The organism is Devosia sp. MC532 (assembly GCF_016461625.1).
Taxonomy (GTDB): Bacteria; Pseudomonadota; Alphaproteobacteria; order Rhizobiales; family Devosiaceae; genus Devosia.
Genome location: NZ_JAEMNZ010000001.1, coordinates 403,701 through 461,371, shown reverse-complemented (window position 1 = coordinate 461,371; position 57,671 = coordinate 403,701). Strand labels below are relative to the sequence as shown.

Below are 57,671 nucleotides of genomic sequence, written 5' to 3'. Positions count from 1 at the left end.
CCACCACCAGCATGGCAATGAGTAGAGTGGGGAAGGCGATCAGAATATCGAGCGTCGCCGCTAGAGCATCATCCAGCCAGCGCGTTGCGAAGGCCGCAATCGTGCCCAAAGTCACCCCGATCACGCCACCAATGATCACTGCACAGACGCCCACCTGCAGCGCAATGCGGCTGCCGATCATCAACTGGGTGAAGAGATCGCGCCCGAGACGGTCAGTGCCTGTCCAATGCAGCCAACTGGCGCCCTCAAGTCGCCCGCCAGTAAAGGCGTTCGGATCATAGGGCAGCCAGACGAGCGTGAGCAGGCCAACAACCACATGCAGGCCAACGAGAAAAATCCCTGCCCACAAGGTGAGTGAAAGTTTTGGTTTGGCCGGCGCGCTTAAGTCCATGGTCTGACTCATGCTTGCACCCGCGATTTAGTCCGCAGACGCGGATCGACAACACGCTGCAAAATGTCCGCAGCAAAGCCGATCAGCAGGACGAGAAGGGTAGAGATAATGAGAACACCCTGCACATTGGGGTAGTCGCGCTGTTGGATCGCCAGCAGCAGCATCGAGCCCATGCCCGGTAGGCTAAACACCTTCTCGATCACCACGGCGCCAAGAAATGTCGTCGCCAATTCAATGCCCAAAATAGAAATCACCGGCACAGCGCCATTGCGTAGACCATGCTTGAGCAGGGCTTCAGTAAAGCCTGCGCCCATAGCGCGGGCCGTCCGCAGATAGTCACTGCCCAGAACGTCCAGAGTTGCCGCTCGAACATAGCGCAGTAGCGAAGCGCCCATCACCAGCCCAATGGTCACCGCTGGTAGGATCATGCCAATCGCAGCGTCCGAGAAATTTGCCCATCCCTTGAGCGGGAACCCGCCGGAGGGAAGCCAGCGCAAATTGATGGCAAACAGCGTCACCAGCAAAATCCCCACCCAGAACACCGGGATGGCAATACCCAACTGGGAAACCACCGAGATCAACCAGCCATACCATTTGTCCGCTTTCACCGCAGAGACGACGCCGAGTGGGACAGCAATCAGGATGGAAAGGACAAAACCCAGCAGCGCCAGCGGTAGCGTCACCGACATGCGGTTGCCGATTTCCTCAAGCACCGAGGCTTTGCTGACAAAGCTATTGCCGAGGTCAAAACGAATGAGGCTTTGCAGATAGCTGCCAAATTGCACGTAAAGCGGCTGGTCAGAACCAACCTGCGCGCGTGCCGCTTCAATTTGTGCTGGAGTTGCTCCGACACCAAGCAGCGCATTGGCTGGGTCGCCGGGTAGCAAACGCAAAAGGACAAAGAGCACAATCGCCGCAATAAACAGCGATACCAACAAGATGAACGTGCGTCGGATCGTATAGGCGAGAATGGCCGAGAATCCCTAATTCGAAGAGAAAGCGCGACATTAGCTTCCTCGCAATGACAACGCCACCGGGCGAACCCGGTGGCGCGTATAATTCGTGTCTCTAAAGACTATAAGCGCGAGGCTTATTCAGTCTTTTCGATGCCATAGGCTGGGAACTGCGAGTTCAGGCCATTGACTGGGTAGCCGGTGACATTTGCAGCCGAAACCACGATCTGTGGGTAGAGGTAGAGCCAGTTGCTGGCTGCATCTTCCGCAATGATCTTGTTAGCTTCAGTGAGCTTAGCCACCTGTTCGGTTTCGTCGGCAGCAGCTTCCGCACCAGCAATCAGCTCAACAACCGCTGGGTTATTGTAGCCCCAGTAGAAGTCTGGGTTGCCGTAGAACACGATATCGCGGTGATTGACGTGTTCCTGCAGGGTCGCCTGGAAATCCTTCGCCTGGTAGATCTTGGTGTACCATTCGTTGGAGGTGATGATGTTGATGTTCACCTTCACGCCGATCTTGGCATATTCCGTCTGAAGGAACTGCGCGATGATCGGATGCGGATCGTAGTCTGGGGTGTCGATGGTGAATTCAAAGCCATCTGGATAGCCTGCTTCCGCCAGCAGAGCCTTTGCGCTTTCAACGTCATAGGCATCGACGCCGGTCAGGTCTACATACCAAGGATCGGTGGGTGGGACGAACGAGCCGATCAGCGTGCCATATTCACCCCAGATGGAGTTCAAGAGGCGCGCCTTGTCGGTTGCGCGGGCCAGAGCCTTGCGAACCTTGACGTTATCAAACGGTGCAACGCGGTCGTTGTAAGCCAGCAGCGCCTTGGTGGTCGAAGCACCTTCGGTCACGGTATAGGCTGGATTGTCAGCGAACTGCTGCAGCGAATCTGGGCTCTGTACCGAGGTCACAACGTCGACCGCATTGGTCAGAAGTGCGTTGTTGAGCGCAGTGGCATCCGTGAAATAGGTATAGATCACTTCAGCGTTCTTTGGCGCTTCGCCCCAGTAGGCGTCGTTGCGAGTCAGTGCTAGCGCCGACCCACGGCGCCATTCGCCAAGCTTGTATGGGCCAGTGCCGTCGGCCGCAGCAGTGATGTCACCAGCAGCGTCGTTGACGATCCAGACATAGGACAGATTGTACGGCAGGTTCACCGAACGTGCGGACAGGGTGATGACCACGGTCTGATCATCTGGCGCGTCAATTGCGGTGATGGTCTTGAGACTGTTCTTACGCGAGCTCTTGGAGGCTTCTGCGGTAACGCGCTCGATCGAGTTCTTCACGTCAGTAGCGGTCAGCGGATCGCCGGAGTGGAAGGTCACGCCAGACTTAAGCTTGAAGGTGTGAGTGAGGCCGTCTTCGCTGACTTCGTGGCTTTCAACCAGCTTGGCATCGACAGTGCCTGCATCGGTCAGTTGGTACAGAGCTTCATAAACGTTGCCGTTGAAAGCTTCGTTGATGCCCTGGCCAGCGCCTGCGGTGTTGTCGAGGTTCTGCGGCTCGTAGAGCGAACCAATGCGGATGGACGCATCTGGGTTATAAGACTGCGCCCAAGCGGTCGTGGCGGTGGAAACGCCAGCGAGGAGAGCGGCGGTGATAAGAAGCTTTGAGACTTTCACTTCTGGAACTCTCAGTTAAAACATTGGCTGAAATTATATCCCTCTCGTTTAGGGAAAACACTATAAGCCGGATAGAGATTTTCGCGAAACTCGTTCGCTTTTGAGAATATATTTCTTCGTCGCGCGGGCGATTTGAAACGAGTAAATGAGGCTGACATGAGAGTTTTGATCGTTGGTGCAGGAATCGCAGGCCTTAGCTTGGCATGGCGGTTACGCAAGCGCGGGGTAGAGGTTACGCTGTTCGATCAGGGCCCCATCCCGAACCCAATCTCCTCGTCCTTCGATGAGCATCGGATCACGCGTCACACCTATACGGGCATGCCGGGCTACACCGCGCTCATGCCACGGACCTTTGAACTCTATGACGAGCTCTGGGCCGACATTGGCGCGACCCATATTCATAAGACCCCGGCGATCTATGTCTCCCGCACTGACGCGGACATATACACCAGTACCGCCACGGCTTTGGATGCGGTCGGCATCAAGCATCGTCCGCTTACACTTACCGAGCTCGAGCAGCGTCTGCCTTTCCTCAATATGAAGGGCGCTGTCAGCGCTTATGAAGCGGATGGGGCAGGGCTCCTCTATGCCGATCGCATTGTTACCGATCTGGCAAAATGGCTCGATGCAAATGGGGCCGATCTTCGCCCCAACACGCGCGTCACCAAGGTTGATGCCATAGCGGGAACGGTCGAGGCCGACGGTCAGATCATTACCGGCGATATGGTCGTGGTCTGCGCCGGCGCCTGGATCAGCGATCTATTGCCCGGTTATGCCGACATTGCCGAGGCCTCGCGCCAGATGGTGCTCTATCTCGAGCCGCCCGCTCAATATTCCGATGCTTGGAACAACGCGCCGGTGGTCATCGACCATCTGGACGACAAGCTCGCCTATATCCTGCCGCCTAAAGACGGTACGCGCCTCAAGATTGGTGACCACTACTTCTCGCGTATTGGCCACGGTTCGGACAATCGCATCGCGACTGCAGAGGACTACACGCCTGTGCTGGATGCCTTGAAACGAGTTTTTAAGGATGCGTCCCAGTACGCTGAATTAGAACGCAAAATTTGCTATTACACGGTGACTGACGAAGAGCGTTTCCGCGTCGAACCGCTCGACGCAAAAGGCTGGGTTGTCAGCGCCTGTTCCGGCCACGGTTTCAAGCTCGGGGTCATGGTGGGCGAAACCGTCTGTTGCGCCATTCTCGGGGATATTGCCGCCGAAACCGCTTCGGAGATGTTGGCCGGACGCACCGTGCTCTAGCCGTCAAATCCGCGTCGTCTTTGAATTTGTGACGCATTCGATCAAATTACGTCGTTGGCAAGTAATGTTCCGCCATGTACCGTGCGTGGCGGCATAGTTGACTGATATTTTTAGAATTGTCCGAGTTGCTCGGATGTTTGCGACATTGGAGATCGAATAAATGAGGGCAAAGATATTATTGGCAGGAGCGATTGCGGTGGCGTTAGCCGGTCTCGCTTATGCAGGTCCCTCGAAGGGCAACGTCTTTACACGTTGGATATCTGAGGAGCCTGAAGCCATGGTCACGGACATGTTTGATCAGAACGACGTGGACAAAAGCGGCTCGATCTCTCGTGACGAAGCGCTTGCGTATTTTGAAAGGCTATCAGCAGAAATTAAGTAACTGAACTGTCTCGCCGTTATGTCCGGTGAGTAGCGTCGCACTATCGGTGAGTTGGTTTTTGCGTTTGAGGTGCAGGCAGTGTCTGCGCCTCTCATCTATTGCGGTGCCAGCCGGCCTTTAGCGTCCCATAAAGTGGAACGCTTCGTCGAGGATGGACCGCAGCGAAGCCTCATCGTCTCGCGCCCATTGCGACCAGCAGTAATCCAGTACGGCAATTGCGGCCGTGGCCATGGCGTGAGCTTGGATGTCGGTCAGACCCTCTTCCTCCAGCACAGCTGCAAGTCGTTCAATCTGCGGCAAGCGTGCCCGACGCAACCTGGCCCCTAGCATGGGCTGCGATTGAATAAGGCGCGTGCGTGCCCGCAATTTTTCGCTGTTCGTTTCTGCGGCCAGCACAGTGGGTTCAAATGCCCGGCGCATCCGCGCCCACAGACCGTCCTCCGTGTCGGCGGCAAATTCCCGGAACCTGCGCTCAAAGAAGTCGTCGGCCTCCAGCATCGCAGCGATGATCACTTCGTCCTTAGATCCGAAATATCGGAAGAACGTCGCTCGCGAGATGCCAACGGCCTTGGCGAGTTCGTCCGCCGTCATGCCATCATAACCATGCGCGAGGAGCACATCGAGCGCCGCTCGTGCCGTTTCGGTCTGCATGATTTCAGCGGTGCGTTCGCGCAAATTCATTTCTCACGACTCCCTATCGTGTGATACGCAGTCTCATATAGTAGACCCAATCTTAAAATTCGAGGCCTTTCGTGCGAGCCGACTCCGCTCATGTTTTTTCTTCAGCCTATAGCAGCGCAAGACAAAGCCTCACCGTAGGCGTTCTTGCCTTTGCGGGCATGGGCGCGTCTTTCATGCAGACGATCCTCATTCCGATTCAGAGCAAACTGCCTGAATTGCTCAATGCGCCGGCAGAAGACACCGCTTGGGTGATCACGGCCACTCTCCTGGCCGCTTCAGTCTCGACCCCGATTGTCGGCAAGCTTGGCGACATGTTCGGCAAGCGTACTGTCGCGCTGATCCTGATGGCTATTCTGACCCTTGGTTCGCTGGTCTGCGCCATGTCTCAAGGCCTCATACCCATGATCCTTGGCCGTACGCTTCAGGGCATGGGCATGGGTGTTATCCCTCTCGGCATTTCCCTTTTGCGCGACATTGTCGATACGCGGCGCTTGGGCAGTTCCATTGCTTTGGTCAGTGCGACGCTCGGCGTTGGCGGTGCCATCGGCCTGCCGGTCAGCGCTCTGGTGACCGAAAACCTTGATTGGCACATGCTGTTCATTTTGGCGGCGGGTCTCGCCACAGTCGCCTTTGCGCTGATCTGGGCAGTGGTGCCAAAGACCGGCGTCAAGAGCGGTGGACGCGTTGACGTTGTTGGTGTCATCGGTCTCGCCATTGGTCTTACTGGGCTGCTGCTTGCGATCTCCCGCGGCAACACTTGGGGCTGGGGCGCTATGCCGACCTTGCTGTGCTTTGGCGTCGGCCTTGTCGCTTTGGCGCTATGGACCATCTACGAATTGCGCATTTCCAACCCATTGGTCGACCTGCGCGTGAGCGTTAAGCCTGCCGTTCTCACGACCAATCTTGCGTCGGTGGCCATGGGCTTTGCCTTGTTCTCCTCCAGCATCGCCTTCCCACAATTGCTGCAGTTTCCTGCCGCCTTGGGCGGAATGGGGATCGATCTTCTCTCCGCCAGCCTGATGCTCATGCCGGCCGGCTTGGCCATGCTGGCCATGTCGCCGATTTCCGGTCGTATTGCCCGCAGTGTGGGTACGCGCCCGCTTCTCGTGGCTGGCGCTTCAGTGATCGCGGTGGCCTATCTCTTCTGCGTTCTTGTGCCTCTGCAAGCCATCTACATCCCGATCGTGAATGTGGTCATCGGCATCGGCATCGGCCTTGGCTACGCAGCAATGCCCGCGCTGATAATGGATGCGGTCCCGCGCAGTGAAACCGCTGCCGCCAACGGCCTGAATACGCTCATGCGCTCGTTCGGCACCACCGTAGCGGCAGCCTTGGTAGGCTCGATCCTTGCGAGCACAGCCAGTGCTGATCATAGCGCCGGGTTCCACTCCGTCTTCGTCATGGGGCTGGTCGCTGCCGTGGTTTGTGCGGTCCTCGCTATGCTGATCCCGCGCAGCACAACGGCATAAGCTCGGTACAGGTTCTGTTCGGCGCTAAACTGCATCGGCCGCTCCCATTCGGGAGCGGTCTTTTTTTGTCCCGAGAGCCGAGACTTAAATTCTGCTCGTCAAATATGTCAGATGGATCTGAGTGCGTACGCCTGCTTGATCACTGGCAGTACTCAAATTTTTCCGAGAGCGACTATTTGTCGACTTGCGCAGACTGCGCGCCTCGGAGGCCCCAAAACGGGCCTCTATTCACACCCGCAATTGGCATCTTGCACGAAACTGGAATACCAGTTTGATTGTTTGAGTTAACGGCGGCTAAAATATTTCTTGGCCCCCCGGTCGCTTACCCAGTCCACATTGCCTCGCAGCAGTTTTGATTATCAGGTTGTCGATGAAATTTTCTAAGTTAGCTTTTTGTGTCGCAGCCTCTGGGTTGTCACTGTCCGGCCCGGCTTTTGGCCAGCAGATACTGGGAGCGCTGGACGGTGTTGTGGATCAGCAATTGCAACGCGGCTGGTTTGCCGGTGAGCAAGACGGCTGGTTCGTTATGCGCAACGACACTCTGGAAAAATCCGAACAAACTCTGACGATTAAAGCGGGCCCGCCCAGTGCCGCGGGGCGTCGTGCTTCCGTCAATGTTTCCATCAGTTCCGAGCAGCCCACTGCAGCCATCGGGATGGTGGTTCGCAACAGCGCAAACAAGGGGACCTGCGTCGCCGAGTTGACTGCGGAAGCGGCCGCCAATCTGTTTTGCGTCATCGATGGAAAATTTGAATCGGTCGCCACCGTCGCCAAAGCCGCCAAGCTCGATGGCACCGACGTCATTGATTTGATCGAAACGCCCGGTCTTGCCACCTTCATCGTCAACGGGAAGCTTCTGGGTGACGTTCCCAACGCCGCCGCGTTGGGCGACGAGCTTGGGGTTATGGCCTTCGAGCGTGGCACCTTTGGCGTCGCTGAATTCATGGTGACCGATATGGAGGACATTGCTCCTCCACCGGCTCAAGGCTCGGGTCTCCCACCACGGGGCGGCAGCGCAGGCGCGTCAGCCCCCGCTGATGCCCCCGCCACAACGCCGCCACCGGCGGGGAGCGACGCCAACGCCACCCGCATGGCTGAGATCATGGGGCCGCTGGCGACCTCGATCATTGGCTCCGGAAACCGTGAAGGGTGGGGCACGTTTTTCGAGAATGAGTGGTTGGTGCTGGTCAACGAAAGCAAGGCCAGCTCGGAAAACTTTTTCACCATGCCTATGGGCGGCCCCGTCGCTTCGGGCGAGCGCGTCGTAAAGGTCAACGTCAACATACGCCCCCCACAAGGCCGGACTGTCGAGGAGTTCAAACTCTCGGCGGCAGGCATTGTTGTCGAAAGCGCCACGACCAAGAACTCATGCCTTGGCGAGATCACCTTGGGTGGTGATGGCCTTGTCCTGTGCTTTGGTGAGGACGGCAAATCCACCGAGATCGGTCGCCTCCCGGGCGCTGCGAAGGTGGACGGCACTGATCTGCTGGAATGGGTTGAACAGCCCGGCGTGGGTGGCTTTTTCCTCAATGGAAAACTCATCGCACAGGTCAATGAGCAGGCAATTCTTGGCGGTGCCGTTGGCATCTTGGCCTATGAGCGTGGCGATTTCTATTTTAGCGATTTTGTCGTGTCGACGAGCAATGCTGCAGCGCCGCAAACGACGGGAACCAGCGCCGCTCCGCCCCCAACCTCATCAACAGGGGAGGGAGCTATCCCCTTCATCAACACGCATGAGTCGCAGTTGATCGGCGCTTATCTGGGCGTCACCAATGGCATATTCATGCATGAATTCGGCCATGCCCTGATTGCCGAACTGCAATTGCCCTCCACTGGGCCAGAAGAGGACGCGGTCGACATTTTCTCCGCGCTGCGCGTCGTCGAGCCGACCATGTATCCCTCGGGTGATGAAAACATCGATCTGATCGGTCGCGAAGTGGCGATCTACTCGGTCCTGCCTTGGTACTATGGCGGCATGATCAATTCCCAGACCGGTCAGCAACTGCCTTGGCAGGACGAGCACACCGGCGACTTGCGGCGCTTCCGGAACACATTTTGCGTGATCTACGGCGGCAATCCGGGTCTTTACGAACACATCGCCGAGCAGGTCGGCATGGAAGAGCGGACGCTGTCGCGTTGCGCCGAAGAGTTCAATCGTCAAAACCGCGCTTGGCGCACGATCCTAGCGCCGCACACCCGCATTAGCACCTGGCATCCAGACGGGCATTTGATGGCCGATGCCCCCGGAGCTGCTGTGAAGGTGACGTTCGAGCAGCCGACAACGCCTGTCAGCCGCTTCTTGGTCGAGACATTTGAAGATGGTCTGCGCGGTTTTGCCGAAGACCTTTCCAAGACTTACGTTCTGCCGCGTGACCTGACCGTTACCTATCGCCAGTGCGGTGAACTCAACGCATGGTACAACCCGAGTGAGGGCAGTATCACCATGTGCTACGACCTCATCGAGTATCTCATTGGCATGCTCGCTGAGGTGGAATTGGGCGGAACGCAGACATCCTCCGCACCACCGGCTCAGGCTGACACTGTTGCCGTGACCTCAGAGATGATGGTTACCGCGGGCGCGCTCAACGAGCTCGCCGATTATGGTGTCCCTGCAACCTCGGTCCTTTTCCCCGCGCCCTATCGTGGTCCAACTCCAGCTGCTCACATGCGCGCCGATGTGTTGACGACCCCCGCCATCGTCGACCTACTGACCGGCAACGATAATTGGTTGTTGGTGGATACCAGTGGCGGCGCAGAAACCTTGCCCGGCGCTTTTGCAGTGGTCGACGCCGGGCGCGACGGTAGCCTTACAGATCGATTTCAGGGGCTTATCGAAGACTGGCTGACCGAGGAAACAGGCGGCGACAAATCCGTGCCGATCATCTTCTTCGGCGCAGGCATGCAGGACCGCTCCTCCTACAATGCCGCTCTGCGGGCTGGCATGGCCGGCTGGAAGGCCTATTGGTACCGTGGCGGTATCGAGGCGTGGCGCTCCAACGGTCTGCCCATGGCCGGTCAAATCGACTAGCCGATGGTTCTGCTCCATCCGGCCAAGGCGTCGCCAAACAACGCTAGGCTTGATGGACCAGGTGACCCACCAAAGCAATCGTACCCGAATGCTCCGGGGCAGTGCGCAAACGCTGCCCCGCCTGCCGAAAGTTCGATAACAATTTCAGGAAACTGGCGACCCCTGCAGGATTCGAACCTGCGACCTACGGATTAGAAGTCCGTTGCTCTATCCAGCTGAGCTAAGGGGCCTAGCGGGCTTTGCTTTACAGCATTTTGCTGAAATTACCACACCCCACTTGCGCTCTCACGCGTCTGCCTGTGGGTGACTGGTGCTTTCCCGAACAATGAGCTCCGAGTTCAACACAATGCGCAGCTGTCCGCGCTTGATGTAGCCGTCTTCCAGCATGTCGATCAGCGTTTCTGCGGCCATCCGGCCCAACGTTTGCCGTGGCTGTCTTATCGTCGTCAGGGCAGGGGTATAGTGCGCCGCCACGTCGAGATCGTCATAGCCGATAATGGAAATATCGCGCGGGCAGAGGATGCCGTGTCGACGCAAGCCGGACATGAACCCGATCGCCGATTCGTCATTGGCTGCGAACACAGCCGTCGGACGTTCAGACAGTGAGGCAAAGCGTGATGCCGCGCCGAACCCGCTGTCCATTTCAAAATTGCCGCGCAGCAGCCACTCTGGCGACACTGGCAGATCTGCGCGCTTCATCGCTGCCAGAAAACCCTTGAGCCGCTCCTTGGCGACGACATTGCTCTCAGGTCCCAGCAGGTGCCCAATCCGTTTGTGGCCAAGATCGATTAAATGCTGGGTCGCGCGGTCAGCAGACTGCGCATTGTCGGTAAGCACCGTGTGGAACCCTGCGTTGACGATCTCTTCGCAGGCGACCACGAGGGGAATTGCATGCGGTTCTGAGGTCAGAATTTGCAGCGTCCGCGCGTCGAGCGACCCATCCAGCAGCAAAAGTCCGTCGGCGCGATTGGAAAGCAAATAGCTTTGCAATTGCATAGCACTCTCGGCGCCGATGTAGAGATTGGCAATTAAAACGCCGTATCCGCGGGCCGTGGCCTCGCGCTCAATTGCGTCCAGAATAGACGAGAAGAACCCGTTTCTGATATCCGGAAGTGCAACTAATATAGTCTTGGTAGTCCTTTGCCGCAACGAGCGGGCCGCTAAATTGAGGGTGTAACCGGTTACATGGATCGCATCAGCAACTTTTGCACGCGTGGTCTCGCTCACCCGATCTGGGTGAGATAAAGCGCGGCTCACAGTGGCGGTAGATACTTGAGCTGCTAGGGCAACATCTTGAATTGTAGGTGTTTTTCTATGCTCAGACACGTCTGGCAGCTCCCCTCTGTGCTGACAGCTTATGCAATCGATGTAAAACACTCTTGACAGCAGCGCAAGGCGTGTATGAAACTCCTGAAATCGATTGCAATGCCATTTTAGGGGGCACATGCAATCGATTACACACCGATGCGGCTCCTGTTCTGGGAAGAGGAGGGTTGCATCAGGTGCATCACTGGGGCGGTGGCGCCCCGTGTCTCGGGAGGACAATCTCATGAAGAAGTTCGCAGTGGTTGCCGCTATGGCAACCGCTTTCCTCGGCTCGACTGCTGCTTACGCTGTTGATCTTGAAGTCACCCACTGGTGGACTTCCGCTGGTGAAGCGGCAGCGGTCTCCGAATTCGCCAAGATTTTTGAAGCTGAAACCGGCAACAAGTGGGTCGATAGCGCCCTTGCTGGTTCGGGCACTGGCGCAAACCCAGTCATCATTTCCCGCATCATCGGTGGCAACCCAATGGGCGCGACCATGATGAACACCGGCCGTGACGCTGAAGAGCTGATCCAGGCTGGCCTGATGCGCGACCTGACCGACATCGTCGCTGACATGGACATCGAAAGCTTCTATGTCGATCCTACCCAGCTTGAGCCATGCAAGTACGAAGGCGGTCTCTACTGCCTGCCAGTCAACATCCACTCGTGGGATTGGCTCTGGCTCTCCACCAAGGCTTACGAAAAGATTGGTCAGCCAGTTCCAACCAACTGGGACGAATACGTAGCGTCCTGGCCTGCTCTGCAGGAAGCCGGCATTCTGCCATTCGGTCTCGCAACCGGCTGGCCGATCAACGGCGTACCAGGCGTTCTGATGGCTGGTATCGGTGGTGCTGATCTGGTTCTCAAGATCAACCGCGACAAGGACCCAGAAGCTGTGCGTTCGCCAGAGTTCCGCAAGGTTGCGGAAGCTATGGACTCGCTCCGTAAGGTCACTGCACCAGAAACCATGGTTCCGTCCTTCGGCGACGTTGGCAATCAGCTCCTCGCTGGTGAAGCTGCTGGTAACATCCACGGTGACTGGCTCGCTGGCGACCTGCAGATCGCAGGCGGCGTACCAGGCGTAGACTATGAATGCCTTCCAGGCCTCGGCCTTGGCACTCAGCTCACCGGCGGTGGCGACAGCTTCTACTTCCCTAAGCTCCCAGAAGGCACTTCTCAGGAAGTTCTTGATGCACAGGCAGATCTTGCTCGCCTGCTCATCTCTCCAGAAGCTCAGCTGAAGTTCAACATGGTCAAGGGCTCCATGCCGATCCGTACCGACATCGACCTGTCGGGCGCGAACGCTTGCATGAAGAAGGCCATCGACCTGCTCGGCAATGGCCTGCTGCCATCGGGTGACTTCTCGCTCTCGAGCGACACCCAGCAGCAGCTGCAGGATCTCGATCTCGAGTTCTTCGCCGATGAAAACATCACTGTTGATGACTACATCGAGCGCCGTGCCGAAATCGTCGCTCAGGCTGACTAATCCTGCCTGAGTTGAATGAGGACTAGTTCTCATTCCTGAAAGCGGTGGTCGATCTCCGGATTGGAGGTCGACCATCTTCTCAATGGAGAGAAAAATGGCGGACATAGCCGTTCAAACGGTGGAGGAGGGTCGCGACGTCGCTCGACCTGGTCTCCTGCAAAAAACCTTCCGGAAAAACCTGCCCGCCAAAATAGCGGCGCTGCCCATGATCGCGACAGTTCTCGTCGTCTTCGTCGGGTGCACGATCTGGACCATCTATTATTCTTTTACCAACTCGAAGCTCCTGCCGACTGGCAAGTTCGTTGGCTTCGACCAGTATGATCGCCTGTTTGCGACCAGCCGTTGGAACATCTCGGTCACCAATTTGATGACCTATGGTGCCATGAGCCTCGTGCTGACGCTGGTACTGGGTTTCCTCTTGGCCGTTTTGATGGACCAGAAGATCCGCTTCGAAAGCGCCTTCCGCACCATCATGCTCTATCCTTTCGCTTTGTCGTTCATCGTTACGGGCCTTGTTTGGCAGTGGATCATGAACCCCACTCTCGGCCTTCAGGGCGCGATGCGCGATCTGGGCTGGGCTAACTTTACCTTCGATTGGATTTCCAATCCGCGCATGGTGCTGTTTGCGCTGTTGATCGCCGGCCTTTGGCAGGGCGTTGGCTTCTGCATGGTTCTCATGCTTGCCGGTCTCCGTGGCGTTGACGAAGAAATTTGGAAGGCCGCGCGCGTCGATGGCATTCCGACCTGGCGCACCTATGTCTCGATCGTTTTGCCAATGATGCGTGGCGTTCTCGTCACCGCTGTGGTGCTGATCGGCTCCGGCATCGTGCGCCTTTACGATTTGGTCGTTGCGCTCACCAATGGCGGCCCCGGTATTTCGTCCGAAGTGCCTGCCAAATACGTCGTTAACTACATGTTCTCTGGCGGCAATATCGGCCAGGCGATGGCCGCAGCCACCATGATGCTGATTTCCGTCATGATCATCATGATCCCGTGGGCCTATCTGGAATTCGGCGGGAAGGGCAAACGCACATGAGTACCACTGCAACCATGACTGGCGCTGCGCCTGTTTCGTCGACTGAACCGCGCGGCCCCAAGCCAAAGCCCTTCTTCACGCCGAAGAAGATCATGCTCTACACGACGCTGGTTTTCTTCGCGCTCTACTTCCTGTTCCCGCTCTATGTGATGGTCTCGACCTCGTTCAAGACCATGCCAGAAATCCGCTTCGGCTCGATCTTCGCACTGCCGAACCAGATCAATTTTGATGCTTGGGTCAGTGCTTGGACCAGTGCTTGTACGGGCCTGACCTGTAATGGCCTGTCCCCGGGGTTCTGGAACTCGGTCAAGATCACCGTTCCCTCCACGATCGTCTCGATCTTCATTGCCGCGATTAACGGCTATGCTCTGGTCAACTGGCGCTTCAAGGGCTCGGAAATCTTCTTCTCGATCCTCATCTTCGGCTCATTCATCCCCTATCAGGTGATGCTCTATCCGCTCGTGATGATCACCCGTGAACTGGGCATTTTCGGCAAGCTCGAAGCCGTCATCCTGATCCACACCATCTTCGGCATGCCGATCCTGACGCTGCTGTTCCGCAACTACTTCGCGTCTTTGCCACAAGAGCTGTTCAAGGCTGCGCGTGTCGATGGGGCAGGGTTCTGGCGCATCTTCTTTGAAATCATGCTGCCAATGTCGCTGCCAATCTTCGTGGTTGCGCTCATCCTGCAGATCACCGGCATCTGGAACGACTTCCTCTTCGGCGCTGTCTTCGCAGGCACGCATAACCAGCCGATGACCGTTCAGCTGAACAATATCGTCAACTCCGCCCAGGGTACGCCTGAGTACAACGTCAACATGGCGGCTACCGTACTCACCGGCCTCGTGCCTTTGATCGTCTACTTTGTCTCCGGCAAGCTGTTTGTCCGCGGTGTCGCCGCTGGCGCCGTGAAGGGATAACGACCATGCAATCAAGCGTTTCCATTAAAGACCTGTCCCTCAACTTCGGCTCCGTCAAGGTTCTCGAAAACCTCAACCTGGACATCGCGCACGGCGAATTCATCGTTCTCTTGGGCCCATCGGGTTGCGGCAAGTCCACCTTGCTCAACTGCATCGCGGGCCTGTTGGAAGTGTCCGACGGCCAGATCTTCATCAACGGCAAGAACGTCACTTGGGAAGAGCCCAAGGACCGTGGCATCGGCATGGTGTTCCAGTCCTATGCGCTCTATCCGCAGATGTCCGTCGAGAAGAACCTCTCGTTTGGTCTTCGCGTTGCCGGCATGGCAAAAGAAGAGATCGACAAGCGCGTCAAGCGTGCTGCCGAAATCCTCCAGATCGAGCCACTTCTCCACCGTAAGCCAGCGAACCTCTCCGGTGGTCAGCGCCAGCGCGTCGCCATTGGCCGTGCACTGGTACGTGACGTGGACGTCTTCCTCTTTGACGAACCACTCTCCAACCTTGACGCCAAGCTGCGCTCGGACCTGCGTGTTGAAATCAAGCGCCTTCACCAGCGCCTGAAGAACACCATGATCTACGTGACCCACGACCAGATCGAAGCGCTCACGCTGGCAGACCGTATTGCCATCATGAAGAATGGTGTCATTCAGCAGCTTGCTGATCCGCACACCATCTACAACAAGCCGGTCAATCTCTACGTCGCGGGTTTCGTCGGCTCGCCGTCGATGAACTTCCTCAACGGAACGCTGGATGGCGCCACTTTCACCGCTGAAGATGGCACCAAAATTCCGGTCGGCACGTATGATTTCGTCAAGCCCGTAACAGGCGCAACTAAGGCTGTTCTCGGCGTTCGCCCAGAACACATCTTCCTCGGCGACGCGGCGCAGGGTTCGCCGTTCACCACACAGGCGGAGATCGAAATCGTTGAGCCTATGGGTTCGGAAACTCTGGCCTGGACCAAGGTCGCTGGTGTTTCGGTGACCTTCCGGTGCTCGAGCGACATCGATCTGAACGTCGGCGACAAGGTTACTCTCGGCTTTGATATCGCCCGCGGCTCGCTGTTCAACGCACAGACTGAGAACCGCCTCTAAGAATTAGCAACGGCGTCCCAAGGGGCGCCGTTCTTTACCTCCGATATTACTTTCGCGGTGGTCATTCTGCCCAATGAGACAGACGCAGCGGAACAGGCGACTTAGCCTCACCGTCACCGCATGAACCGTATGAATAGAGACCCAAATGACTCAATTGTCATTCCAGCTGTATAGCGCGCGCAACTATCCATCCTTGCCAGAATTTCTTTCCAAGCTTTCGTCACTTGGCTACACGCAGGTCGAAGGCTACGGCGGTCTCTATGAAGATCCAGCAAGCTTTGCTGCGCACCTCAAAAACAATGGCTTGTCCATGCCGACCGGCCACTTCGGCCTCGATCAGCTCAAGGACACCGCTATCGCGCTCAAGACCGCCGAAATCATCGGCGTAAAGCGCATCTACTGCCCGTTCATCATGCCGGACCAGCGCTCGGAAGATGAAAGCAAGTGGCTCGAATTGGCAGAAACGCTCGCCGAGCTCGGCGAAGTTTACACCAAGGCTGGCTACGGCTTTGGCTGGCACAACCATGATTTTGAGTTCCATCCAACGACCTCCGGCCGTACCCCGATGGAAATCATCCTCGAAACCGCTCCGAACATCGAATGGGAATGCGACGTCGCCTGGGTGATCCGCGGCAAGACCGATCCTGTCGCTTGGTTCGATAAGTATGGCGACCGCATCACCGCCGTCCACGTCAAGGACATCGCTCCAGCGGGCGAAAAGACCGACGAAGACGGTTGGGCCGATGTTGGCACTGGCGTTGTCGGCTGGGAAGAGCTGATCAAGAAGGTCGAGGCTAAGACCAAGGCTCAGTATTTCGTCGCCGAACACGACAAGCCATCCGACCCGGTGCGCTTTGCCACCCAGTCGATCGCAAACGCTAAGAACTGGAAGTAATCGCCATGGCGAAGACATACGGCGTCGGCATCATGGGTGCCGGCAATATCTCGGCAGCCTATCTGCGCCTCGCGCCGCTCTTTAGGGGCCTCGAAGTGCGCGCAGTCGCTGACATTCTGCCCGAAGCGGCCAAGCGCCGTGCGGATGAATTCGGCGTTGCGGCTCAGACACCTGACGAACTGCTCAAGAATTCTGAGCTGGACGTGATCGTCAATCTGACCATCCCGTCCACCCATTTCTCAGTGTCCAAGGACATCATCTCTGCTGGCAAGCACGCCTATTCCGAAAAGCCATTTGTGCTGTCGGTTGAAGAGGGCCTTGCGCTCAAGAAGGCCGCCGACGAGCGTGGCCTCAAGGTTGGTTCGGCTCCCGACACTTTCCTCGGTGGTGCGCATCAGCAGGCCCGTGAAATCATCGACAGCGGCAAGCTCGGCAAGATCATGAGCGGCACCATGCACGTCATGAGCCGTGGCATGGAACACTGGCATCCAAATCCGGACTTCTTCTTCCAGCCCGGTGGCGGCCCGATCCTTGATCTTGGTCCATACTACATCACCGATCTCGTGCATCTGCTCGGCCCAGTGAAGCGCCTCTCGGCCTTCACCAACATGGCCCGCACAGAACGTATCGTCTCGGCTGAAGGCCCATACAAGGGTTCCGCGATCAAGGTTGGCACCCCAACCACGATCCACGGCATTCTTGAGTTCCACAACGGCGCGATCGTCACCATTGGCGCGAGCTGGGACGTGGCCTCGCATGGTCACCACAACATCGAGCTTTACGGCACCGATGGCTCGATCTTTGTTCCCGATCCGAACTTCTTCGGCGGTGATCTGGTCACCACCGGCATCGAAGGCATTCGCACTGCGGTTGATCCATGGGCCCATCCATTTGGCATTGCCAATCAGGATCTCGACAAGGCCGAACCACGCGCCAACTACCGCTGCGCCGGTCTCGCGGACATGATGCAGTCAATCGAGACTTCCCAGACGCCACGCTGTGGTTTGGATTCAGCACTGCATGTTGTTGAAGTGATGACTGGGCTGCTCGAAGCCGGCGAGAGCGGAAAAGTTCTTACGCTCAGAACGACATGCGAACGTCCTCGTGCGCTCGGCATAGAAGAGGCGCGGGCGCTGCTAAGAGCTTGATTGACGTGCGTCATTGACAGTCTGTCTAGTGCAGACAAAACTGTGATCACAGCACTTGGGCGGCGAGCAATTGCCGCCCGAAAACTAAGCGGTATCCATTCCGCGGAGGAAAGGGTCTCCTGTCTATTAAGGCACGGAGTCAGAGGAGGACACTATGGCCACCACTATCAAAGGCCCCGCTATTTTCCTGGCGCAGTTCGCCGGCGACAAAGCCCCGTTCGATACACTCGACAATATCTGCAAATGGGCTGCAGACCTCGGCTACAAAGGTGTTCAGATCCCCACTTGGGTTTCGAGCCTGATCGACCTTGAGAAGGCCGCAACGTCCAAGACCTATGCTGATGAGCTCAAGGGCAAGATCAACAGCTACGGCCTCGAAATCACCGAGCTATCGACCCATTTGCAGGGTCAGCTCGTTGCCGTTCACCCAGCCTATGACGCAGCCTTTGATGGCTTTGCGCCTGCCTCCGTGCATGGCAATCCAAAGGCCCGCCAGGAATGGGCTGTTCAGACCATGCTGAACGCTGCCAAGGCTTCACAGAACCTCGGTTTAAAGGCCCATGCGACCTTCTCCGGCGCGCTCGCCTGGCCCTATATCTATCCATGGCCACAGCGCCCCGCTGGTCTCGTGGAAGAAGCCTTTGACGAACTGGCGCGCCGCTGGACGCCGATCCTCAATGCATTTGACGATGCTGGCGTCGATGTCTGCTACGAAATTCACCCCGGCGAAGACCTGCACGATGGCGTGTCGTTCGAGATGTTCCTCGATCGCGTGAAGAACCACCCGCGCGCCAACATTCTCTACGATCCAAGCCACTTCGTTCTGCAGCAACTCGATTATCTCGACTACATCGACATCTACAAAGACCGCATAAAGGCCTTCCACGTGAAGGACGCTGAATTCAACCCAACCGGCCGTCAGGGCGTGTATGGCGGGTTCCAGTCTTGGGTTGATCGGGCAGGGCGCTTCCGGTCCATCGGTGATGGTCAGGTCGATTTCCCGGCCATCTTTGCCAAAATGGCCGCCAATGACTTCCAGGGCTGGGCTGTTCTCGAATGGGAATGCGCACTCAAGCATCCAGAGGATGGCGCACGGGAAGGCGCGGAACTGATCGAGAGCTACATCATTCGCGTCACTGAAAAGGCGTTCGATGACTTCGCCAGCGGCGGCTCCGATCAGGCGGCTAACCGCAAGATGCTCGGCCTCTAATCGTCCTATTTCAATCGTAAAAGCGCGCCCCAAACTCAGCGGGCGCGCTAAAATGCTAGACATCTGAGCAGTTGCACTCTGGAGGAATTCAATGGCTGAAAATGGCGCAAAGCGCATTCGCCTCGGCATGGTTGGCGGCGGCACGGGGGCTTTCATTGGCTATGTGCACCGGATCGCCGCGCGCATTGATGGCGATTATGACCTTGTCGCAGGCGCACTCTCGTCGCGGCCCGAAGTTGCAAAAGAATCCGGCCGCAACATCGGCCTCGCCGAAGACCGCATTTACACCTCTTACGAGGAAATGGCTCGCGCCGAAGCCGCGCGTCCAGACGGCATCGAGGCTGTTGCCATCGTCACCCCCAACCATATGCACTTTGGCCCCACCAAGGCATTCCTTGAGGCTGGCATCCACGTCATCTGCGATAAGCCGATCACGTCCACTCTCGAAGACGCGCGCAAACTCTTGGACATCAAGCCCAAGAACGGCGCGAAATTCCTCCTCACCCACAACTATACCGGCTACCCACTGATCCGTCAGGCGCGCGAGCTGGTGAAGTCTGGCGCTCTGGGCAAGATCCGTGTCGTGCAGGTTGAGTATCCGCAGGATTGGCTCGCCATCGAGGCCGATGAGGGCAATAAGCAAGCCTCTTGGCGCACCGACCCAAGCAAGTCCGGGGCAGGCGGCGCCATTGGCGACATCGGCACCCACGCCTACAATCTGGCGCGCTTCGTCACGGGGCTTAAAACCGAAGCCGTTGCGGCCGATCTGGATGCCTTCGTGCCCGGTCGTCAGCTCGATGATAACGTCCACATCATGCTGCGCTTCGAAGGCGGCGCGAAGGGCATGCTCTGGGCCAGCCAGGTTGCTGTTGGTCACGAAAACGGCCTGCAGCTGCGCGTCTACGGTGAGAAGGCCTCGATCGAGTGGCGTCAGGACAACCCCAACTACATGTGGTATTCTGAATTCGGCAAGCCAAAGCAGCTCCTCACACGTGGCGGGGCAATATCCTCGCCTGCTGCGTCTGGCATGAACGTCCGTATTCCGGGCGGTCACCCAGAAGGCTATCTCGAAGCCTTTGCCACCCTTTACAGCCAGTTCGCTGCGGTCATCCGTGGTGACGGTGCGGACTATGTCGACGTATTGCCATCGCTCGCCGATGGCATCGAAGGCATGCAGTTTATCACCGCCTCGGTGAAATCGAGCCAGAACGACAGCCGCTGGACCAAGCTCAGCGACGTCTAGTCGTTCACTCTCCTGAATGAAGAAGGCCGGGATCGCTCCCGGCCTTTTTTTATTGAATACGCTCGCTGGTAAAGCCTTTGTCTTCCAAGAGCTTCACCACGCTCATCTCGCCTGCCAGATGCGCTGCGCCGACGACGAGAAGCGCCCCCTCATTGCGCTCCAGCATGTCCGCGATCTGCTCGGTCCAATTCTTATTGCGATTGTCGATGAGCCGCTCAACCATGATGCTATCAAACGAGCCCATCTGGTCCATGAATAGGGCACCGAGTTCTTCTGGATTGCCATTCGCCCAGCTTCTCGTCAGATCTTCGACGTCGGCCGTAACAGTTTCGAGTGTGTCGAGGCTGGCTTGCAGCATCTCAATGCCTTCCGCCTCGGTTCCGCCAGCCAGGAACCCCATTTGCTCTTCCACTGTTTCGAGCATGCCGATGCGCTCTTCTGCCAATTCGGCGGAGAGCACGGTCTCAACGCCAAAATTGGCGGCGTATCCGGCATTGACCATGGGCATTGACGAGATGGTAGTCGCCGCCATCCAAGGCTTCATCGCCAGAAGCGATGCCATTGGCACGGAATGGGCTTCGGCCGCTTCACGCAGCTGCGTCATCAGTTCGGGAGAAATGATGTCGTTGAGCAGTCGCCCATCCGTATTAAACCCGTGCAGGATTCCGAGCGACGCTGCCTCTGCCTGCCCAACTGGGGAAATATCGGTCTCGAAATAAACCCGCTCGGCCTTGCTGACCACTTTATTGAGCAGAGGCGTGCGCCACTCTTGGTCGGCCCTCAGCATATGCACCGAACCGAATAGGTAGATTGCACTATCGCCGTCGCTCACCTTCCACAGGGCAGGGGCCGCTTGCGCGCCTGCACTCAGCCCGAGAGCGAGCGCTATTCCGGTGAGTGTACGGAAGATCATGTGCGTCGTGCTCCTGAGTTGGCAGATCATTCTAATGAAAAGGCTGAAAACGCAAAACGCCGCAATGTCTTGCGGCGTTCACACAACTCAGCGTCAATTGTCTTGGATTAGTGTGTCCAAGGCGTCTTGCGATCATGACGGAAGTTATCCGGATAGCTGACGCGCTTTGGAATTTGGTCGTAAGCAGGCTGCACAGTGTAGGCGATACCATTGCGCTGCGCATAGGCCTCAGCTTCTTCGAGACTGTCGAAGGAGAGGCGGATCTGCTGCGCCATATCGCTGGAACTTGTATAGCCCATAAGAGGTTCGATAGTGCGGGCAACACTTGGCTCGTGAACCAGAACCCAGTCATTCGACTTACCCTTGCCAGATTGCATGGCGTTACGAGCAGGTCGATAAATACGAGCCGTCATTTTGAACCTCATCCCTAAGGTGCAAGTGGTCGGAGTACAAAGATTCGAACTTTGGACCCCCGGTTCCCAAAACCGGTGCTCTACCAGACTGAGCTACACTCCGACGTTTGCAAGGCAGTGACTAAGCCATGCCGCAGGGAAGTGCAAGAGGCTCGTGTCAGGAGTTTTCGTTTATTGCGTGAAAAACTTTGGACAAGTTTTGGCCGGTTCGGATCAGCACAATCCTTTGCCTCGTGAGCGACGGCACCACAGCGTCACTAGACCAGAGCCAGCATGAATCAAAATGAGAACCGATTCCCCTAAAGCGCTGTTTTCAATTCAAGATTGAACAGGGCAACAAGCGAGGAAGGGCGTACGCAACTCAGCGACTTTGCGCGAGCAAATCAATACGACGACGAGGTCGTACGTTCTAAACTAGGAAGGATGTGGGAAAGAAAATGGTCGGAGTACAAAGATTCGAACTTTGGACCCCCGGTTCCCAAAACCGGTGCTCTACCAGACTGAGCTACACTCCGACGATGTATCGACAGGGAGGCTTTTTAAGGCTCTCTATGTCGCTGCTGCAATCTGCCTAAATAAGCATTCTTGCAGTCTGATCAGGCGCTTGCCTGAGGTGCAAATGGTCGGAGTACAAAGATTCGAACTTTGGACCCCCGGTTCCCAAAACCGGTGCTCTACCAGACTGAGCTACACTCCGACGTTGCAAGGGTGTGACTAAGGTATGCCGCAGTTATGTGCAAGCCCCTCCAATCACTTAACTGCGACCTTGACGGGTTTTCCACTGTGTACGACAAATCCGACATGTATGACATTCAAAAGCCATGGCCTCTGGGCCTTCCCCGCACCTGGCCAGCTTTTGCAGCGGCTTTCCTCGTTATTCTGGCGGTCTTAGCCAGCTTGGACGTCTACCTGTCCCGCACCAGCATCGGCTGGCCAGAGGAATGGCGTCGGCCATTTTTCCTCATCACCGACTACGGTTTGGCTGATTGGACGCTTTATCCGGGTCTGATCGGCATGATTCTGTTCTCGCTGCTGCGATTCCCGCTGCAGGGGCTTTGGAAGAAAGCCTCTGGCGAAATGGCACTGTTCTTCGCCTTCATCTTTATCGGCACGGGTTTCCCCGGGCTGGTGACGATGATCCTCAAGCGCATCATCGGCCGCGTGCGCCCGGTAGAGTTTGAGCAGGTCGGGGCGTTTGCCTTCCATCCACTGCAAAACTGGGTGTATCAGAGCTTCCCGAGCGGGCACTCGACGACTGCCATTGCCATGGCTTTCACCTTCGGCTTTTTCTGGCCGCGCTCTTACATTCCGTTTCTGATCCTCGGAATTATCGTCTGCATTTCGCGCGTCCCAGTGGGCATGCATTACCCAACCGACATTTTCGCCGGCTTCGTTGTCGGCATGTTGGGGTGCTACGCCGTCCGCAACTTCTTTGGCGATCGCGGTTGGCTCTTTGAAAAGACTGCTGACGGCCGCTACGTGCGTAAGCCAATGACGGCCGTCAAATCCTTGTTTCAGCGCGCCTGAGTGTAACGCTCGAGCGCCGCTGCCAAATCAGCCTTGAGGTCTTCAACGCCCTCAAGGCCAATATGCACGCGGAAGAGATTGCCTTCTTCGGTCCACGGCTTAGCCGTGCGATTAGCGCCCAGCTTCACCGGTAGGCACAGGCTTTCATAGCCGCCCCACGAATATCCCATTGAGAACAGTTCGAGACCGTCGACAAAGGCGGCAATGCTGGCGCGGGCCGCAGGCTTCAATATAAAGCCGAACAAGCTCCCAGAGCCGTCAAAGTCACGCTTCCAGATTTCATGGTCCGGGTGGCTTGGCAGCGCAGGGTGAATAACCCGCAGAACCTCATCCTGACCTTCCAGCCAGCTGGCAATCTCAAGCGCCCGCGCCTGATGCTCTTTCATCCGGATTGCCAGAGTGCGCAAACCGCGCGCCACGAGATAGGCATCATCACCCGAGGTGAAATAGCCGTGCAGCCGGCGGATATCATCGACATCGCCCCAGGCCTCCTCAGTGGCTGAAATTGTCCCGGCCATAACGTCCGAATGGCCGACGAACATTTTGGTCGCCGCATGCACCACGATGTCTGCGCCATGCTCAAGCGGACGGAAGAAGAGGGGGCTGGCCCAGCTGTTGTCGACGATGAGCCGCGCGCCACCCGCATGCGCCGCTTTTGCCAGCGCTGGAATGTCCTGCACTTCAAACGTCAGCGAGCCCGGCGCTTCGGCCAGAACCGCGCGCGTGTTCGGCTGCATCAACTCAGACAATCCCGCACCGATTCGCGGGTCGTAATAGCGAACGCTCACCCCCATGCGGGTCAAATACCCGTCTGCGAAGGTTCGGCCGGGTTCATAACCGCTGTCCGAGATCAAAACGTCGTCACCATTTTTTAGGCACGACATAAGCGCGATGGAGATCGCGGCGAGCCCCGATGGCACGAGGCGCGTACGGTATGCGCCTTCGAGTTCATTGATGGTGGTTTCCACCGATTGGGTTGTGGGATTACCGTGCCGGCCGTAGGTGAACCTTTGCCCCTGAGTCTCAAGCTCTGCGAGGGTTTTGAACAAAACTGTCGAGCCCCGATATACGGGGGTATTCACAAAACCGAACTGATCATCCGGTTCCCGTCCACTATGAGTAAGGATGGTCTCGAATGACTGCTTGGGGCGACCTGTACGGCTGGACTGAGACATTTTCGTACTCTGCTTAAAAACGGATCACTCTGCACACTTGTCTAATAAAGCGACAGAGAGGTTGACCCAAAGTGTCGTCGACCCTTGACGTTACGGTCAATAGCGGTTTGCATGCTTATCAGCATCAAAACCGATAAATAAAGCGGTGATGCACCTGTGACGTCGTCAGCAAGGCGATGTTGAAAAACAGGGTCAGGAAACAAAAGGCAAATAACGACATGCAAAAGACGCTTCTTTCGATCGCCGTTGCCGCTTCCTTGGGGCTGAGCGCAACTGCTGTAAACGCTGCAACTCTTGATGACGTCAAAGCAAAAGGCTTCGTCCAATGTGGTGTAACCGGTGGTGTGCCCGGTTTCTCCGCGCCGGACGCGAACAACAACTGGGCTGGCCTGGAAGTTGACTTCTGTCGCGCTGTAGCTGCTGCCATCTTCGATGATGCAGACGCTGTGCGTTACACCCCACTGACTTCGCAGGAACGCTTCGCAGCTCTCTCCGCTGGTGAAATCGACATTCTGTCGCGTACCACCACTTGGACCATGAGCCGCGATACCGATTTGGGCATCAGCTTCATCGGTACCATGTACTATGACGGGCAGGGCTTCATGGTCCGTAAGGCAGACGGCATTGCCTCTGCAGCGGATCTATCCGGCGCTGCCATCTGTATCGAATCCGGCACCACCACCGAACTCAACGCCGCTGACTACTTCGAAACCAACGGCCTCGAGTATTCGCCTGTCGTGTTCACCGATCAGGACGAAGTTGTGAAGGCCTTCGAAGATGGCCGTTGCGACGTCTACACCACCGACGCTTCCGCGCTGGCTGCTGAACGCTCCAAGTTCTCCAATCCAGATGATTACGCCATTCTGCCTGAAATCATCTCCAAGGAGCCACTTGGCCCAGTTATTCGTCAGGGCGACGAACAGTGGCGTTCGATCACACGTTGGAGCTATTTCGCGCTGCTCGAAGCTGAAGAGCAAGGCGTGACCCAGGCCAATGTTGACGAAATGCTCGGCTCCGATAACCCGGTGATCAAGCGTCTCCTGGGCGTTGAAGGCGACTTCGGCACTCCAATCGGTCTCACCGCTGATTGGGCATACCGCATCGTCAAGCACATCGGTAACTACGGCGAGTCCTATGATCGCCACGTCGGCCCAGCCACCCCAATTGGTCTGGAACGCGGCCTGAACGCCCTCTGGAAAGACGGCGGCCTGCAGTACGCAATGCCAATCCGCTAAAGAGTGAAACTGGTTCTGGCGCCCCACGCGGGCGCCAGTTCGTCTCAGCGCATATCTATTCCGTAGTGATCGTGCCTGAAGTTTATCTTTGCTCTGAGCCCTTGGCTCAGGGGCCTCTCAGTGTACCTTGCTCCTGCTGGATGTGGCTGCGTTTTCTCTATTCGGGGGACTCTGCCTCATGGCTGTCCATGACAATACTGCTGCGGCGCCGCCACGCACCGCATTCTATAATGACCCCGTCATCCGCGGCATCATATATCAGGTGCTCGTCGCGGCGGCGGTGGTCGCATTTCTAGGGTGGATCGTCACCAACACGGCGCAGAACCTCGCTGCGCAAAACAAATCAACGGGCTTTGGCTTTCTTTGGGAAACCGCTGGCTTCGGCATTAGCTTCACCCTCTTTCCCTTCGATCGTTCATCTTTTTACTGGCAGGCGTTCTTCGTCGGCCTACTCAACACCTTGCTGGTCGCCGTCATTGGCATTGTGGTCGCCACGGTCCTCGGCTTCATCCTGGGCGTAGCGCGTCTCTCGTCCAACTGGCTGGTCGCGCGAGTTGCCACTGTCTACATTGAGATCGTCCGTAATGTCCCGCTGCTGCTGCAGCTGTTCTTTTGGTACTTCGCGGTTCTCAAGGCGATGCCAGCGGTGCGCGAATCTTATCAGCTTCCGCTCAACATCTTCATCAATCAGCGCGGCATCATTGTCCCGCGGCCACTGCCTGACGCCGAGATCATCTGGGTTGTCATTTCAGCGATCGCTGCAATCATCGGCGCTATTGTTCTGGTCCGCACAGCGCAGCGCCAGCGCGCACTCACCGGCTATTATTCGCCGGCCATTGTGTGGGCAGGTCGCATTGCTAGCGCCATTCTGGCCTTTGGCCTTGCCTATCTGGGCACTGTCTTGGTCAGCACCTTCATTCCAGTTCTCGCCCGCTTTGGCACGTTGCCCCTGATTGTCGGGGTTGCAACAGCTGCGCTCACCTTCAGCGCATTTTCGTTTTACGGGCGCGTCTTCGTCACATTCCTCCTCAGCTGGGCCGTGGCCGTCTTCCTTCTGGGCGGTATGTTCGCACTGCCCGAAGTCGCCGTCATCGGCCTGGCACTGGTCCTCGCCCTAGGCGTCGTCTGGTCCATGCTGGTTTCAGATCGTCTTCCGCAGGGCGCTGAGGCCAAGCTTCCCTGGGCGCTGCCCATTCTGGTGATGGTCGGTGTCCCGGCCTTCGTCTATTGGGTCACCGGCGCCAACCTTGGCTTCGAAGTTCCGGTTCTGGAACGCTTCAACTTCAAGGGCGGTTTGCAGCTCGTGCCCGAAATGGTGGCACTGGCCGTAGGTCTGGCGCTCTATACGGCGGCCTTTATCGGCGAAAACGTCCGTGGTGGTATTCGGGCCGTCAATAAGGGCCAGACAGAAGCCGCTGCATCGCTTGGCCTGAAGGAAGGGGACCGCCTGCGTCTTGTGGTGATCCCACAGGCAATGCGCGTCATCATCCCCCCGCTGACGAGCCAGTATCTCAACCTCACCAAAAACTCATCTCTGGGCGCAGCCATTGGCTATCCGGAATTGGTGAACGTCTTCATGGGCACGACGCTCAATCAGACAGGCAAGGCCATTGAGGTGATCGCCATCACCATGCTGGTCTATCTCACCCTGTCGCTCACCACGTCGGCCTTCATGAACTGGTACAATGCGCGCGTCGCATTGGTCGAACGGTAGGAGCGCGCTTATGTCAGTCTCATTCGTTCGTCAGGACATGATCGCACCAACCACACCGCCTTCGCGCAGTGATGGCGTGATTGCCTGGGTTCGTCGTAATCTTCTCTCGACCCCGAGCGATGCTCTCCTCACCCTCATCGGCATCATCTTCCTTCTCTGGGCCATTCCCCCGATCTACAACTTCGTCATGCCCACCTTCTTGGGTGGTCATGCGGTAGCGCCGGGCGGAACAGTCGAAGATTGCCGCGTTCTAGGGGCGGGGGCCTGCTGGGCCTTTATCTCCGCGCGCATCACCTTCTTCATCTATGGCTTCTACCCCATGGAAGAATATTGGCGCCCCAACATCGTCTTTGGTCTGGGCGCGCTGCTGATCATCCCACTGTTGATCCCACGGGCTCCGTTCAAGATCATCAATGCGGTGCTGTTCTTCGTCGTCTACCCCGTCATCTGCTTCTACCTGCTCAATGGTGGCGTCTTCGGCATGCGTCCGGTGCCAACCGAGCAGTGGGGTGGTTTGCTGGTCACGCTGATCATCTCGATGGTGGGCATCATCTGCTCCATCCCCTTGGGCATACTGCTTGCCCTCGGCCGCCAGTCCAAAATGCCGATCATCAAGACGCTCTGCGTCATGTTCATCGAGCTGTGGCGGGCGGTTCCGTTGATCACCGTCCTCTTCATGGCGTCGATCATGCTGCCGCTGTTCATGCCTCAGGGCACGTCGGTCGATAAGCTGTTGCGGGCTCTTGTGGGCGTTACGCTGTTTGCTTCAGCCTATCTGGCCGAAGTGATCCGTGGCGGTCTGCAAGCGCTCCCGCGTGGGCAGTATGAGGCCGCGTCTTCCCTTGGCTTGAGCTATTGGAAGTCGATGGGCTTTATCATTCTGCCTCAGGCGCTAAAGCACGTGATCCCGGGCATTGTGAACACCTTCATTGCCCTTTTTAAGGACACGTCCCTCGTCTCGATTGTTGGTATTTTCGACCTGCTCAATGCCTCGCAGGCCGCCAGTGCCGACATCAACTGGTCTTCGCCCACACAAGCCATCACCGGTTATTTGTTCGCCGGTTTCATTTTCTGGGCTTTCTGTTTCGCCATGTCGCGCTATTCCATCTACATGGAACGGCGTCTGGACACTGGGCACAAGAGGTAACGCGAATGAGCGATCTATCCGCAAACGGCGTCAACGAGCGCGCCATCAAAACCAGCCAAATGACGGTGTCTGAAACTGACGTCGCCATCGATGTTATCGGCATGCACAAATGGTATGGCGATTTCCACGTTCTGCGCGACATTGACCTCAAGGTCATGCGTGGCGAACGCATCGTTATTGCTGGACCATCTGGGTCGGGCAAATCGACCCTGATCCGCTGTATCAACCGTCTGGAGGAGCATCAGCAGGGCCAGATCATCGTCAACGGCACAGAGCTAACCGCCGACCTCAAGCGCATCGACGAGGTGCGCCGCGAGGTGGGCATGGTGTTCCAGCACTTTAATCTGTTCCCACACCTGACGATTTTGCAAAATCTCACCCTCGCGCCCATCTGGGTGCGTGGCATTCCCAAGGCGGAAGCAGAAGCTTCGGCCATGCATTACCTCGAGCGCGTGAAAATCCCGGAACAGGCGCACAAATTCCCCGGCCAGCTTTCGGGCGGTCAGCAGCAGCGTGTGGCTATCGCCCGCTCGCTCTGCATGCAGCCCAAGATCATGCTCTTTGATGAGCCCACCTCGGCGCTTGACCCTGAAATGGTCAAAGAAGTGCTCGAAGTGATGATCAGCCTGGCCGAGGAAGGCATGACCATGTTGTGCGTGACCCACGAAATGGGCTTTGCCCGCCAAGTGGCAAACCGCGTCATTTTCATGGACCAAGGTCAGATCATTGAACAAAATGATCCAGAGAACTTCTTCTCCAATCCGCAGCATGAACGGACCAAGCTCTTCCTGAGCCAAATCCTGCATTAAGCGGACACGAAGAATTACATGCAGAATAGTGGGGGCAGGCTATCACTTGGCTTGACCCCTTTTTCGTCCCTGACAATATGGGGGCGGAAAACGAGAGCATCGTCCTTTGAGAAAATTCTGCAAGCCATTGGTGGCGCTCGCCGCAACCTTGGTATCCATGATCGCCTCGCCAGCCAGTGCGCAGACGCCGGCCGAAACGCGCTCGACGCTTGAAATCGTGCGTGAACGTGGCTTTCTCATTTGTGGCGTCGCTAACCCCCTTGCTGGCTTTGCCTTCCAGACCACCGATGGTGTCTGGCATGGGTTTGACGTTGACCTCTGCCGCGCTTTGTCAGCGGCGATCTTTGGCAATCCCGATCTAATCGATTTCCGTCGCTACAATGGCGAAGCACGCTTTGCGCCGCTCCAGACGGGGGCGGTGGACGTGCTCATGCGCAATGGCGCTTTTGATGCGGGTCGCGATATTCGCCATGGCGCGCGCTACGTGGCGCCGAGCTTTTATGATGGTCAGGGTTTCCTCGCCCCGTCTTCGCTCGGCGTTGTTTCGGCCTATGAGCTCGACGATGTTTCCATCTGCGTGGTCGACGACGAAGGGGTAAAAGCGCTCGACGAGTTCTTTTTCTCCAACCAGACCAATTTCACTGAAATTCTTTATGAGGACGTGGCCGACCTCAGCATCGCCTATCGCGCTGGCTATTGTCAGGTCGTGTCCGCGTCCGGTCGCGTGCTGCAAGCCATTCGCCGCGATCTTGCCGAACCCGCGCAACACCGCATCCTGCCGGAGCGTATCTCCAAGGAAGCGCTTGGCCCGGTCATACGCCAGGGCGATGATCAGTGGTTTAATATTGTGCGCTGGACCATCTACGTCTTGCTGTCCGCCGAAGAGATTGGCGTCACCAGCCTCAACATCGACTCGCTCTCCGCTGCCCGCACTCCCGCTGTCCGCCGCCTTCTGGGGCTCGAGCAGGACTATGGTGCGGCCTTGGGCCTGCGCAAATCGTTCATGACCGATGCGATACGTGCTGTTGGCAATTACGCAGAGCTCTATGACCGTCACTTCGGTCCGCAGACGGGTGCGGCCATGCTGCGCGGTCAGAACGCACTATGGACCAACGGGGGCCTTCATTATCCCCCGCCAATCCGCTAGATTCTTTTAAGCAAAAAGCAGGCTTACACGCCTGTTTTGTTTGCCTTTTTTCTCGATCTTCCCAAGCGAAAGCTTGCCGATTTCGCCGGTGCGCGCCACGTGCGTACCGCCACAAGGCTGCAAATCGACGTCCCCGATGCGCACCAGTCGCACGCGGCCCTGACCCATGGGCGGCTTGACCTTCATGGTCTTGATGAGGTCGGCCTGAGCCATCATTTCTTCGTCGGTAATCCATTCAGTTGAAACAGGGTGATCCGCCTCAACCAAACCGTTGAGCGCCGCTTCAACCGCCGCCAGATCCTCTGGAGGGGTTTCCATATCGAAGTCCAGCCGCCCCTTGTCCGTGCCGATCGATCCGCCAGTAACAGGGTAGGCCAGCACCACGGACAGAAGGTGCAGCGCCGTATGCATCCGCATCAGCGCATAGCGCTTGTCCCAATCAAGGTTGAGGGTCACGGCGTCACCAATTGAAGGGGCGTCAGCCCCTTCTGCGAGGCGATGCACTATCGCTGTCTTGTCTCCCGCAGGATGCTCTGCCGTCACGACCTCGGCAATGCGCCCGTCTGCATAAGTGATAGTGCCGCTGTCGCCCGGTTGCCCGCCCGAGGTGGCGTAGAAGATGGTTTGGTCCAACACCACGCCGCCGTCTTCAGTGATCTCAGTCACCTGCGCTGGCGTGGTCTTGAGATAGGCATCGTCGCGGAACAAAAATCTCGTCATCAAGAACTCACAATACGGGCGAGAAAAGCTTGGCAGCCTGAGTGGCTACGTAAAAGAGCCAGTTGCGGCTGCGCACTTCCGACAGCTCGACCTTCCGGCACAGTTCAAAATCCTTGAGCAGCATGGCTTCAATGTTGTTGATCGTCGCTGGATCGGTGAACCACAGCGTAATCTCGAAATTGATCGCAAACGACCGGTTGTCGAAATTCACACTACCGACGGTGGCGATGTCATCGTCCATCAGCACGACTTTTTGGTGCAGGAACCCATCGGTATAGCGATAGACATTGACGTTGTGCGTCACCATCAAATCGGCATGGGCAATCGACGCCAGCCAGACGATTTTGTGGTCAGGTTCGTTCGGGAGCATGATGCGCACATCAACGCCCCGCAGTTGCGCTGCATAAAGCGCGGTGCGAATGTCGGTGTCCGGCACAAAATAGGGGCTGACGATCCAAAGCCGCTTGCGTGCCCGCCCAATAATGTCGGTGAACGCAATAGCGCATTCTTCCAGCTTATCTGCCGGGCCAGACCCCATAACCAGCACTGACTCTTCGCCATAGCTGATGAGTTCTTTCGGCGGGTTCGCAGGCAGCAGTTCGCCCGTCGCCCAGTGCCAGTCTTCACGGAACAACAGCGCACACCCAAGTGCCGCCGGGCCGGAAACCCGCACATGCGTATCGCGCCAATTACCGAATTTTGGGTCCTCTCCGAGATATTCGACGCCCACATTATGCCCGCCGACCCAGGCGTGCTTACCATCGGCCACAACAATCTTGCGGTGGTTGCGATAGTTGATCCGCATCGGACCGTAAAACCGCATGAACTTATGACGCTGGTTAAACCCGGCGACTTTGACGCCAGCTTCCCGCATCTCGCGCCGATATCGCTTCGGCATGCCCGTCGAGCCGATATCGTCGTAGAGGAGATAGACATGGACGCCTTGCTTGGCCTTGGCAATCAATCGTTCTGCCAGCTGCTGGCCCAGCTTGTCGTCACGCACAATGTAAAATTGCACGAGCAGATACTCTTGGGCTGCTTCGATTCCGGCAAAAATGGAGTCAAACGTTGCCTTGCCATTGATCAGCAGCTCGACATCATTGCCTTTGAGGAAGGGCAGCTCCGATACCGCCACCTGCACCGGCCATTTGGCATCGGTTTCGCGGTCGATGAGCGCCAGATCTTTGGCGCGCAGCGGGCGGTCCGCACGACCGTTCTTAACGCGGTCGGTCGCGTAGTCGTCAAACAGCTTCCACCCGAAGATCAGGTAGAGAAAGGCCGTTGGAAAGGGCAGGAGCGCCAGCGACAACAGCCAGGCAATCGAACCCTGAGATGTTCGGGAGTTGAGGATTTCGCGAACCGCACAAATCCCTGCGAGGAGGTAGAGCGCTCCGGTGATGAGCGCGATAATATGAAACTCAGCAATTATCGTGCGCAGAATATCGTCTATGCCGATCACGTCCGCCTCGAATGTTTGGGCGGCCAGACTACCAAGCAGCGGGGTCTTTGCAAGGCTGAAAGCTAAGGGCCGCGCTTGGCGCAGCCCTTGAAAGTGCCAATGCGACGCCCACCGAGGCGCCCATAAAGGCCAGCGTTATGCCACTATAACGCCACTGACGTCGGTGGCCTCACGATCTTCAAGCCAAGGTGGTACTGGTAGGCCCTTAGCCCGCAGGAAGCTGGGGTTATACAGCTTGGTAGCATAGCGATTGCCATAGTCGCAGAGCACCGTAACAATGGTCTTGCCCGGACCCAAATCGCGCGCCATACGCACCGCACCGGCGATGTTGATCGCGCTCGAACCGCCGAGGCATAGCCCTTCATGCTGAAGCAAATCAAAGACATAGGGCAGGGCTTCAGAGTCAGGGATCTGATAGGCCAAGTCCACTTTGAGCTCTTCAAGGTTCGCCGTAATACGACCCTGGCCGATGCCCTCAGTCACCGAGTCGCCCGCGGACTTCAGCTCGCCATGGGTGTAATAATTATAGAGCGCTGCCCCTTCCGGGTCAGCAAGACCGATCTTAACGTCGGAATTGCGTGCCTTTAGCGCTTCCGACACGCCAGCCAGCGTACCACCCGAGCCAACAGCACAGATGAAGCCATCAATGCGCCCATTGGTCTGGTTCCAGATTTCTGGACCTGTGGTTTCGATGTGCGCGCGCTTGTTTGCGGTGTTGTCGAACTGGTTCGCCCAGATCGCCCCATTGGGCAGCTCTGCATTGAGCTTTTCCGCTAAGCGCCCGGAAATCTTGATGTAATTGTTCGGGTCTCGATACGGCTTGGCCGGAACCTCGATCACTTCCGCACCAAATAGGCGCAGGGCGTCTTTCTTTTCCTGGCTTTGAGTTTCCGGGATCACGATCACCGTTTTAAAGCCGAGAGAATTGGCCACAAGCGTCAGCCCTATGCCCGTGTTGCCAGCCGTGCCCTCAACAATCGTGCCGCCCGCCTTGAGCCGTCCAGACTTGACAGCATCATGGATGATGAACAGCGCTGCACGGTCTTTAACCGATTGGCCTGGATTGAGAAATTCAGCTTTGCCCCAAATGTCACAGCCTGTGAGCGTCGAGACGCGGTTGAGACGAATAAGCGGCGTGTTGCCAATCGCGGCGATGAGATCTAGGTACTTTGACATGGTCTGCGTGCTGGTGGCTCTTACCCAAATGTGTAGGGGCGCACTAACGCGCTCGCAAGCACTAAGGCTTGGAAGCGATAAGGGTTTCCATTCAACGCTGCCACGAAGAATGCAAATCTGCGCCAGCGCAAAGCGCTAGAATAGATTTTTGCATTTATAGAGATTTGGATATCTCCAGAGCCCGCTGTCGGCTGGTTTTTAAGTCAACAATCGGATTTGGATAAGTTTTACCAAGGCTTACGCCAGCTTTCTGCAGCGCGTGACTTGGTGCGGTCCACGGCGCGTGGATGAACTCATCGGGCAATTGCGCAATTTCCGGCACCCACTGGCGCACATAGTTTCCGAGGGGGTCGAAGCGCTCACCCTGGGTTACCGGATTGAAAATTCGGAAGTAAGGCGAGGCGTCTAGCCCACAACCTGCCACCCACTGCCAGTTTCCGGGGTTGCTCGCCCCGTCCGCATCAAACAGGCAATCCCAGAACCAGTCTTCGCCTGTCCGCCAATCGATGAGCAGATTTTTGGTCAGCAGCGAGGCTGTCAGCATGCGCACGCGGTTTTCCATAAACCCTGTCTGCCATAGCTGGCGCATACCAGCGTCGACGATAGGAATGCCGGTTTGCCCTGTCTGCCAAGCCTTTAGAGCTCCCTTATCCCCGCGCCACGGAATGCCATCATATTTGGCACGCATTGCAGCTTTGGAAATGTCGGGACGATGATAGAGCTGATGGTAATTGAAATCGCGCCAGGCGAGTTCGGAAAGGAATTTATCGACTTCGACGGCTTTGTCAGGATCCGCATCGCCCACCATCTTGGCGGCATACCAAACTTGGCGCGGGCTGATTTCGCCAAATCGCAAATAGGGCGATAGCCGCGACGTGCTTTGCTTGGCTGGAATATCGCGCTCTTCAGAATAATGGCTCAGCTGCGCGTCTAAGAACGCGCCGGCGAGGTCTCGCGCTGCCTCTTCGCCAACCTGCCAATTTGCGATCACGCTGGGTCCCCAATGCGGCATGTCGAAAGTCAGTGGGGCATAAGAGACCGCATTCGCGCCTTCTGGTGCTGGTAAAGGTCTTAGAATGTGCATATTTTTCAATGACTTCCAGAATGGCGTATACACCGCATAGGGATTGCCTTGCCCGGTTTTGACGTCCCAAGGCTCAATCAGAACATTGCCCATCTTGGAGTGCACAGCGACGCCATCAGCGCTCAGCACCCGCTTGATCTCGGCGTCCAGTTCGCGCTCCGCTGGCGCATAGCGGCGGTTCCAATAGACCGCGTCGGCTTGATACTCGTCGACCGCGTGGCGCAAGACGCTCTGGGCGTCGCCGCGGCGCACGATGAGCTCGACCCCAATCGCCGCCAATCGTGCTTGCAGGACCGATAGGCTTTGCTCGCGCCAAATTCGCGCCGCGCCACCAATGGGGCGCAGACCTGCATCGGTCTCGTCAATGAAAAGGGCGATAACGTCTTGATTGTGCTGACAGGCGGCGTGGAGTGCCGGATTGTCAGAAAGGCGGAGGTCGTTCCTCAGCCATACGATGCTCTTGGGCAATCTCGTCTCCATAGCTCATGGAGACATACGCACCAGAGGCAGCATTGGTTTGCCCCTGATGCGTAAAACTGTCGGAAAATTCTATTCCATCAACTCGGCGAGCTGTTCTAGCGCCGAATTCCAGGCTTCCATTGAGAAGATGCGCGTTTGCGCGTCCTCATGCGGCAGCCCGCGTTCCACCAAAGTCAGGCGGGTGCTGTCGTCGTTGATGGCGTCAAAGCTGATGTCGAGAACGAAAATCATTTCGCTGTCTTCCTCTGGGTCTTTGAAAACCCAGGACATCACAAGCTTCTTATCCTCTTCAAACTTAAGGATTTCCCCAGTCACTTCGTGATCGGCATCCTCGTCGTCTTCCGCATAGGTGACGAAGCGGTACTGACCACCTTCGAAGGCGTCGAACTCGGCTTCGTCGACCTGCCACTGCTCAATCAGTGCCACATCTGTCCAAGCCGAAAACACATCGCTCACATTGGCGGCGATGGTCCGGGTGATGGTGATCTGGCTTTCGCCGTCCAGTTCAGCGCTCATGCTGTTTTCCTTTCAGGATGAAGCTCAGCCGTACGCGGAAGGAAGATGGTGAGGAAGCCCAAGACTGGCAGGAATGCACAGATCTGGAACACTGCAATCATCCCAATCACGTCAGCGAAAGCGCCCATAATGGCCGCGCCCAGCGCACCGATACCGAAAGCAAAGCCAAAGACGAAGCCAGCCACCATGCCGACTTTGCCCGGAACCAGTTCCTGAGCGTAGACCACCATAGCGGAGAATGCGGACGAAAGAATGAGCCCGATCATCACGCTAACGACACCGGTCCAGAACAGGTCGAGGTAAGGCAGAATGAGCGTAAAGGGCAGGGCGCCAAGAATCGACACCCAGATCACCGCCAAACGCCCATAACGGTCGCCAATGGGGCCGCCGAAGAACGTGCCAACCGCAACTGCACCAAGGAAGGCAAAAAGGTAGAGCTGCGCATCTTCAGCCGAGAGCGCGTACTTCTCGATCAGGAAGAAGGTGTAATAGCTCTTGAGGCCTTCGATGTAGATGAATTTGCTCAGCAAAAGCGCGCCAATGACGGCAAAGGCAATGATCAGACGCTGCTTTGGCAGCGCTGGTTTTGCAACCGCCGCTTTCGGCTGGCCGGCCATCTGACGCTGATGTTCGGCAAACCACTTGCCGACATAGGTCATCAGGAAAAGACCTGCGAATCCAACGAGTAGGAACCAGAAAACGCTGCCCTGGCCCATCGGGAACAGAATGAGCGCCGCAGCCAGCGGGCCGAGCGCGGTTCCTGCATTGCCACCAACTTGGAAAAGCGACTGCGCAAAGCCCAGCTTGCCGCCAGATGCCATACGCGCCACGCGCGATGCTTCAGGGTGGAAGAGTGCGGAGCCAGTCCCCATCACCACAGCGGCAAAGAACAGCAACCAGAACCCGTTAGCGAGCGCTAGGAACGCCACGCCAGCCGTCACAATCGCCAGCGATAGCGCCAGCCAATAGGGTTTTGGCTTCAGGTCGCCTGAAAGACCGAACAGCGGCTGGAGAATGCATGCTGTGATTTGCTGACCGAGAGTCAAAAGCCCGATCTGGAAATAGCTTAGACCGTAGTTCTCACGGAACATCGGATAGAGTGCCGGAAGAAGGAATTGCAGCAAGTCATTCAACAAATGCGCGCCACTGACGGCAAGGATGATGGACAAGGCTGTACGCTGCGCATCCGGGGCAGCACGCGAATTATGCTCTGACATTGAAATTGCTTCGAACGGAGGGAACAAACGTCCTAACCCGGTCGGGTGCGAAGAGCAACAGAGCAAAAGTAATACTGTTCGGGGGAGGGTAGAAAGATGGCTCCGCGAGCTGGACTCGAACCAGCGACCATTCGATTAACAGTCGAACGCTCTACCAACTGAGCTATCGCGGAACACTTATCTTTCGGCTGCTTACAGCAAGCTGTAAGACTTTTAAAGAGAGATGGCTCCGCGAGCTGGACTCGAACCAGCGACCATTCGATTAACAGTCGAACGCTCTACCAACTGAGCTATCGCGGAACATTTTCTTCTCTTTCGTTCTCAGCGATTGGTGTCGCCGGGAACGAGGTGGGGTGTACCCAAACTGATCTGGTTTGCCAAGACCCTAATCGCAAAGGCTGTGAATTACTTGTCTTTTCCCCAGCCCAAGGATCGCCGTTGCGCAGCTAAAAGATCCGAGAAATCGTTGATATTGGCGAATGGGTTAGCCTTTTCGGCCGACCAATCGAGCTTTGACGCGTTGAGGCTCTCCAAAGCGCGCTTTGGCGAATTTTGGTTGGCAACCTGCTTGAGCGCCGACACGCGCCATGCCGACTGGGTTGGATAGATCTGCCCTTGCCACACGCTAACGACGGCGAGGCCTTGGGTGCCGATGAGGGCACGCATAGCGTCGACATAGTGTGCGGGCAGAAAAGGCGAATCTACCGATGTCGTCACCACAATCGAGTCTTCGCTAGGTTCAATATGGTGCAGGAAAGCCCTTAGGCCGCCCATTGGCCCTTCATGCGGCTCGAGGTCTGGCACGCTCGCGGCAAGTCTAAGGTGCGGCTGTTCAGCAATACCTGTCGCCACATAGAGGGCGTCAGTTGACGCTGCCATCACGCCGCCAATGCGGTCCACGAGGCGCTCTCCGCCAATCCTTAGCTCGGCCTTGCGGACATGTCCCAAGCGGCTACCCATGCCGCCGGCGAGGATGAGGCCATAGACCGTCATGCTGAAGGACGCGAACGCAGCAGCACAAGCAGTACGATGCCGCCAACCAGGCCCCAGAACGGAGCGCCAACGCCGATAATTGTGATTCCAGAAGCGGTTGTGACAAAAGTCAGGACTGCGGGCAGGCGCGTGTCCTCACTGTTGAGCGCTGCAGATAAGGAAGATGCAAGGCTTGCAAAGAGCGCCAGCCCGGCCACGGCCTGAATGAGAATGGGTGGAGACGCTGCGATGAATGCGGCGGCCACAGAGGCGATAAGGCCCAAAAGAATATAGGTACCGCCAGCGGCGATGGGGGCCGGCCAGCGCTTGCCCGGATCAGGATGCGCTTCTGGACCCGCGCAGATTGCGGCCGTGATCGCCGCCAGATTCGACGTGATCCCCCCAAAAACGGCCGTAAGCGCGCTGACCGTTCCTGTCGCCAGAAACATAGGGGCAGGGGACACCGCATAGCCATTTGCCCGAATCACAGCGAGGCCGGGCAAGTTCTGCGACGCCATCGTCACGATATAGAGGGGCAGTGCGATGCGGATAATCGCATCCACAGTAAACACTGGCATGACCGGCATGAGACCGGGCCACGCGCCGTCAAACACGCCCGTCGGCAGCTGAGTGGTCGTTGCAAGAATAACTCCTGTCACCACGACAGCAATTGGCACGGCATAGCGTCGAGCAAACTTCAGCCCTAACGCCCAAGCGAGAAGAATCGGTAGTGCAAGGAGGGGGAGCTCTCCAACCGCGCGAATGGGGGCTAGGCACAGTGTGAGCAGCATCCCCGCTAGCATCGCATTGGCAATTGCCGACGGGATAGACGCCACGAGTCGTCCCAGTGGTTTAATGAAACCGGTGAGGATGATCATCCCTGCACAGACGATAAAGGCACCCGTTACAGCAGGATAACCACCGATCGGCTCGCCGACAGTGAGCAGAAACGCGGCCCCTGGCGTGCTCCAAGCGATGGATATCGGAAGCCGAGAGCGCCAGGCGACAACAATGTTGAGAAGTCCAATGCCGAGACAGACGGCAAATAGGCCAGACCCCGCCTGCTGTGGCGAGGCGCCAGACGCCGTAAGTGCCGCCAAGAGCAAAGTAAAAGTGCTGGCATAGCCGACTACAGCAGCCAAAACTCCGGCGATAATCGGCTGGGCAGTGGCGCTGCGCCCCGTCAACACAGTGTCAGGCATCGTGATTCTCAGACATTTGTTGGTAGGACGCTAACTTCCTCCCGCCACGTGGCCAACAGATTATTGGTTTAACTGGAGGTTGATTGCAGAAATTGTGATTTTATGACTTAAATAACCATCTGGGAGGGAGGCGCGCGATGAATTTCAAAGTTGTTGCGGCAAACTACGACGCAGAGCATCATTTCCTCAGCTACACCGCCACCGGCGCAGTGCAGGGCAATCGGTTCACCGTGTCCTCCAAAGTGCGTTGTTTGAAGGATCCCCAAACACCCGAGCGAACTCATATGGTGGTGCTTCTGGCCCTGTCGGAACATTTCAAGCGTCCCAATGCCAGTGGCTATCCTTGGTACGGCAAAGCCAGCCTAAGCTAACTCCCGCTCATAAGGGCTTTGCGGGGAATAAACGAAGTTTTGCACACGGACCCTCTCTCACTCATGCAAGAGTTCTTGACAGTTTAGCCTAAACCCCTGAAAAGGCGCGCAGAGGCCGCGTGGCGGAGTGGTTACGCAGCGGATTGCAAATCCGCGTACTCCGGTTCAATTCCGGACGCGGCCTCCAACTTCCCCTATTTTCGTACATCTGACGCGGTTTGGGTGGTTCGCCACTTGATGGTGGTACTCGGCTGCTCAACGTACAGTTGCGCGGCCACTCTCGCGCCGTGCTGGGCGCTTTGCCTCAAATCTGCTGTGATTTCATCGTCCTTGACGACTTCACCCTTGCGTTGAATAGCTTGTGGTGCAGTGTTGGAGGGGTGTTATGCGTATTATTCTTGCTGTCGGCATCTTGGCTTTTGTAATTGGCGGACAAGCGCGGGGTGAAGCTCCGGTTCCCGACGCTGTTTTCGAGCGGAGCGAGCCTGCGAATGCTGTACTCACCCTCACACCGAGCGCCAGTGAGTGGCTGGTCTATATCCGTGCGGGCGGTCTTCCCAATGGCGGTGCGACTGCTGCTGATTGTGAGCTTGGGGCGATGGGCCCGCAGGATAGTGAGGGTGTTATTTCGGCGCGCTTGGTCCCGTTTGAGGGGGAGCTTGCGAGCATAAATGAGGCCGATTTGGCTGGCGCTGATATTGTGATCGAGATCGCGCTGGGGCCTGAGGGAGCGTTCGTGGTTGATGGCGGTGCCAGCATGCGTTTCTGTGGTATGGGCTCCGATATTGACGGCTTCTATGCCCGGAACGATACGCCTGAGTGAGGTGTGTTAAGGGCATCGCTGTTGGCAGATCGTCATACTGCGACTTATGGCTGTGATAATTAGCCGGTCGAGCGCCGTTCTAAGAAATTGGAGTTTCGAGAGTTATGGCTGATTACTCTGCCGCGCGTCGCGCTATGGTCGAAACGCAAATTCGTCCCGCGGCCGTGCATAATGAGCGCTTGCTCCAAGCACTAGGACAAGTGCCGCGCGAAGCTTTTGTGCCAGAGCAGCGCCGCGGTCTGGCCTATACCGATGGGCATCAACCTTTAAATGTGTCGGGCCGCTATTTGGCTGCCCCTGCAGTATTTGCGCAAATGGTGCAACTGGCGGACTGTCGGCCTGAAGATCGCGTCCTCGATGTCGGTTGTGGCTCTGGCTACTCCGTTGCGATCTTTGAGCATCTAGCGTCAGCGGTCGATGGTGTCGAAACTGATGATCACTTGCGAGGCGACGCCGCTGCGGCGCTCACCTCCATTGGCGCGGTGGGGTATTCTTTGCTCTCGCAACTGCCGACGCAAGCTTCCGGCAAGCAATACGAGGTCATCTTCGTTGGCGGTATGCTTGCGGAGTCGCCGGACGAGCTTTTGCCACTATTGGTAGATGGCGGACGGCTCGTTGTGGTCTTAAGAAATGGTCCAACAGGTGTCGCTTGGGTCTATGAGCGCGACGGGGAGCGGGTAACGAAGCGGTCGTATTTCAATGCGATACTGCCCTCGGCTCTTAATAGGCCCGTGCCTACCGATTTTGTGTTCTAAGTTGTCGAATGTTGCCAAATGGCGATTGGTCCGGCGTTTGGAATGCGTTAAGTATAGTAAGATTTGCGCATGAACCGGTTATTGCCCCCGGACATGGTGCTCGAGTTTTTGGGGCAGGAGACGGCATGATGAAGTTCACAGGCTTTCTGAAAGTTAGCGCGCTGGCTTTGGCTGTAGCTGTTTCTTCGGTTGGAACGACGCAGGCTCAATCTATCGCAGAGGCGCTAGCACGGGCTTATGAACATGCGCCTGAGTTGCAGTCAGCACTTCTGAATGCGCAGTCGCAGGCGGAAAACATCGTGACGGCGAAGTCTGCTAAGTTGCCAACGATTTCGGGCAGTTTCGGCGCTTCCGAAAGCATTAGTAACGCCACGGGTCAGACTTTGGCGTCAGGGTCTCATCCTGTCATCGGTAGCCAGTTTAATGCTGGCCTGCGTTACGATCAGACCTTGTTCGATAATTTTAAGTCCGACGCACAGATCGAACAGGCGCGTGCTGGTGCAGAAGCGGCTGAGTATCAGCTGCGGAACACCGAGCAAAACGTGCTGCTCAACGTCGTTCAGGCTTATATGGACGTGCTACGGTTCCGCGAACTCGTTTCGCTCCGCCAAGAGAATATCGCTTTCTTCCAGGCGCAGCTACGCTCAGCGCAGGATCGTCTTGAAGTCGGCGAAGGCACGCGTATCGACGTTGCGCAGGCGCAGGCGAGAGCCGCTCAGGGGCAGGCCGCGTTCCGCGCCGCTCAGGGCTCGCTTGAAACCGCCGAGGCCACGTTCCAGCGTTATGTTGGGGTTCGTCCGCAGGGTCTAAGCGCTGGCCACAACTTTGCGCGCTTGCTGCCAAACTCTATCGATGGCGCAATTGCTGAAGCTGAAATTGGTCACCCAGCTATTCTCTTGGCGAAGGCCAGCATTCGCGCAGCACAGGCCGGTGCCGATATTGCTGCCGCCTCTGGTGGGCCAACGGCTTCGCTGACCGGTCAGGTTGGTGGCGCGCTCAGCGTTGGTAACCGCAATAACACTGGCACGGGTACACTCTCGGGTTCCGTTGGTATCAACGTTGCTGTTCCGATCTATTCCGGCGGGCGTATTGGTGCGGCTGTGCGCCAGGCGAACCTTGGTCAGATCAAGTCGGAAGTCGATGCAATGTCGACCTATGATCAGATCCGTCAGGCTGTTATTTCTGCATGGTCCGGCATTCAGAGTGCTGACGCCCAGATTCAGGCCGCACAGGCTGCTGTGGCTGCGAGCAACACCGTGCTCGAAGGCGTTATTCAGGAGCGCGACCTTGGAACGCGCACCACGCTGGATGTCCTGAACTCTCAGGCGGATTTGACCAGCGCTCGTGAGAGCCTGATCACCGCGTCGAGCCAGAAAACAATTGCGACGTTCTCGCTGCTTTCCGCGACGGGTCGTTTGACTGCCGCGAATCTCGGTTTGGGTGTCGCCACCAAGACCGCGGTTCCTTACACGCAGGCGGTCGAGGATGTTTGGCAGGAATTGCGCACGATTCCTCAATAAATTCCTAATGAGAGTTTAAGCTTTTGTGGCCAGGCTCGTCCTGGCCACAAGTTTTAGTGGATGACGCTTTCTCGCTGACATTCAAAGATTCTCTTCGAGTGTCTTTGGCGCTAATCTCTTGTTTACGAATCATGGTGGTGGACCGCTGTGATCGGGCGCACGAGTAAGAGGCACAGATGAACAAGCCGGCTACGAAAGAACCGTCCATGGATGAAATCCTGTCGTCCATTCGACAGATCATCGCCGACGATGACGCAGCGAGCGTTCCGCGCCGGCCATCCATTTTGTCTGCGCCCCCACCGATGCAAGCAACGCCTGTTCACGCCCTCGGCGCTGGCTCCGATCGTGATTTGAGCGATATGCTCGAAGACGTCGAGCCACTCGCATTGGATGCGTCGCAAATCGTTGAACAGGGTCAAGTCGAGGCGTTTAGCTTTGAGTCGATCCTTGCAGATACTGAAGCGTCGACTGACGTGGCCGCTGCAGCCCTCACTGAACCCGAAGATGTCACTTTCGATTTAGATACCGATTTGCCCAGTTTTGAACCTGCTCCAGCCCGTCCCGCAATCGTGCACGACGAGCCTGTTTTCGCCCCGTTCTCTCAGCCAAAGCTTACTGCTGTAGACGAGTTTTTCGTTCCTGAAGCGCCGAAAGCAGCAGTTGCGGACACATCGCCGCTGCCTGATCCGGAGCTGTCGGCTGAAATCGCTCGTGAACTGCTTGAACCTGCGACCCGCGCCGCAGTCCGTGGTTCCATCGGCAAGCTCAACGCTCTTGGTATTGGCAACCCAACCATCACCATCGAGCAAATGACCCGCGAACTGCTTCGCCCAATGCTGAAAGACTGGCTCGACGAGCACCTTCCAGCTGTTGTCGAGCGCATGGTCGAGCGCGAAATTTCCAAGATATCACGCGGAGAGTGATCGGATTGGGGGATGCTGATTAAACATCGGCTGTTGACCCCGAACCCGGCATTTGCTTGAAGTCTGCCAATCTCTTTCCGACCCGCCATGGTCACCCTGGCGGGTCGATGCTGTTGCGAGTGACGTTATGCTTGAAAAGACCTACGAACCCGCCGCCGTTGAAAGCCGCATCTATTCTGAGTGGATCGAGGCAAAGGCTTTCGAGGCTGGTGCGGGCGCAAAACCCGGCGCGGAAACATTTACCATTGTCATTCCGCCGCCAAACGTCACGGGTTCGCTGCACGTTGGTCACGCGCTGAACAACACCATTCAGGACATTCTGGTTCGCTTCAACCGTATGTTGAAGAAGGATGTTCTCTGGCAGCCCGGTACCGACCACGCGGGTATCGCAACGCAGATGATCGTTGAGCGCCAATTGGCTGCTCAGCAGGTTAGCCGCCGTGATCTGGGCCGCGAGAAATTCATCGAACGCGTCTGGGAATGGAAGGCCGAAAGCGGCGGTACCATTATGAACCAGCTCAAGCGCCTTGGCGCTTCTGCTGACTTCAGCCGTGAGCGCTTTACCATGGGTGAAGCAGGGCAGTCCGACGATCAGATGGTTCGCGCCGTCATCAAGGTATTCGTAGAGCTGCACAAGCGCGGCCTGATCTATCGCGCCAAGCGTTTGGTGAACTGGCATCCGGGTCTCGAAACTGCGATTTCGGATCTTGAAGTGGAAAACATCGAGGTGAAGGGCCATATGTGGCACCTGCGCTATCCGCTTGCGGATGGTGTCACCTATGAGTTTCCGATCAAGGACGAAGAAGGCAATGTCACGGGTACGGAAACTCGCGACTACATCATCGTTGCGACTACTCGTCCGGAAACCATGCTCGGCGACGTTGCTGTGGCAGTTCATCCAGAAGACAAGCGCTACCAGCACCTCATCGGCAAGTTCGTTGAACTGCCGCTGGTTGGCCGCCGCATCCCAGTGGTTGGCGACGAATACGCTGATCCGAGCCTTGGCACCGGCGCAGTGAAGATCACCCCGGCGCACGACTTCAACGACTTTGAAGTAGGCGCCCGCGCTGGTCTTGAGCCAATCAACGTCTTCACCACCCGTGGGGCGATCATCGACGCGGACTTTATCCCGACCCAATATCGTGGTCTGGACCGTTTTGAAGCGCGCAAGGCAATCGTTGCGGCCATGGCCGCGCTCGCTGAGGAAAACCCGATCCGTGGTCTCGATCATATCGAAGACAAGAAGATCATGGTTCCGCATGACGAGAAGTCAAAGCTCGTTGTTATCGAACCCTTCTTGACCGACCAGTGGTGGGTTAAGGCTGATGTTATGGCGCAACCAGCGCTGGCTTCCGTTCGCGAAGGCCGCACCAAGTTTGTGCCGCAGCAGTACGAAAACACCTATTTCGCTTGGCTTGAAAACATCAAGCCTTGGTGTATCTCGCGCCAGCTGTGGTGGGGTCATCAGATTCCAGCTTGGTATGGCCCAGATGGCGAAGCTTTCGTTGCAGCTGATGTAGCTGAAGCTCAGGCTGCGGCCGATGCTCATTATGGCAAGTCGGTTGAGCTCGTTCGTGATCCGGACGTGCTCGACACTTGGTTCTCGTCTGCGCTGTGGCCGTTCTCGACCCTTGGCTGGCCTGATAAGACGCCTGAAATGGCGCGTTACTATCCAACGCAGGTGCTCGTCACCGGCTTTGACATCATCTTCTTCTGGGTTGCCCGCATGATGATGATGGGTCTGGAATTCCTCGATGAGGAGCCATTCCACACCGTCTACATGCACGCCCTGGTCCGCGACGAAAAGGGCCAGAAGATGAGCAAGACCAAGGGCAATGTCATTGACCCGCTTAAGCTCGTCGATGAGTACGGCGCTGACGCGACCCGCTTTACGCTGGCCGCTATGGCCGCACAGGGTCGTGACCTAAAGCTCTCGATCCAGCGCGTAGAAGGCTACCGCAACTTCGTCACCAAGCTCTGGAACGCAGCGCGTTTCCTCGAAATGAACGAAGCACGCCGCGTTGCAGGCTTCGACCCGAAGACCAATAAGCTGGCGCTCAACCGCTGGATCGTTGGTTCGACCGTCCGTGCCTTGGCTGACGTTCGTAAGGGCATCGAGGACTATCGCTTCAACGAAGCTGCAAACTCCGCTTATGACTTCGTCTGGGGTACCTTCTGCGATTGGTACGTGGAATTCGCCAAGCCAGTCTTCAGCGGCGAAGACGAAGCGGCAAAGGCTGAAACTCGTGCGACCGCTGCCTGGGCACTCGATCAGATCCTGATCATGCTCCACCCGATGATGCCATTCGTCACCGAAGAGCTCTGGGCCAAGACCGGCGAATTCGGCGACAAGCGCGAGAGCATGCTCATTCTCACCGAATGGCCAGTTCTGTCGGGTCTCGAAGACGCTGAAGCAGATGCTGAGCTGGCTTGGCTGGTCGATGTCATCTCCAACACGCGTTCGGTTCGTGCGGAAATGAACGTTCCAGCCAGCGCCAAGCTGCAGCTGGTCGTTATCGGCGCCAACGAAACGACGCTGGGCCGCTTGGTGGCGGGCACTTCGCTCATCACCCGTCTGGCGCGTCTAGAGCAGATCACCCCGAGCAATATTGTTCCCGGCGAATCCGCACAGTTCGTCGTTGGCGAAGCCACTTTCGCTCTGCCGCTCACCGGCTTCATCGATATTGCTGCTGAAAAGGCGCGCCTGTCGAAGGATATTGGGAAGCTCGAGAAGGAAATCGACGGCATCGAAAAGAAGCTCGGCAATGAGCAGTTCGTTGCTAAGGCTCCTGCTGAGGTGATCGAAGAGCAGAAGGCCCGCCTCGAAACGGCAGGGGCCTTGCTCAAAAAGATCCGCGAAGCGGTGAGCCGCCTCTAATCAGATTTTGAAGGCCCGGAGCGATCCGGGCCTTTTTTTGTGACGAGGGGCAGGGGCAGGGGTAGGGGCCGGTCCCATTCATGCGTCAGTGGGCAGCGTCCGACAGCTTAGCGCTGCCACAATTGGCTTGAGGGGGCGTGGATTTCGGATTTTCAACCGAGAACAGCGGCTTTAGGGGGAAATTCGGAATCAAATAATCCGCCACGGAAATATGCCCCCACAGATCGCTGGTGACGGTAAGACGCGCAAATTGCTTGACGTTTTCGCATCTCGCAACACCACGTAGTTAAAATAGTTTCAATGCTTGTGACGATTCAGCAACAACGATCTCCAATTCGTTGAGATCCGCGGCGTGACAACAGTTTGAACATGTTTCCCGCCACAATCTGAGTCTAAAAATTTCCCCATGTTCATGAGCGGACACGCTCAGCCCAACTAGGGGAAATCCTTTTTGGCGCTAAGCGTTCCGTTCAGCAGAGAAATTATCTACCGGGGGTAGAAGTGATCGTGGCAAAGCAGAGGCTGGATAGGGTGGCAGAGTGTGGGCGGTTTGGCGTCGCCATATCGCCTTATTTCCGCGCCGGTCGCTCCTGAATGCGGTCATAATGCATGTTTACTATTTATTCATACATTGCTTTGCCAGCCCCGGTGAAACCCATTAACTGGCACCCATCAAATTGCGCACTGAGAAGTGACGCTGTGGAGCTGGTTCACCAGTCGCCGCGCAAAAGTCTGGTCCGTGTTGTCACGGGCAAAAGGAGTAAAATGCGTACCCCTCGGGATAAGTCCCTTCCCATATCAGCAGGGGGCATGGCTCTGGCTCTGTTGGCCACCATGCCTGCATCGGCACAGACTGCCGCTGATGCTGCGGGCCAGTTCGCGCGTGCTCTCGACGGGGGCGGTGTGATCGTCTCCGACGATACCTATCTGTCAGCACTTGAAAGCGATGCCGCTGCTGGCCGCCCGTTGGCTATGTGGCAGCTGGGCACTATGTATGAAAATGGTCAGGGCGTAGACAAAGATCCGGTTAAGGCCTTCGGTTACTACTCCCAGATCGCTATCCAGCACGCTGACACAGCGCCGAAGGGCCTTGAAGCTGACATTGTCGCTCGGTCCTTCGTGAAGCTGGGCGATTACTTCCGCGTTGGCGCGCCGGAAGTGGGCATTCATCAGAACCCGAACGAATATCACCGCATGTTGATGCATGCCGCTACCTATTTCGGTGACGCTGAGGCGCAGTACCGGGTCGGCATTCTTTATCAGGTCGAAGACGGTTTGGGCCTCAGTCCGACCCTGAGCGCTCGCTGGCTCCAGTATGCTGCGAATAAAGGCCACTGCCTGGCACAAGCGCGCCTTGGCGAGTTGCTTTACAACGGCCTCAATGATTATCCGCCTCGTCCGGCAGAAGGGCTCATGTGGCTCAATGTGGCGCAGGCGACGTGTATTGGTACACCGGATCAGGCCTCCGCAGACGAACTTTTGGCCAACGCCATGCGCTCGGCTAGCCCGGATGTTCGCGAAGCCGCCATTACCATGGCAAGCTCTGGTGCCTTCGATACGGCCAGCAAGTTCTAATTAGAAAAATGGCGCCACCCGGCGCCATTTTCGTATTCCATTCTAGAAGCTGAACCTGCCTTCAATTGGCACGTGATCGCTCGGTTTTTCCCAGTCGCGCGTATCCTTATGGATATGCACGTCATCCAAGCGGTCGGCCGCTTGCGGCGAAAGCATCAGATGGTCAATGCGGATGCCCGCATTGCGGCGCCAAGCGCCCGCCTGATAGTCCCAGAAGGTGAATTGCTGTTCGCTGCTGACGGCACGCAGGGCGTCCGTCATGCCCATGTTCTGTAGTTTGCGGAAGCGCTCTAGACTCTCTGGGCGGAAGAGGGCGTCGCCCCACCATTTGTCCGGCGCATGGCAGTCGATTGGTTGAGGGATGAGATTGAAGTCCCCCATCAGAATGAACGGTTCTTCGAGCGCTAGCCGCTGCTCGGCGAACACGTTCAGGCGGTCCATCCACTTAAGCTTATAGGGGAATTTTTCCGTGTCGACCGGATTGCCGTTAGGCAAATAGATGTTGCAGACGCGCACTGCACCGCCTTCCACAGAGAACACGCCTTCGATCAGACGCGCTTGCTCGTCCGTGTCGTCGCCGGGGAGGCCGCGATGGACTTCATCGAAGGGGAGCTTAGAAAGCAGCGCTACGCCGTTCCAACTCTTCTGGCCGTGCGTTTCGACATTGTACCCCAGCGCCTCTATCTCTGCGCGCGGGAAAGATTCGTCGACGGATTTGATCTCTTGAAGCCCCACGATGTCGGGCTTTTCTTCCTCAAGCCAGCGCACCAGCACTTCAAGGCGGGCCTTGATGCCGGCAATGTTCCAAGTGGCGATGCGCAGGGCCATGTGGTGTTCCTTAGGTCAGGTCGTCGTAGACGGCGCGAATGAGGTCCTTGGGGTAAACCCCGGTGCACCCCTCGAGAGCCGTATTGGTCATGGACACTATCGTAAGCTCGTTTGCGTGGTCCACAAGCCAAGAATGTCCGTATACCCCGCCCCAATTCGCCGCGCCCCGGCCGCCTGGTTGCTCCGTTCTAGAGGTGTCTTCTATGATGGAGCCGAAGTAACCAAAGCTCCGTCCGGCGTCGGGGCCCAGTAAGCCTCCCGTCTGATTTGTGAAAGCTCTCCTGACTAATGCCTCGCTGACGACATCGCCGCCGCCCTTGCGCATGGTCTCAAAGAATGTTGCCATATCAGAGCTAGTGCCAGCCATACCGCCGCCGCCCGATTGGAAGGCCTTCGCTGAGAATATCCTCTTTGGCGAAAAGACAGTGGTGTTTCCTTCGGCGTTCATTACCGGTTCGGGGTCACGCATTTGGTGTGGTGGAGCGCCATCGGCATAGGGCTTGGCTAAGCGCGTAAGGTCAGAAACGAAAAAGCCGGTGTCAGCCATTCCCAGCGGGCCGGTGACATAGGTTTTCGCTGTCTCATCGAGAGTCCCGCCATGAATTTTTGCGAGTACTGCGCCAAGAACGTCAATCGCGACTGAATAGAGCCACGCCGTGCCTGGGGCAAAGTTCAGCGGCAGTTTGGCGACGCGCGTAAAATTCTCTTCGAAATTATTGTCAGTTGGCCCAACACCGCCGGAAATGAGCGGATCTGCCGAGTAGTCATACCCCAGACCAGACGTGTGGGTGAGAAGATGGTGGATCGTGATCACCGACTCAGAACCATCGGGCGACCGTGGTGTGAAATAGGGCAGGTAGTCGCGAACCGCGTCATCAAGCTTCAGCAGGCCCTTGTCGACCATTGCCAAGGCTGTCGCTGCAATGATGGGTTTGGTGACGGAGGCGAGGCGATAGATCGCGTTTTCGATCATCGGCACATTGGCTTCACGGTCGAAATGGCCCGCGGTGCGCCGAATGATTTGCTTGCCGTGCTGAAAAACGAGCAGTTCCGCACCGACGATTTTCTGCTGCTCAATTGCGCTGTCCATGACAGCGTTTACGCGATGTCCCATTCCTACCTCCCCAAGCAGAACCCCGGAATCGACGATCCCGGGTTGCATAGAGGATAGAGAACTAAAGTAGAACGTAAAGTGTCTTAGACGGCGAAACTTGTGCCGCAGCCGCAGGATGCGACGGCATTCGGATTCTTAATCTGAAAAGCTTGGCCGATCAGATCGTCTACGAAGTCGATTTCCGAGCCGCCCATAAATTCGAGCGAGAGAGAATCGATCAGAACGGTCGCTTCGCCTTTTTGCAGAACGAGATCGTCGCCATTCGCCGTTTCCTGAACAAGATTATATTCATATTGAAAGCCGGAACATCCGCCGCCCGCCACAGAAATACGCAGAACAGTCCCCGGTACCTCCTTGGAGAGGATGCGAGCAACGCGCTTTGCGGCGCGGTCAGAGAGGCTTACTGTCGGTACTACTTGTGCTGCAGCGGTCATGGGTTTTCCCAAAGCGATCGTAATGTCATAACGCTTTTCCTAAGATAGGCGCGTCGCGCCCAATTGCAAAGACCTGGAATTCACACATGAGCGATACCGCCCCCTATGCCAGCAAGCCCGAAGACACTTTGGGCCGGCTTTATGGTGCAGGGCCGAGCCCAACGCGCTCCGAATTCCAGCGCGACCGCGACAGAATTATCCACTCAACCGCATTTCGTCGCCTTCAGCACAAGACGCAGGTTTTTCTCGCGCATGAGGGGCGGCATTTTCGCAATAGACTGACGCACACGCTTGAAGTTAGTCAGATCGCCCGCTCAATCGCGCGTGCATTGCGCTTGAACGAAGATTTGGCTGAGGCGCTCGCGTTGAGCCATGACCTTGGGCACACGCCGTTCGGCCATGCTGGAGAGCGCGCCCTGCATCGGGCAATGTCGAACTTTGGTGGATTCGACCACAATGTGCAGGCACTGCGCGTCGTCACGCAGCTCGAAAATCGCTACGCAGAGCATGATGGCCTGAACCTCACGTGGGAAACGCTCGAAGGCATTCTGAAGCACAACGGCCCGCTCATTGATGCTTCTGGCGTCCCTGTCGGGCGTTATGCGCATGAAGGCCTGCCAAGCGGGGTGAATGACATTCCCGCGGTGTCCGATCTGCGCCTCGACACCTACGCCAGCTTAGAAGCGCAAGCGGCGGCGATAGCCGATGATATAGCCTACAATGCGCACGATATTGACGATGCGCTGCGTGCTGGCGTCCTGAACCTTGAGGACTTTCTCGATGTGCCAATGGCTGGGCCAATCGTACGCGAAGTCCTTGAGCGTTATCCGGGCATTCCAGTCAATCGTCAGACTCACGAAGTTCAGCGGCGCATGATTACGCGGGCCATCGAGGACGTAATTTCGTTTAGTTCCGCCAATATCGCACGCATTGCGCCGCAGTCGGTCGACGATGTTAGACTGGCCGGAACGACAATCATCACTTTTTCCCCAGAGACGGCAATCGCCGAAAAAGGCCTCAAAAACTTCCTGTTGACGCGAGTTTACCGGCACAAGTCAGTCATGCAGCCAGTCTTGGAGAGCGAAGCAGTAGTGGAACGCCTTTTTGCGCGCTATATGTCGGACGCTGACATGCCCGGCCGCTGGGGTGAGAAAGCAAAAGCCTGCTCAGGCCCTAATCGTGCCCGAGTTGTAGCTGACTTCATTGCGGGTATGACGGACCCTTATGCATTAGATGAGCACTACCGCTTGTTTGACGCTCGGCCCGAATTCCGTTAACCCGGCCCGACCAAATTCCGTAGGTTCGACATGGATATCTTTGCGCTCTTCACTACCCGGGTCCACGCGGCCCTGCGTGCCGACTACCCCGATCTCGATGAGGGCCTGCTCGCGCGCGTGGTTGTAGAGCCTCCGCGCGATGCAACCCATGGTGACCTTTCGACCAACGCCGCTATGGTGGTTGCGAAGCCTTTGGGTAAGAACCCACGTGAGCTAGCGACTGCTCTTGCGGGCCGCTTCGCCTCTGACGCAGACGTTGCCTCGGTGGAAGTTGCAGGTCCGGGCTTTATCAATTTCCGTCTCAACAACTCAGTTTGGCACCAGGTCCTGAAGTCTGTTTCAGAGCAGGGTGTCGATTACGGCCGCTCGAACCTTGGTCAGGGCGAACGCGTCAATGTTGAGTTTGTGTCGGCAAATCCGACCGGCCCAATGCACGTCGGCCATACCCGTGGCGCCGTTTTCGGCGACGCATTGGCCTCGCTCATGCAGTGGACAGGGTATGACGTTACCCGCGAATATTACATCAATGACACCGGCGGCCAGACGATCATTCTGGGCCGTTCGGCCTTGCTCCGTTACCGCGAAGCATTGGGCGAAACCATTGAAATTCCATCGGGCTTTTATCCTGGCGACTACCTGATCCCGGTCGGACAGCAATTGGCCGCCGAATACGGCACCAAGCTTCTGGAAATGGAAGAGCAGGAAGCTGCGCTTATCGCGCGTGAAGTCGCTCTCAAGGGCATGATGGAATTGATTAGGGCAGATCTCGCCAAGCTCAATATCCATCACGACGTGTTCTTCTCCGAGCGTACGCTGCACGGGGCAGGGGGCGACATTGAGTCGACGCTTGCTTGGCTGCGCGAAGAAGGCATGGTCTACGAAGGCCGTCTCGAAGCGCCTAAGGGTAAGACCCCAGAAGATTGGGAAGACCGCGAGCAGACACTGTTCCGCGCGACAGATTATGGCGACGATACGGATCGTGCCCTGATCAAGTCGGACGGTTCCTACACCTATTTCGCCGCTGACATTGCCTATCACCGCAATAAATACCTGCGCGGCTTCAACCACATGATCAACGTGCTGGGCGCTGACCACTCCGGTTACGTCAAGCGCCTGCAGGCGGCAGTGAAGGCCGTATCGAACCAAGAAGCGGATATGGACGTCCGTATCTGCCAGTTGGTGCGTTTGCTCAAGAACGGCGAGCCGTTCAAGATGTCCAAGCGTTCGGGCGACCTCGTTACCCTTGCTGACGTTGTTGACGAAGTTGGTCCAGACGCGACGCGTTTCATGTTGCTCTTCCGTCGCAACGACGCGTCGATGGATTTCGATTTTGCCTTGGTCAAAGAACAGACCCGCGATAACCCGGTGTTCTACGTTCAGTACGCCCATGCCCGCGCTTGTTCGATTTTCCGCACTGCGCAGCGTGATCTGCCGGATCTCGATATTTCCCCAGCAGCTCTCGCCAAGGCCGAAGTTGAGCGCCTAGATAGTGCCGCGGATATTGAACTGATCCGACTGCTCGGCGCTTGGCCACGGACGGTGGCAGCAGCAGCTGTTGCCCACGAGCCGCATCGTATTGCATTCTACGTGCACGAATTGGCTGGAGCCCTGCATGGGTTCTGGGCTAAAGGTAAGGATGATCCGTCTTTACGTTTCGTTAACCAGTCTGACCCGAAGTTGAGCTTGGCTCGACTCGCCCTTGTCGATGCCGTTCGCCAGGTTATCCGCAACGGTCTCGGCATGCTTGGTGTGTCAGCCCCCGATGAACTCTCATAATTCGGGCGCATTGGTGTGATCAATCGCGGGGCGGTGTCCATTGGGCCCCCCCGCTATCTAGAGGCGCTGTCGGAGTACGTCAGCGAAGCCGCAGCATATGGCCGGACAAAGTGATGCCCCGGACGATCTGATCGCCGAATTGGCCCGCCTGATGGCGGGAGAGGCGCGCCCTGAAAACGCTCCGAGTGAGCCGCAGCAACCGCGCGTCCGTATTCCCGGCGACGACTCGCCGCAAATGCCGCCGGTTCCGCGGTTTGATTTTACCGCGCAACCGCCCAGCGAACGCGTTGTTCCCCCAGTTCCACCGGTCGCGCCGCGTCCTGTTTCTCAGCCGGTAGGCGCTCCACCAGCGTCTCAGTCGCAAGTTCGCGTGCCATCTCTAGCGCCCGTGCCGCCGCAAACGCCGACACCGAGCCTTGATTTCGCTCTTCGCCCGGGTGTGACCGCCGCACCAACACAGCCGCTCACGCAGCCCCCGCAGCCACCGGTTGAACCCTTTGCGTTCGACTTTGATCTGCGTTCTGCTCAGCGGCCATCGGCTCCAACCTCGCCTGTGCCATCGGTCCCGCCGGTCGCTTCGCCACAGCCGTCGCTCGATCAAGGCGTAGCGAGTCGCGAGCAGGCTCCTCAATTCGTTCCCCAACAGCCAGTTGCGCCACAGCGCCCTGTTGAACCAACACCTGTTCGGCGTGAACCCATACAGGCTCAGGTCGTCTCCCCAGCGCCAGTTGTGGTTGAGGAAGAGCCCGAGCCAATCAATCTTGATCAAGATAGCTTGGCCGATCTGATTGCATCTGAATTGGCCAAGGATCAGCTGCAGAGCGAAGATAATACGGGTGGCAATTTCGAGTTCGAGGTTGAACCCGATAGTGTCGCATCACAGTCTGACGACTATTTCTCTCAAGTCGCGACGCACACGCGTGGCGTCGAGCAGCCGTCAGTGTACACCGCAGCTGATTTCTCCGATTCAGTAAGAGCTGCGAGCTCTCAGTTTGACGAGCCAAGCTTTGGCATTGCTCCCGAACTTGCCGCGGCGACACCACAGCAGCGACGTCAAGAACCCGGTTTTGGGACTGACCCGCTCGCTGAAATTGAGCGGCTTGTGGGGCCAGCGGTGCGCATGAGTGTCCAGCAGGACCCAGCGCCTGAACCCATGGAAGTCGTCGAGCCGAAGTCTGCTCCGGCACCCTTACGAAGCCTGGCAACACCAACTTTACCGCCGGAAACTGAACAGGCTCCACGCGGACCACGCCGCCGCGCGTCGTCAGCGGACACCAGTTCGGTGGACGATGCTATTCTGGCAGCAGCGGCCGCCTCTGGCGCGCGCGTTGAATGGGTCGATCATACGGCTGGAAGCGATGCCGATGATGGTGGCGATTACAGCGAACCGCGTCGCCGTCGTTCGTTCGGCGTGAACAAAGCCGTTCTCGGGCCTTTGCTCGCCATTCTCCTCCTCGGTGCAGGTGGCGGTGCGCTTTATTACATGCTCGGATCGGGCGGCCCATCGGGCCCAGCACCGACGATCGTCGCGGACACAGCTCCGATCAAGGAAGAGCCTGAACCGAGCACTGAGGCTCCTGCGCAGTCGGTCATTTTCAACGAGATGGCTGGTGGCAATAATGGCGCGAACGAGCAGATCGTCCCGCGCGATCAGGCTGATCCTGAAACCATTTCTGAGGCTACTCAGAACTCCGGTATCGGCAATGTTATCAATTCGATAGATCAGGGAACGACCAACCCTGATGGACTCGTAAATCGTCGCGTGCGAACGGTTACGGTGCGTCCGGACGGTACCATCGTGAGTGGCGATAGCGGCTTGGCTGGTACGTCTATGCTACCGGTCGACCGACCAAACGTCCCTGAACTTCCAGGGAACACCGCAGCTGCGAATACAACTGCGCCGTCAGAGACAGTTCCAGCTGCAGCGCCTCCGCCAGTTGTAGAAACTCCGGCGACTCCAGCTGTCCCACCTGTGCAGCCGGGTTCGGTCGTGCCTGTGGTGAACGCAAGCGGCGCAACTGTCGCTGGACGTACAGTCGCAATTCCGTCGGTGAAGCCTTCTGACTTCGCGTCGACTGCAGCGGCCGCAATTTCTGCAGCGGCGGCAGCGCCTGCACCACAGGACCTCGCTGCACCGGCTGCAGCTGCCCCGGTTGCGGCGGCACCTGCTTCGGCTCCAGCGTCTGGCGGTGCCTATGTCCAGCTCTCGTCCCAGCGCACAGAAGCGGCTGCGCGTGAGAGTGCACAGGCCATTGCGACACGGTATGGTGTGTTGTTCGGCGGCGCGAACCTCGAGATCCAGCAGGTGAACTTGGGCGAACGCGGTATCTACTATCGCGTGCTCGTGCCTGCTGCCTCGCGTGAAGCGGCCGTCAATGTCTGTACCAATGTGCGGGCTGCGGGCGGCGACTGCTTGCTGCTCTAAAAAATATTGCCTGACTTGACGATGGCTGTCATCGATGTCCAATGTGCGGCGATGACAGCCCTTTTTGTTTTTCGTCCATGAGTATAGCGCAGGCGGATTGGATCTCGGCGGCTCCTGACGATGCGGCGGAGCAGCCGCTACGTGTTGACGTAAAGGGCTACGAAGGACCGCTCGATCTTCTCCTCGATCTCGCCCGCCGACAAAAAGTGGATCTTTCAGCGATCTCTGTTCTGGCGCTGACCGAGCAATATCTCGCGTTCATCGAAGACCTCCGTCAGTTACGGATCGAGGTTGCCGCCGATTATTTGGTAATGGCGGCTTGGCTGGCCTATCTCAAAAGCCGCTTGCTGGTGCCCCAAGCGGTCAATGATGATGAGCTAAGTGGTGAGATGCTGGCAGCATTGCTGCATTTTCGACTCAAGCGACTAGAAGCAATGCGCAATGTGTCCACACAGCTCATCAACCGAGCGCGCGTTGGTGCGAAAGTGTTTGCGCGGGGGGCACCAGAGCCCATTGAGATCGAACGAAAATCGATTTGGGAAGCAACGCTTTATGATCTTCTCAAAGCCTATTCCGACCAGCGCGAGCGCACCGCAATCGTCGAATATTCGCCCTATGTCCGCACTGTCTGGTCGCTTCAGGATGCGCGAGACTTGCTCGAAAAGCTAATTGGGGAAACGGCGGATTGGCTTTCACTCGACGGATTTTTGTATGATTATCTGGCGACACCTGAGGAACGGCGAACGGCTCGAGCGTCATCATTTGCCTCTAGCTTGGAACTGGTCCGACAAGGTGTGATGGAAATCAAACAGCGCGATACCTTTGCTCCAATCATGCTGCGTAAGCGAATGGCCTCTCATGATTGACGGCGAAGACAGCGAAGTTCGAACCCGGCAACTGCGGATTATTGAGGCGCTTTTGTTTGCCTCCGCAGAGCCGCTCAAACCCCACGAAATGGCGAGCTTTCTGGGGGAGGGTGTTTCTGTGCTCCCTTTGTTGAAGGCGCTGCAAGCGCAATACGCTCCGCGGGGCGTAAACTTGGTAAGGCGCGGGGACGGGTGGGCATTTCGGACAGCCGAAGACCTCGGATTTTTGCTGCGTCGTGAGCAACAAGAAACGCGCCCCCTGTCTCGCGCCGCACTCGAGACCCTATCCATCATCGCTTATCATCAACCCGCCACGCGCGCGGAGATAGAAGAAGTGCGCGGCGTAGCGACAGGGAAGGGGACTTTGGATCTGTTGATGGAAGCGGGATGGATTCGCATGCGGGGCCGCCGTCGCACACCAGGGCGGCCAGTCACTTACGGAACAACGGATGCATTTTTAGACCATTTTGGTCTTGAGGCGCTTTCCGATTTGCCGGGTCTGGATGAACTGAAAGGCGCTGGCCTATTGTCGTCTCGTCTTCCGCCTGATTTGCAAATTCCTCTGCCTTTTGATGGAGATGCTTTGCGCGAAGATGAAGATCCGCTCAGCCCAGATGATCTGGGTGAGGTAGAGACGGAAGATGAGGTTGAAGAGCGTGACTAAAACGCTTTCACATGTTGATTTTGAACACATCCTTGTGTTCGGTGCAGTTTAAACTTATTTCTCGAATTATGTGTCGCGTGTATCGCGTACCGTTAGCCTAAGGGAGACCATCCATGCACGCGCCATCCATCTGGGGCATTCTCGTCGTCGCCGTTGTCGTTATCCTGCTTTTTGGCCGTGGTAAGATTTCCGGCATGATGGGCGAAGTCGCTCAGGGCATTAAAGCCTTCCAAAAAGGCATGAAGGACGAAGACAAGCCTGCTGAACGTATCGACACTGCAACTGCTGCAAAGCCGCAGACTGTTGACGCTGCAGAAGTTGATCGGAGCAAGGACGCTTAATCAGCGCCTTCATCTGAATATTCGCGGCGCTTTCGCCGTATTTCGGAGATCGCTTTATGCTCGGTCTGAGCT

51 protein-coding genes and 7 tRNA genes (2 of these 58 cut by a window edge) are annotated in these 57,671 nt (G+C 57.1%); 33 read left to right on the top strand and 25 right to left on the bottom strand.

Annotated features, from left to right (window positions below):
• From JHC09_RS02125 to JHC09_RS02115, 3 genes are all read right to left on the bottom strand, one after another.
• Positions 1-403 carry the 5' portion of an ABC transporter permease gene (locus tag JHC09_RS02125; RefSeq protein WP_199530612.1) on the bottom strand. 446 nt of this gene lie to the left of the window's left edge, so 403 of the gene's 849 nt are visible here — the first part of the coding sequence; its start codon is at positions 401-403; its stop codon lies off the left edge, out of view.
• Positions 400-1,347 carry an ABC transporter permease gene (locus tag JHC09_RS02120; RefSeq protein ID WP_349236505.1) on the bottom strand — a complete coding sequence of 316 codons (948 nt, stop codon included), beginning with the start codon at positions 1,345-1,347 and terminating at the stop codon, positions 400-402. Before JHC09_RS02120 ends, JHC09_RS02125 begins: the two co-directional genes overlap by 4 nt.
• 134 nt (positions 1,348-1,481) lie before the next feature.
• Positions 1,482-2,948 carry an ABC transporter substrate-binding protein gene (locus JHC09_RS02115; protein WP_349236504.1) on the bottom strand — a complete coding sequence of 489 codons (1,467 nt, stop codon included), beginning with the start codon at positions 2,946-2,948 and terminating at the stop codon, positions 1,482-1,484.
• Between the two features lie 177 nt (positions 2,949-3,125).
• Here JHC09_RS02115 and JHC09_RS02110 point away from each other — a divergent pair, with 177 nt between their 5' ends.
• Both JHC09_RS02110 and JHC09_RS02105 read left to right on the top strand, forming a co-directional pair.
• Positions 3,126-4,232: an FAD-dependent oxidoreductase gene (locus JHC09_RS02110; RefSeq protein ID WP_199530611.1), complete on the top strand. Its 1,107-nt coding sequence runs from the start codon at positions 3,126-3,128 to the stop codon at positions 4,230-4,232.
• A 160-nt stretch (positions 4,233-4,392) separates the two neighbouring features.
• Positions 4,393-4,614, top strand: coding sequence for a hypothetical protein (locus tag JHC09_RS02105; RefSeq protein ID WP_199530610.1), 222 nt, complete (start codon positions 4,393-4,395; stop codon positions 4,612-4,614).
• A 117-nt stretch (positions 4,615-4,731) separates the two neighbouring features.
• On the opposite strand, the gene JHC09_RS02100 is transcribed toward JHC09_RS02105, so the two are convergent.
• Entirely contained in the window at positions 4,732-5,295 is a 564-nt protein-coding gene (locus tag JHC09_RS02100) for a TetR/AcrR family transcriptional regulator (protein WP_199530609.1), read from the bottom strand.
• Positions 5,296-5,366: 71 nt separating this feature from the next.
• Between JHC09_RS02100 and JHC09_RS02095 the strand changes: the two genes are divergently transcribed.
• Together JHC09_RS02095 and JHC09_RS02090 are read left to right on the top strand one after the other, a co-directional pair.
• Complete coding sequence (locus tag JHC09_RS02095) at positions 5,367-6,764, top strand: MFS transporter (RefSeq protein ID WP_349236497.1); 1,398 nt, start codon at positions 5,367-5,369, stop codon at positions 6,762-6,764.
• A 412-nt stretch (positions 6,765-7,176) separates the two neighbouring features.
• The gene (locus tag JHC09_RS02090; RefSeq protein ID WP_199530607.1) at positions 7,177-9,792 is read left to right on the top strand and encodes a DUF4344 domain-containing metallopeptidase; all 2,616 of its coding nucleotides are present in this window, start codon (positions 7,177-7,179) and stop codon (positions 9,790-9,792) included.
• A gap of 153 nt (positions 9,793-9,945) precedes the next feature.
• Here the strand turns inward: JHC09_RS02090 and JHC09_RS02085 are convergent.
• Both JHC09_RS02085 and JHC09_RS02080 read right to left on the bottom strand, forming a co-directional pair.
• Positions 9,946-10,022: transfer RNA gene (locus JHC09_RS02085), tRNA-Arg, on the bottom strand.
• Positions 10,023-10,077: 55 nt separating this feature from the next.
• A complete protein-coding gene (locus JHC09_RS02080) occupies positions 10,078-11,238 on the bottom strand; it encodes a LacI family DNA-binding transcriptional regulator (RefSeq protein ID WP_248308863.1) in 1,161 nt (386 codons plus the stop codon).
• 103 nt (positions 11,239-11,341) lie between these two features.
• On the opposite strand from JHC09_RS02080, the gene JHC09_RS02075 reads away from it, so the two are divergent.
• The 8 genes from JHC09_RS02075 to JHC09_RS02040 all read left to right on the top strand — a co-directional run bounded on the left by JHC09_RS02075 (position 11,342) and on the right by JHC09_RS02040 (position 20,123).
• Complete coding sequence (locus JHC09_RS02075) at positions 11,342-12,583, top strand: ABC transporter substrate-binding protein (protein ID WP_169194150.1); 1,242 nt, start codon at positions 11,342-11,344, stop codon at positions 12,581-12,583.
• Between the two features lie 94 nt (positions 12,584-12,677).
• The gene (locus JHC09_RS02070; RefSeq protein WP_199530605.1) at positions 12,678-13,619 is read left to right on the top strand and encodes a sugar ABC transporter permease; all 942 of its coding nucleotides are present in this window, start codon (positions 12,678-12,680) and stop codon (positions 13,617-13,619) included.
• Positions 13,616-14,539 (top strand): carbohydrate ABC transporter permease, encoded by a 924-nt coding sequence (locus JHC09_RS02065; protein WP_169194148.1) that lies wholly within the window; start codon positions 13,616-13,618, stop codon positions 14,537-14,539. The genes JHC09_RS02070 and JHC09_RS02065 overlap by 4 nt, the downstream gene beginning before the upstream one ends.
• Positions 14,540-14,544: 5 nt before the next feature.
• Positions 14,545-15,627 carry an ABC transporter ATP-binding protein gene (locus JHC09_RS02060; RefSeq protein WP_199530604.1) on the top strand — a complete coding sequence of 361 codons (1,083 nt, stop codon included), beginning with the start codon at positions 14,545-14,547 and terminating at the stop codon, positions 15,625-15,627.
• A gap of 145 nt (positions 15,628-15,772) precedes the next feature.
• Entirely contained in the window at positions 15,773-16,522 is a 750-nt protein-coding gene (locus JHC09_RS02055; RefSeq protein WP_199530603.1) for a sugar phosphate isomerase/epimerase, read from the top strand.
• Between the two features lie 5 nt (positions 16,523-16,527).
• A complete protein-coding gene (locus tag JHC09_RS02050; protein WP_199530602.1) occupies positions 16,528-17,670 on the top strand; it encodes a Gfo/Idh/MocA family oxidoreductase in 1,143 nt (380 codons plus the stop codon).
• A gap of 154 nt (positions 17,671-17,824) precedes the next feature.
• Positions 17,825-18,880 (top strand): sugar phosphate isomerase/epimerase, encoded by a 1,056-nt coding sequence (locus tag JHC09_RS02045; RefSeq protein ID WP_169194144.1) that lies wholly within the window; start codon positions 17,825-17,827, stop codon positions 18,878-18,880.
• A 91-nt stretch (positions 18,881-18,971) separates the two neighbouring features.
• Positions 18,972-20,123, top strand: coding sequence for a Gfo/Idh/MocA family oxidoreductase (locus JHC09_RS02040; RefSeq protein ID WP_199530601.1), 1,152 nt, complete (start codon positions 18,972-18,974; stop codon positions 20,121-20,123).
• A gap of 49 nt (positions 20,124-20,172) precedes the next feature.
• On the opposite strand, the gene JHC09_RS02035 is transcribed toward JHC09_RS02040, so the two are convergent.
• The 5 genes from JHC09_RS02035 to JHC09_RS02015 all read right to left on the bottom strand — a co-directional run bounded on the left by JHC09_RS02035 (position 20,173) and on the right by JHC09_RS02015 (position 22,146).
• A complete protein-coding gene (locus JHC09_RS02035) occupies positions 20,173-21,036 on the bottom strand; it encodes a TraB/GumN family protein (RefSeq protein ID WP_199530600.1) in 864 nt (287 codons plus the stop codon).
• A gap of 107 nt (positions 21,037-21,143) precedes the next feature.
• Positions 21,144-21,449: an ETC complex I subunit gene (locus JHC09_RS02030; RefSeq protein WP_169194141.1), complete on the bottom strand. Its 306-nt coding sequence runs from the start codon at positions 21,447-21,449 to the stop codon at positions 21,144-21,146.
• 26 nt (positions 21,450-21,475) lie between these two features.
• Positions 21,476-21,552, bottom strand: a tRNA-Pro gene (locus JHC09_RS02025).
• Between the two features lie 335 nt (positions 21,553-21,887).
• A tRNA-Pro gene (locus tag JHC09_RS02020) sits at positions 21,888-21,964 on the bottom strand.
• Between the two features lie 105 nt (positions 21,965-22,069).
• A tRNA-Pro gene (locus JHC09_RS02015) sits at positions 22,070-22,146 on the bottom strand.
• Positions 22,147-22,232: 86 nt separating this feature from the next.
• On the opposite strand from JHC09_RS02015, the gene JHC09_RS17145 reads away from it, so the two are divergent.
• Positions 22,233-22,976, top strand: a complete 744-nt coding sequence (locus JHC09_RS17145; protein WP_199530599.1) for a phosphatase PAP2 family protein — start codon at positions 22,233-22,235, stop codon at positions 22,974-22,976.
• Here JHC09_RS17145 and metC read toward each other — a convergent pair.
• Positions 22,964-24,151, bottom strand: a complete 1,188-nt coding sequence (gene metC, locus JHC09_RS02005) for a cystathionine beta-lyase (protein ID WP_199530598.1) — start codon at positions 24,149-24,151, stop codon at positions 22,964-22,966. The genes JHC09_RS17145 and metC overlap by 13 nt on opposite strands.
• Before the next feature lie 218 nt (positions 24,152-24,369).
• On the opposite strand from metC, the gene JHC09_RS02000 reads away from it, so the two are divergent.
• From JHC09_RS02000 to JHC09_RS01980, 5 genes are all read left to right on the top strand, one after another.
• Positions 24,370-25,386, top strand: coding sequence for an amino acid ABC transporter substrate-binding protein (locus tag JHC09_RS02000; protein WP_199530597.1), 1,017 nt, complete (start codon positions 24,370-24,372; stop codon positions 25,384-25,386).
• Positions 25,387-25,564: 178 nt separating this feature from the next.
• A complete protein-coding gene (locus tag JHC09_RS01995; RefSeq protein ID WP_199530596.1) occupies positions 25,565-27,100 on the top strand; it encodes an ABC transporter permease subunit in 1,536 nt (511 codons plus the stop codon).
• Between the two features lie 37 nt (positions 27,101-27,137).
• Complete coding sequence (locus JHC09_RS01990; RefSeq protein ID WP_248308861.1) at positions 27,138-28,247, top strand: amino acid ABC transporter permease; 1,110 nt, start codon at positions 27,138-27,140, stop codon at positions 28,245-28,247.
• A 5-nt stretch (positions 28,248-28,252) separates the two neighbouring features.
• Positions 28,253-29,056, top strand: a complete 804-nt coding sequence (locus JHC09_RS01985) for an amino acid ABC transporter ATP-binding protein (protein ID WP_282567641.1) — start codon at positions 28,253-28,255, stop codon at positions 29,054-29,056.
• 106 nt (positions 29,057-29,162) lie between these two features.
• Complete coding sequence (locus JHC09_RS01980; RefSeq protein WP_182395504.1) at positions 29,163-30,203, top strand: transporter substrate-binding domain-containing protein; 1,041 nt, start codon at positions 29,163-29,165, stop codon at positions 30,201-30,203.
• A 6-nt stretch (positions 30,204-30,209) separates the two neighbouring features.
• Here the strand turns inward: JHC09_RS01980 and JHC09_RS01975 are convergent, their stop codons facing one another.
• The 10 genes from JHC09_RS01975 to JHC09_RS01930 all read right to left on the bottom strand — a co-directional run bounded on the left by JHC09_RS01975 (position 30,210) and on the right by JHC09_RS01930 (position 39,035).
• Entirely contained in the window at positions 30,210-30,923 is a 714-nt protein-coding gene (locus JHC09_RS01975; RefSeq protein ID WP_199530594.1) for an alanyl-tRNA editing protein, read from the bottom strand.
• Positions 30,924-30,930: 7 nt separating this feature from the next.
• Positions 30,931-32,382, bottom strand: coding sequence for a cardiolipin synthase (gene cls / locus JHC09_RS01970; RefSeq protein WP_349236496.1), 1,452 nt, complete (start codon positions 32,380-32,382; stop codon positions 30,931-30,933).
• 135 nt (positions 32,383-32,517) lie between these two features.
• Positions 32,518-33,558 carry a cysteine synthase A gene (locus JHC09_RS01965; RefSeq protein ID WP_199530593.1) on the bottom strand — a complete coding sequence of 347 codons (1,041 nt, stop codon included), beginning with the start codon at positions 33,556-33,558 and terminating at the stop codon, positions 32,518-32,520.
• A gap of 154 nt (positions 33,559-33,712) precedes the next feature.
• The gene (locus JHC09_RS01960) at positions 33,713-35,110 is read right to left on the bottom strand and encodes a deoxyribodipyrimidine photo-lyase (RefSeq protein WP_248308833.1); all 1,398 of its coding nucleotides are present in this window, start codon (positions 35,108-35,110) and stop codon (positions 33,713-33,715) included.
• Positions 35,111-35,191: 81 nt separating this feature from the next.
• A complete protein-coding gene (locus JHC09_RS01955) occupies positions 35,192-35,638 on the bottom strand; it encodes an SRPBCC domain-containing protein (RefSeq protein ID WP_199530591.1) in 447 nt (148 codons plus the stop codon).
• The gene (locus tag JHC09_RS01950) at positions 35,635-36,855 is read right to left on the bottom strand and encodes an MFS transporter (protein WP_199530590.1); all 1,221 of its coding nucleotides are present in this window, start codon (positions 36,853-36,855) and stop codon (positions 35,635-35,637) included. The genes JHC09_RS01955 and JHC09_RS01950 overlap by 4 nt, the downstream gene beginning before the upstream one ends.
• Positions 36,856-36,952: 97 nt before the next feature.
• Positions 36,953-37,028, bottom strand: a tRNA-Asn gene (locus tag JHC09_RS01945).
• A gap of 51 nt (positions 37,029-37,079) precedes the next feature.
• Positions 37,080-37,155: transfer RNA gene (locus JHC09_RS01940), tRNA-Asn, on the bottom strand.
• Positions 37,156-37,260: 105 nt separating this feature from the next.
• Positions 37,261-37,848: a molybdenum cofactor guanylyltransferase gene (locus tag JHC09_RS01935; RefSeq protein WP_199530589.1), complete on the bottom strand. Its 588-nt coding sequence runs from the start codon at positions 37,846-37,848 to the stop codon at positions 37,261-37,263.
• Entirely contained in the window at positions 37,845-39,035 is a 1,191-nt protein-coding gene (locus JHC09_RS01930; RefSeq protein WP_349236503.1) for a benzoate/H(+) symporter BenE family transporter, read from the bottom strand. Before JHC09_RS01930 ends, JHC09_RS01935 begins: the two co-directional genes overlap by 4 nt.
• A gap of 131 nt (positions 39,036-39,166) precedes the next feature.
• Between JHC09_RS01930 and JHC09_RS01925 the strand changes: the two genes are divergently transcribed.
• The 8 genes from JHC09_RS01925 (at position 39,167) to JHC09_RS01890 (ending at position 47,874) form a co-directional block, all read left to right on the top strand.
• Complete coding sequence (locus JHC09_RS01925) at positions 39,167-39,400, top strand: hypothetical protein (RefSeq protein ID WP_199530587.1); 234 nt, start codon at positions 39,167-39,169, stop codon at positions 39,398-39,400.
• A 113-nt stretch (positions 39,401-39,513) separates the two neighbouring features.
• Positions 39,514-39,587, top strand: a tRNA-Cys gene (locus JHC09_RS01920).
• A 198-nt stretch (positions 39,588-39,785) separates the two neighbouring features.
• Positions 39,786-40,223: a hypothetical protein gene (locus JHC09_RS01915; RefSeq protein WP_199530586.1), complete on the top strand. Its 438-nt coding sequence runs from the start codon at positions 39,786-39,788 to the stop codon at positions 40,221-40,223.
• Positions 40,224-40,327: 104 nt separating this feature from the next.
• Entirely contained in the window at positions 40,328-40,978 is a 651-nt protein-coding gene (locus tag JHC09_RS01910; protein WP_199530585.1) for a protein-L-isoaspartate O-methyltransferase, read from the top strand.
• A 125-nt stretch (positions 40,979-41,103) separates the two neighbouring features.
• Positions 41,104-42,498 (top strand): TolC family outer membrane protein, encoded by a 1,395-nt coding sequence (locus tag JHC09_RS01905; RefSeq protein WP_199530584.1) that lies wholly within the window; start codon positions 41,104-41,106, stop codon positions 42,496-42,498.
• Between the two features lie 176 nt (positions 42,499-42,674).
• The gene (locus JHC09_RS01900) at positions 42,675-43,421 is read left to right on the top strand and encodes a DUF2497 domain-containing protein (RefSeq protein WP_248308832.1); all 747 of its coding nucleotides are present in this window, start codon (positions 42,675-42,677) and stop codon (positions 43,419-43,421) included.
• A 127-nt stretch (positions 43,422-43,548) separates the two neighbouring features.
• Entirely contained in the window at positions 43,549-46,299 is a 2,751-nt protein-coding gene (locus JHC09_RS01895; protein ID WP_199530583.1) for a valine--tRNA ligase, read from the top strand.
• A gap of 765 nt (positions 46,300-47,064) precedes the next feature.
• Positions 47,065-47,874, top strand: coding sequence for a tetratricopeptide repeat protein (locus JHC09_RS01890; RefSeq protein ID WP_169194121.1), 810 nt, complete (start codon positions 47,065-47,067; stop codon positions 47,872-47,874).
• Positions 47,875-47,916: 42 nt separating this feature from the next.
• Here the strand turns inward: JHC09_RS01890 and xth are convergent, their stop codons facing one another.
• The 3 genes from xth to JHC09_RS01875 form a co-directional block, all read right to left on the bottom strand.
• A complete protein-coding gene (gene xth, locus JHC09_RS01885) occupies positions 47,917-48,696 on the bottom strand; it encodes an exodeoxyribonuclease III (RefSeq protein WP_169194193.1) in 780 nt (259 codons plus the stop codon).
• Positions 48,697-48,712: 16 nt separating this feature from the next.
• On the bottom strand, positions 48,713-49,816 hold the full coding sequence (locus tag JHC09_RS01880) for a serine hydrolase domain-containing protein (protein ID WP_199530582.1): 1,104 nt from the start codon (positions 49,814-49,816) through the stop codon (positions 48,713-48,715).
• 83 nt (positions 49,817-49,899) lie between these two features.
• Positions 49,900-50,250, bottom strand: coding sequence for an iron-sulfur cluster assembly accessory protein (locus JHC09_RS01875; RefSeq protein ID WP_169194119.1), 351 nt, complete (start codon positions 50,248-50,250; stop codon positions 49,900-49,902).
• An 86-nt stretch (positions 50,251-50,336) separates the two neighbouring features.
• On the opposite strand from JHC09_RS01875, the gene JHC09_RS01870 reads away from it, so the two are divergent.
• The 7 genes from JHC09_RS01870 to tatB form a co-directional block, all read left to right on the top strand.
• Positions 50,337-51,527, top strand: coding sequence for a deoxyguanosinetriphosphate triphosphohydrolase (locus JHC09_RS01870; RefSeq protein WP_199530581.1), 1,191 nt, complete (start codon positions 50,337-50,339; stop codon positions 51,525-51,527).
• 30 nt (positions 51,528-51,557) lie between these two features.
• Positions 51,558-53,303 carry an arginine--tRNA ligase gene (argS, locus tag JHC09_RS01865; RefSeq protein WP_182395516.1) on the top strand — a complete coding sequence of 582 codons (1,746 nt, stop codon included), beginning with the start codon at positions 51,558-51,560 and terminating at the stop codon, positions 53,301-53,303.
• Positions 53,304-53,400: 97 nt separating this feature from the next.
• The gene (locus tag JHC09_RS01860; RefSeq protein ID WP_199530580.1) at positions 53,401-55,728 is read left to right on the top strand and encodes an SPOR domain-containing protein; all 2,328 of its coding nucleotides are present in this window, start codon (positions 53,401-53,403) and stop codon (positions 55,726-55,728) included.
• A 77-nt stretch (positions 55,729-55,805) separates the two neighbouring features.
• Entirely contained in the window at positions 55,806-56,594 is a 789-nt protein-coding gene (locus tag JHC09_RS01855) for a ScpA family protein (RefSeq protein ID WP_199530579.1), read from the top strand.
• The gene (scpB, locus tag JHC09_RS01850; RefSeq protein ID WP_199530578.1) at positions 56,587-57,258 is read left to right on the top strand and encodes an SMC-Scp complex subunit ScpB; all 672 of its coding nucleotides are present in this window, start codon (positions 56,587-56,589) and stop codon (positions 57,256-57,258) included. Before JHC09_RS01855 ends, scpB begins: the two co-directional genes overlap by 8 nt.
• Positions 57,259-57,371: 113 nt before the next feature.
• Positions 57,372-57,599 (top strand): twin-arginine translocase TatA/TatE family subunit, encoded by a 228-nt coding sequence (locus tag JHC09_RS01845; RefSeq protein ID WP_169194114.1) that lies wholly within the window; start codon positions 57,372-57,374, stop codon positions 57,597-57,599.
• Positions 57,600-57,655: 56 nt separating this feature from the next.
• A protein-coding gene (tatB, locus tag JHC09_RS01840; RefSeq protein WP_199530577.1) for a Sec-independent protein translocase protein TatB crosses the window boundary here: on the top strand, positions 57,656-57,671 show its beginning. Its footprint extends 659 nt past the window's final position; 16 of the gene's 675 nt are visible here — the first part of the coding sequence; it begins with the start codon at positions 57,656-57,658; the stop codon falls past the right edge of the window.

Coding starts and splice junctions, on each gene's coding strand:
- JHC09_RS02110 (WP_199530611.1), top strand. CDS start 3,126: ATGAGAGTTTTGATCGTTGGTGCAGGAATCGCAGGCCTTAGCTTGGCA.
- JHC09_RS02105 (WP_199530610.1), top strand. CDS start 4,393: ATGAGGGCAAAGATATTATTGGCAGGAGCGATTGCGGTGGCGTTAGCC.
- JHC09_RS02100 (WP_199530609.1), bottom strand. CDS start 5,295: ATGAATTTGCGCGAACGCACCGCTGAAATCATGCAGACCGAAACGGCA.
- JHC09_RS02080 (WP_248308863.1), bottom strand. CDS start 11,238: ATGTGCCCCCTAAAATGGCATTGCAATCGATTTCAGGAGTTTCATACA.
- JHC09_RS02075 (WP_169194150.1), top strand. CDS start 11,342: ATGAAGAAGTTCGCAGTGGTTGCCGCTATGGCAACCGCTTTCCTCGGC.
- JHC09_RS02070 (WP_199530605.1), top strand. CDS start 12,678: ATGGCGGACATAGCCGTTCAAACGGTGGAGGAGGGTCGCGACGTCGCT.
- JHC09_RS02065 (WP_169194148.1), top strand. CDS start 13,616: ATGAGTACCACTGCAACCATGACTGGCGCTGCGCCTGTTTCGTCGACT.
- JHC09_RS02060 (WP_199530604.1), top strand. CDS start 14,545: ATGCAATCAAGCGTTTCCATTAAAGACCTGTCCCTCAACTTCGGCTCC.
- JHC09_RS02055 (WP_199530603.1), top strand. CDS start 15,773: ATGACTCAATTGTCATTCCAGCTGTATAGCGCGCGCAACTATCCATCC.
- JHC09_RS02050 (WP_199530602.1), top strand. CDS start 16,528: ATGGCGAAGACATACGGCGTCGGCATCATGGGTGCCGGCAATATCTCG.
- JHC09_RS02045 (WP_169194144.1), top strand. CDS start 17,825: ATGGCCACCACTATCAAAGGCCCCGCTATTTTCCTGGCGCAGTTCGCC.
- JHC09_RS02040 (WP_199530601.1), top strand. CDS start 18,972: ATGGCTGAAAATGGCGCAAAGCGCATTCGCCTCGGCATGGTTGGCGGC.
- JHC09_RS02035 (WP_199530600.1), bottom strand. CDS start 21,036: ATGATCTTCCGTACACTCACCGGAATAGCGCTCGCTCTCGGGCTGAGT.
- JHC09_RS02030 (WP_169194141.1), bottom strand. CDS start 21,449: ATGACGGCTCGTATTTATCGACCTGCTCGTAACGCCATGCAATCTGGC.
- metC (WP_199530598.1), bottom strand. CDS start 24,151: ATGTCTCAGTCCAGCCGTACAGGTCGCCCCAAGCAGTCATTCGAGACC.
- JHC09_RS02000 (WP_199530597.1), top strand. CDS start 24,370: ATGCAAAAGACGCTTCTTTCGATCGCCGTTGCCGCTTCCTTGGGGCTG.
- JHC09_RS01995 (WP_199530596.1), top strand. CDS start 25,565: ATGGCTGTCCATGACAATACTGCTGCGGCGCCGCCACGCACCGCATTC.
- JHC09_RS01990 (WP_248308861.1), top strand. CDS start 27,138: ATGATCGCACCAACCACACCGCCTTCGCGCAGTGATGGCGTGATTGCC.
- JHC09_RS01985 (WP_282567641.1), top strand. CDS start 28,253: ATGAGCGATCTATCCGCAAACGGCGTCAACGAGCGCGCCATCAAAACC.
- JHC09_RS01975 (WP_199530594.1), bottom strand. CDS start 30,923: ATGACGAGATTTTTGTTCCGCGACGATGCCTATCTCAAGACCACGCCA.
- JHC09_RS01965 (WP_199530593.1), bottom strand. CDS start 33,558: ATGTCAAAGTACCTAGATCTCATCGCCGCGATTGGCAACACGCCGCTT.
- JHC09_RS01955 (WP_199530591.1), bottom strand. CDS start 35,638: ATGAGCGCTGAACTGGACGGCGAAAGCCAGATCACCATCACCCGGACC.
- JHC09_RS01950 (WP_199530590.1), bottom strand. CDS start 36,855: ATGTCAGAGCATAATTCGCGTGCTGCCCCGGATGCGCAGCGTACAGCC.
- JHC09_RS01935 (WP_199530589.1), bottom strand. CDS start 37,848: ATGACGGTCTATGGCCTCATCCTCGCCGGCGGCATGGGTAGCCGCTTG.
- JHC09_RS01925 (WP_199530587.1), top strand. CDS start 39,167: ATGAATTTCAAAGTTGTTGCGGCAAACTACGACGCAGAGCATCATTTC.
- JHC09_RS01915 (WP_199530586.1), top strand. CDS start 39,786: ATGCGTATTATTCTTGCTGTCGGCATCTTGGCTTTTGTAATTGGCGGA.
- JHC09_RS01910 (WP_199530585.1), top strand. CDS start 40,328: ATGGCTGATTACTCTGCCGCGCGTCGCGCTATGGTCGAAACGCAAATT.
- JHC09_RS01905 (WP_199530584.1), top strand. CDS start 41,104: ATGATGAAGTTCACAGGCTTTCTGAAAGTTAGCGCGCTGGCTTTGGCT.
- JHC09_RS01900 (WP_248308832.1), top strand. CDS start 42,675: ATGAACAAGCCGGCTACGAAAGAACCGTCCATGGATGAAATCCTGTCG.
- JHC09_RS01895 (WP_199530583.1), top strand. CDS start 43,549: ATGCTTGAAAAGACCTACGAACCCGCCGCCGTTGAAAGCCGCATCTAT.
- JHC09_RS01890 (WP_169194121.1), top strand. CDS start 47,065: ATGCGTACCCCTCGGGATAAGTCCCTTCCCATATCAGCAGGGGGCATG.
- JHC09_RS01880 (WP_199530582.1), bottom strand. CDS start 49,816: ATGGGACATCGCGTAAACGCTGTCATGGACAGCGCAATTGAGCAGCAG.
- JHC09_RS01875 (WP_169194119.1), bottom strand. CDS start 50,250: ATGACCGCTGCAGCACAAGTAGTACCGACAGTAAGCCTCTCTGACCGC.
- JHC09_RS01870 (WP_199530581.1), top strand. CDS start 50,337: ATGAGCGATACCGCCCCCTATGCCAGCAAGCCCGAAGACACTTTGGGC.
- argS (WP_182395516.1), top strand. CDS start 51,558: ATGGATATCTTTGCGCTCTTCACTACCCGGGTCCACGCGGCCCTGCGT.
- JHC09_RS01860 (WP_199530580.1), top strand. CDS start 53,401: ATGGCCGGACAAAGTGATGCCCCGGACGATCTGATCGCCGAATTGGCC.
- JHC09_RS01855 (WP_199530579.1), top strand. CDS start 55,806: ATGAGTATAGCGCAGGCGGATTGGATCTCGGCGGCTCCTGACGATGCG.
- scpB (WP_199530578.1), top strand. CDS start 56,587: ATGATTGACGGCGAAGACAGCGAAGTTCGAACCCGGCAACTGCGGATT.
- JHC09_RS01845 (WP_169194114.1), top strand. CDS start 57,372: ATGCACGCGCCATCCATCTGGGGCATTCTCGTCGTCGCCGTTGTCGTT.